The organism is Actinosynnema sp. NPDC049800 (assembly GCF_040656635.1).
GTDB lineage: Bacteria > Actinomycetota > Actinomycetes > Mycobacteriales > Pseudonocardiaceae > Actinosynnema.
The window spans coordinates 170,743-225,621 of record NZ_JBFAMT010000009.1 but is presented as its reverse complement, the minus strand read 5'-3'; the positions used below and the strand labels follow the sequence as shown (position 1 = coordinate 225,621).

Here is a 54,879-nt window from a genome sequence, read left to right as displayed (position 1 = left end):
GTTCGGCGGCGCGGGGTCGGTGGTCGGCACGGTGCTCGGGGTGTTCATCCCGGCCGTGCTGCGCAAGGGGTTCGTGATCGTCGGCGTGAACGTGTACTGGCAGCCGATCGCGGTCGCGCTGGTCCTGGTGGCCGCCGTGTGGTTCGACCAGTCGCGCAGAAAGGCTCGCGACAAGCGCTAAAGGGGAGAGGGAGAACATGTCATCACCATCGGCGGAGCCGAGAATCAGACGACAGACGGTTGCTCTCGTCTCAATGCTATGCGCAGCTTTGTTGCTCACCGCTTGCGGTGGTGGTGGGCAGATCGGCGACACCGGCGGCACGGGTGACGCGAAGAAGATGGTGCTGATCCCCGGCGTGGCCGCGGAGCCGTTCTACATCTCGATGGAGTGCGGTTTCCGGGAGGCCGCCTCGGCGGCGGGCTACGCGGTCGACGTGCAGGCGCCGGCGAAGTTCGACGCCACCCAGCAGACCCCGATCGTGACCGGCGTGCTGGCGAACAAGCCGGGCGCGGTGCTCATCGCGCCGACCGACGACAAGGCCATGGCCGGGCCGATGCGGCAGCTCAAGGACGCCGGCATCAAGGTCGTGGAGGTCGACACCAAGCTGGAGGACACGTCGATCGCCTCCGCCACGATCTCGTCGGACAACGAGCAGGGCGGGCGGCTGGCCGCGCGGACGTTGGCCGGGCTGGTCGGCGGCAAGCCCGGCTCGGTGCTGGTGCTCAACACCAAGGCGGGCACGTCGACCACGGACGCGCGGGCCGCCGGGTTCGAGGAGGAGATCAAGAAGTACCCGAACCTGGAGTACGTGGGTCAGCAGTACACCGACAACGAGCCGGACCAGGCGGCGTCGAAGGTGACCGCCACCCTGTCGGCCAACCCGGACCTGATCGGGGTGTTCGCGACGAACCTGAACACGGGCGAGGGCGCGGCGACCGGGTTGCGCAACGCGGGCAGGACCGGCGCGGTGAACCTGGTCGGGTTCGACGCCTCGCCCAAGCAGGTGGAGGACCTGCGGGGAGGCGCGGTGCAGGCCCTGATCGCCCAGGACCCGGCGACCATCGGCCGGACCGGCGTCGAGCAGGCCGTGGCGGCGCTGGAGGGCCGGCCGGTGCAGCGCGACATCGAGACGGACCTGGTCGCGTTGACCAAGGCGGACATGGAAGCCAACTCGCAGTACTTCTACAAGCAGCGCTGCTGACGCCTCGCCGGTGACCGGGCGCGGCACCCGGTCACCCCGCGTCACAGGTGCTCGGGGTCGCGCGAGGATGGACGGATCTTGTTCGAGGTGGGAGTGGCGCCTCGGGTGTCGTCACGGCGCGGCCAGTCGAACGCGGGGTTCTCGTGTCCTCCGCCCCACTGGCCGGTGCGGTGGTCCATCCACCGCACCGGCCAGTGATCGGGGCAAGTGCGCAGGGCTCTACTTCGTGGCGCACAGGGCCTTGTCGAAGAGGGCGATGACTTCGTACTGCTTGACTTCGTCGTTCGTCCCGGCGACGGCGACCGCCCGGCCGTCGGGCGTGATGGCGGCGCGGGTCTGGAAGCCGTCGGCGTCGCCGCCGTGGCCGTACGCGGTGATCCCGCAGCTGAGCTTCATCTCGATGACGCCCAGACCGTAGCGCCAACCCTCGAAGAGGCCGGGTGCTTCCACCGCCTGACGCATCTCCGCCAGCCGGCCGGGCGTGAGCAGTCGACCGTCCTGCAGGGCCACCAGGAACTTGTTCAGGTCACTCGGGGTGGCGATCATCTGCCCCGCGGCACCGGCGATCGACGGGTCGAACCGGGTGATGTCGATCAGCTCGCCGGCGATCGGCTCGCCCTTGTCGTCCTCGGCGAACAGGTAACCCCGGGGGTGCGGGGCACGGATGTCGCGGTCGCCCGGACCCGGGTAGTACGTCTCCTTCAGCCCGATCCGATCGATGATCTTGTTCGTGACCACCTCGGCGAAGGGGCGTCCCGCCGCTTTCTGAGCCACCAGGCCCAGCAGCATGTAGCCGACATTGCTGTACGCCCACACCCTGTCCTGCCCCGGCGCGAACGTCGGTGCTTGGGTCAGCGCCGCGTCCAGCATCTCCCGGGTCTCGAAGTAGCGGTCCTTGACCGGCAGGATCCCGTCGGCCATGAAGGGGATCCCGGTGGGCATCCCGCTGGTGTGGTTCAGCAGTTGCCTGATCGTGATCGTCCGACCGTCGATCGCCGCACCGTCGCCGGTGCCCCGCACCACGCCCGGCAGGAACTTCTCCACCGTGTCGTCCAGCGCGAGCTTGCCCTCGTCTGCCAACTGCAGGGTCGCCACAGCGGTGAACATCTTCGTGATGCTGGCGATCCGGACGTAACCGTCCGTCGGCACCTTCGACTTCGTTCGGATGTCACCCACCCCGGCGGTGTAGTTCGTCACCCGCCCGTTCCGGTCCCGCACCGACATGAGCATCCCGGGCAGGGACCCGTCGGCGACCAGCGCTTCCATGCCCGCCTGCAACGCCTTGTCGTGCCCCGGCTTCGACCTGCCGTCCAACGCGCCCGCCGACGCCACGTTCGTCACCGCGAGCCCGGCGACCGCCACCGCCGCCACCGCCGCGGCGACCACACGACGCCGGCCGCGGCCCGGGCGGTTCTCGGTCGGACGGCTGAGATCCTTCGACAAGGGACACTCCCCACTGGATGTTCTGCATTGACTCGCCCAGTGTCGTGACGGCCTCGGCGCCTCACGATCCCCTGTGCTGCACACTTCCGGTACAGCTGGCACTACCCCGTCGATGCCCGGCGGAGGTCGGGGGAACGGCTGGGCGTCAGTTCGCGCACAGTGCGGCGTCGACGAGTGCGCCCCGGTCCGCGGCGACGGACTCGTCCTTCACCGACCCGGTGAGCGAGGTGACCACGACGGTCGCCGCGCGACCGTCGTCGGTGGCCGCGTTGACGGTCGAGTAGCCCGGGATGTCACCGCCATGGCCCCATGCGACCCCTCCGCAGCTCAACGGCGTGCTGAACACGCCGAGCCCGTATCCCTGGCCTGACTCCGGATCCGTCGGGATGGTGGTGCGCAGCTGCGCCAGCTGGGCCGGTTCGAGCAGCTTCCCGTCCAGCAGCGCGCGCAGGAAGGTGTTGAGGTCGCCCGGGGTGGAGACCAGGTCGCCGGCCGCCCAGCCCCAGCTCGGGTCCATCCGCGTGAAGTCGACCAGCTCGTCGGTCGCCGGATCACGCTGGTAACCCCTGGGGTGCCGGCCGCGGATGTCCTCCTCGCCGACTTCGGGCGCGTACGTGTCGCGCAGGCCGATCCGCTGGATGACCCGGGTGGTGACCAGCTCGTCGAACGGGCGGCCGGTGACCCGCTGGGCGATCAGGCCGGCCAGGAGGTAGTTCGTGTTGCTGTAGGACCAACCACCGCCGGCGGGACGCCCGTCCTCCCTGGCGTTCGCCAGGTCGAGGAGTTGGCGAGGTTCGAGGTAGACGTGCTGGTAGGGGAGGAAGTCGGCCTTGGTCTTGAACATCGAGTCGGTGTAGTCGGGCAGGCCGCTGTCGTGCTGGAGCAGTCGGCGGACCGTGATCTGGTCGGCGTCGATGCCCTTGCCCCGCACCAGGCCGGGCAGGTACGTCTCGATCGACGCGTCGAGCTCCACCCTGCCCTCCCCGACGAGCTGCAGCACCACGACGGAGGCGAACATCTTGCTCGCGCTGCCGATCCGCACCCTGCCGTTCGTCGGCACCTTTCCACCGGTCCGCAGGTCGCCGACCCCGGCGGTGTAGTGGCGGGTCCGACCGTGCCGGTCCCGGACGGAGGCCAGCGCTGCGGGGTGCCGGTCGACACCGACGAGCTTGTCCATGCCCTGCTGGATGGCGTCGCGGGGTTCGGTGTGGGGTTCGGTGTGGGCCGCCGGGATCGGGCCGGCGAACGCGAAAGCACCCGCGGTGACCGCTACCGCCGCCGTCATGGCGGCCGCACGGCGATATCGCGAGGAGGAGGGGCGATCTTTGTGGAAGGAGAACACGAACAAGGCAGACAACTCCTGGGCTCGGAAGACGTCGGTCCTGCGACGACCGGTTGGATCCAGGCTGCTCACCTGCGCCCACGTGGACAATCCAGCCTGCTGGACAACCGAGGTGGTGGTGGCGCCCCGAGGCCGTCGTTCGGATGGACAAGCCAGGACGGCAGGTCGATTCGCGTGCTCCACAGGGTTGTGTTGATCGGTTAAGGTTCGGCCGGGGGTGGCATGGCACAGGTGTGGAAGCGCCTGCGGGCGTCGTTCGACGCTGTCGCGCGCTTGGTCGGCGGCTTCGGCACGGCGCTGCTCGCGTTGGCCGCCCTGGTCTGGCTCGGCGTGGTCGCGGTGTTGTGCTGCGTCGGTGTGGGCGTTCTCCTGCTGCCCGCTGCCCTGCGTGTGCTGCGAGCGGCCGCGAACCGGGAACGAGCCCGGCTCGACGTCCTCGTCCCCGGCCCGGTGCCGCGTGGGGTGCGCGACGCGCTGCGGGACGTGACCGTGCGCCGTGAGCTGGCCTGGCTGCCGCTGCACGCCACCATCGGCCTGGCGGCCGGGTTCCTCGGTCTCGCGATGCCGGCCACGGCGCTGCAGAACGCGACGTACCCGTTCTGGTACCACCTGCTGCCGCCCGAGGACAACACCCCCAGCCTCATCTTCTGGGCCGTCACCGACCTCGGCGGCGCGCTGGCCGTGGCGCTGACCGGCGTGTTCTGCGCAGCCTTCATCGTCGGGCTCGGGCCGGCGCTCGTCCGGGCGCAGGAGTGGCCGGGCCGGCACCTGTTGGCGCCGCCGGCAGGCGCGGACCTGTCGCTGCGGGTCGCCGAGCTGACCGCCACCCGAGCCGCCGCTCTCGACGCGCACGCCGTCGAGCTGCGCCGCATCGAGCGGTCGCTGCACGACGGCACGCAGAACCGGCTGGTCGCGGTGACCGTGCTGCTCGGCGCCGCGAGGCGGGCCGTGGACCGGGACCCGGCCGCGGCCGGTGCCGTGCTGGGCCGGGCGCAGGACGCCGCCGAACAGGCGCTCGCCGAGCTGCGCGCGGTGGTCCGCGGCATCCTGCCCCCGGTGTTGGCCGACCGCGGGCTCGCCGATGCGCTGGCCGGTCTCGCGGTGAGCTGCGGCGTGCCGTGTGACGTGGTGGTGGACGTGCCGGGCCGGTGCGCGGCCTCGGTCGAGGCCACCGCTTACTTCGTGGTGGCCGAAGCCCTTTCCAACGTGGCCAAGCACAGCGGCGCCGAGAGCGCCGTGCTGGCGGTGCGCCGCGAGGGTGATCGGCTGCTGCTGCGGATCTGCGACGACGGCCGGGGCGGTGCGGACGAGCGCGTCGGGTCGGGCCTGTCCGGCATCCGCCGGCGGGTCGAGGCGTACGACGGGCGGCTCACCCTGGACAGCCCGCCCGGCGGGCCTACGAAGCTGGAGGTGGAGCTGCCGTGCGGATCGTGATCGCGGAGGACGACCCGCTGCTGCGCGAGGGGTTGGCGCTGCTGCTGCGCGCCGAGTCGCTCGACGTGGTGGCCACCACCGACACGCCGGGATCGTTCCTGGCCGCGGTGGTCGAGCACGAGCCGGACGTGGCCATCGTCGACGTGCGGATGCCGCCCACCCACACCGACGAGGGGATCGTGGCCGCCGTCGAGGCGCGGCGCCTCCGGCCCGGCCTCGCGGTGCTCGTGCTCTCGGCGTACGTGGAGCAGGCGTTCGCCACGGAGTTGCTCGCCGCCGGTGCCGACCGGCTCGGTTACCTGCTGAAGGAGCGGGTGGGACGGGTCGAGGAGTTCCTGAGCGCGCTGCACCGGGTGGCGGGCGGTGGCACTGCTGTGGACCCCGAGGTGGTGGGGCAACTGCTGGCACGCAACCCGCACACCAGCGCGCTGGGACGGTTGAGCCCCCGGGAGCGGGACGTGCTCGCGCTCATGGCCGAGGGATTGGGCAACGCCGCAATCGCCGAGCGGCTCGTCATCACCGAAGGTGGGGTGCACAAGCACATCCGCAGCATCTTCGCGAAGCTCGACCTCGCACCTGATGACCGGGCCGACCGGCGCGTCACCGCGGTCCTGCGCTACCTCAAGGGCGTCGGACCGAAGTAATGCCACCGCAGCCGCCCGGACGACCGGTCTCCGGTCGAGTTCCACACGGGCGCGTGGAGACCGCCCGCCGGCGGACTGCGTTGAGCAGGCTCGGGTGGGTGGACCCCCGCCGAAAGTGGCCCGGAAGAAGGGCGAGTGAGCTGCTCACAGGTACTTGTTGGCCAGCTCCGAGTACTCCTTCTCCAGGTCGTCGGCCAGGTAGGCGACGTACGCCCAGGGCACGTCGTGCACGTGGTCGCGCATGCCGAGCAGGTGGCGCTTCGCCCGGGGCGCGTCGTCGGCCAGGGCGAACGCCGCCGCGAACAGGTTGTGGGCCTGCAACGCGCGCGGGTGGGGCTTGGTCGGGGTCGAGTCCCACTTGTCGGCCGCCGTGGCGATCTCGTCGCGGTGCCGGGTGAAGTAGCGCATCTTCAGCGTCGCGATCTTCAACGCCGACCGCGCCTGCACGGCGTCCTCGAACTGCTCCAGGAAGATCTCGAAGTGCGCCAGCGGCAGCATGGCCACCACCGGGTCGCCGGGCGGCGCGGCGTCGACGCTGCCCTGCGCGAACGCCATCATCTCCTCCGCCGACCCGCCCCACTTCGACGCCAGGATCTGCAACCGCGTCCAGTGCGCCGGGTACAGCGACGCGCACCGCGCCACGATCTCCCGCCACACCTCGTCCTTCTGGTCCCGGTCGACCTGCAACCCGAGGCCCGCGGTCTGCAGCTGCGCCCACGGCACGGCGTCGCGCGGCAGGAGCTTCGCGGCCTCGTGCAGCGGGCCGACGGCCTTGCGGAGGGTCCCGAAGAAGACCTTGAACCGGTCCTTGCCGACGCTGTCGGCCCGCCCCGAGCCGCGGATCGCCCACGCCTCCCGGATGAACGCCGTGCCGGCCAGCAGCCACAGGTCCGGGTCGGTGTTGTTCTTCGCCAGCTCCAGCAGCTCGTCGGCGTGGCCGATGGCGTGCTCGCCGAGCACCTCGACCCGCAGCGCCCTCACCTCGGGGTCGTCCCGGCACTCCGCGAGCACCGTGGTCGCCGCCCTCAGGTGGCCCGCGTCCATCTCCTCCGCCGCGATGTCCAGGATCGCGTCGTCGTAGGTGTGGTCCCGCACCACTTCACGGGCGATCGCGGCAGGCCGCTTCCTCCGGAAAATCCCCACTCCAGCGACCTTACTTTCCTCCGAGCCCGAGTGGCCTAAGTCTTTCGTAGAGCCGAACAGGGCCTTTCTGCGGTTGTCCCCCAGCCTACGTGCGCGATGGGGTGGAGCCCTCGACGGAGGGGGACATCCATGCGAGCGAGAACCGCCATCGCCGTGACCGCGGCGCTGATCGGGGCGGCCCTGCCGACGTACGCGCAGGCGGAGCCGGGACCGGACCAGACCATCACCTGGTCGCCGTGCGCCGAGCTCGACGGGCTGGAGTGCGGCACGTTCCGGGCGCCGTTCGACTGGCGCACGCCGGACGACGGCCGCACGATCACCATCGCGGTGAGCCGGCTCAAGGCGCGCTCCGGCCAGGCGAAGGGCGTCGTGCTGACCAACCCGGGTGGTCCGGGCGGCCCCGGACGCGGCCTGCCCCTGCTCTACGTGCAGCGCGCCAAGCTGGTGGCCGACCTCGACGTGATCGGCATCGACCCGCGCGGCACGGGCGCGAGCACGAACGTCACCTGCGGCGGGTACAGCTGGGTCGGGGTCGCCGACCCGCGCGACCGGAGCCGCGCCAACACCGACCTGCTCTACGACGCCGCGCAGCTGCAGGCCACCGCGTGCCAGACCCGGTCCGGCGAGTTCGGCAAGGTGGTCAACACCGAGCAGACCGTCCACGACCTCGACCTGCTGCGCCGCCTGCTGGGCCGGGAGAAGGTCAACTGGGTCGGCTACTCGGGCGGCAGCTGGCTGGGCGCGTACTACGCCACCTACTTCCCCGACCGGGTCGACAAGGTCGTGCTCGACTCCAACCCGGACTTCACCTCGACGTTCCAGGACATCTTCGACAACTTCGGCCACGCCGTCGAACGCCGGTTCCGGACCGACTTCCTGCCCTGGGTGGCCCGCTACGACAGCGCCTACCACCTGGGCACGACCGCCGAGCAGGTGCGCCGTACCTACGAGGCGACCCGCGCGAAGCTCGCCGCCGACCCGCTCACGCTGCCGGACGGGACCGTGGTCGACGGCTTCGCGCTCGACCTGGTGCTGACCCGGGCCCAGTACAGCAAGCTGCTGTTCGCGGACGCGGCGCAGGCCCTGGTGACGTTCGGGCAGGCCACGCGGACCGGCACGACGGCGCTCGTGGCCCGGTACCCGGACGCGCCCAGCGCCACGCTGTACTCCGTCACGTGCAACGACACGAAGTTCCGGCACAACCGGACCACGTTGGCGCGGGAAGCCGAACGGCTGGGCGAGCGGTACCCGCTCAACGGCTTCTACCAGCGGCTCGCGCCGTGCGCGTTCTGGGACCGTCCGCCGCTGGAGCTGAAGAAGCCGACCGGCAAGGGCGTGCCGCCGGTGCTCATGGTGCAGTCGGTGCGCGACCCGGCCACGCCGGTGGAAGGCGCCCAACGCGCGCATCGCGGGTTCGAGGGCTCACGGATGCTCACCGTGACCGACGAGGGCGACCACGGCGTCTACGCCTTCGGCAACCCGTGCGTGGACGAGGTCGTGGAGGCGTTCATCGTGGACGGCAGGGTGCCGGCGGCCGACCTGACCTGCCCGGGAACGCCCCTGCCCGACCCGACCGCGCCCGCCGCCGCGAGCACGCGCCCGCTGGTCGGCTGGCCGCTGTAGGGGCTAGATCCCGCCGGCCTGCCGCCGGCGCGCGGCGTAGACACCGGCCTCGGTCCGGCGGTCGAAGCCGAGCTTGTGCAACAGCGAGGAGACGTAGTTCTTGACCGTCTTCTCGGCCAGGAACAGCCGGTTCGCGATCTGCCGGTTGGTCAGGCCCTCGGCGATCAGGTCGAGGATCCGCCGCTCCTGCGGGCTCAACGCCGCGTAGCGCGGGTCCTCGACCGGTCCGCCGCGCAGCCGTTGCAGCACGGTCGCGGTCACGCCCGAGTGCAGCAGCGAGCCGCCACCGGCCAGCGTGCGGATCGCGGACACCAGGTCGTTGCCGGAGACCTGCTTGAGCATGTACCCGGCCGCGCCCGCCATGATCGCGCCGAACAGCGCCTCGTCGTCGGAGTACGAGGTCAGCATCAGGCACGCGGGCGGCGGCTGGACCGTCGAGCGGATCTCCCGGCACACGGTCACGCCGTCGCCGTCGGGCAGCCGCACGTCGATCACGGCCACGTCGGGGCGGTGGAACGCGGCGGCGGACACGGCCGCGGCGGCGCTCTCCGCCTCACCGACCACCTCGATGTCCGACTCGACCGCGAGCAGCTGCTGCAGTCCGCGCCGGACGATCTCGTGGTCGTCCACCAGAAGCACCGAGATGGACATGGACCCTCCCTACACCGATACCAACGGGACGGACCACGTCAGCGTTACACCCCGGCCCTCGGCCGACTCGACCTCGCACGAACCGTCCCACCTCGCGGCGCGCGCCGCCATGTTCACCAGGCCGCCGGTGTGCCCGCCCCGGCCGCGCGGCAGGCCTTCGCCGTCGTCGCGCACGACCAGCCGCAGGTTCGTCGCCGCCCGGTCGACCACCACCTCGACCTCGACGTTCTTCGCCGACGCGTGCCGCGCCGCGTTGGCCAGCGCCTCGCGCAACGTGGCCAGCAGGTCCGGCCGCACGTGGTCGGGCACCACCGAGTCGATCGGGCCGTCCATCGCCAGCGACGGCTCGAAGCCGAGCAGCCGGGCCGACTCCTGCACCACCTTCATCAGCTGGGCGCGCAGGTCGGCCGCGCCGGCGGGCGGCTCCTGGAGCGAGAAGATGGTGCGCCGGATCTCCCGGATGGTCTGGTCGACCTCGCTGACGAAGTCCGCCAGCCGCTGGGCCACCATCGGCTGCTCCACCAGCCCGTTCATGCTCTGCAAGCCCAGGCCGAGCCCGAACAGCCGCTGCACGACCAGGTCGTGCAGGTCGCGGGCGATCCGGTCCCGGTCCTCCAGCACGGCCAGCCGCCGTCCCGCGCCGGTGGCCCTGGTGAACTCCAGGATCAGCGCGGCCTGCCGGGCGAACGACTCGACCAGCGCCACGTCGGAGGCGTCGAACGCCCGCTGCTCGCGCGCACGCGCCACCATCAGCACGCCGAGCACCCGTTGCCCGGCGGCCAGCGGCACGAACACCACCGGCCCGATCCGGCGCTGGCCGGGCAGCCCGTCGAGCACCTTGGCCTTGCCGGTCTCGAACACCTCGTGGGCCGGGCCGCCCTCGCCGATCGCGCTGAACCCCCGCATCTCGCCGTCCACCACCCGCGCGGCCAGCTCACCCTGCACGTCGGGCAGCGCCAGCAGCGCGTTCACGCCGTCGGCGGCCAGCCGGGCGCGCACCGCGACCAGGCGCAGCGCGTCCCGGTCCGGTGTGCCGGTGAGCAGCGCGTTCGTCACCTCGTTCGACGCGCGCAGCCACACCTCCCGCTGCTGCGACTGCGCGTAGAGCCGGGCGTTCTCGATCGCGATGCCCGCCGCCGCGGCCACCGCCACCACGAGCTCGCGGTCGGCGCGGGTGAAGTCGGCGCCGTCGGCCTTGTCGCTGAGGTAGAGGTTGCCGAACACCGAGCCGCGCACGTGCACCGGCACGCCGAGGAAGCCGGGACCGGACGGGTCGAACGTCGTCGCCTCGGACCCGGTCTTCTCGTAGTCGGTGTTGTGGTGGCCGTCGTCGTAGGTGAACTCCAGCAGCTGCCGGTTCGGCCCGATCACGGCCAGCGCGCCGTACCGGGCGCCGACCAGGTCGCACGAGGACTCCACGACGCGGCGCAGCACGTCCGGCAGCGACAGGTCGCTGGCCAGCGAGACGACCGCGGCCAGCAGCCGGTGCAGCCGCTCCTGCGAGACGACCACCTCGGTGGTGCGGTCGGTCAGCTCGCGCAGCAGGCCGTCCAGCCGCGTCGCGGCGTTCGCGTCCGGGGATCCGGCCACCCGAGACCACCCTCCGGGTCGGAGGTTTCGAGGTTAACGCCTCCGGCTACGGGATGCGACGGCCCGACAGCACCTCCAGGTCGACGACCAGGTAGTGGTCGCCGCCGCCGACCCCGCGCGAGGCCAGCGGCAGCTGCCGCAGCCGGGCCAGCCGCACCTGCTCCTCGACCTCGGTGACGTGCCCGACCGCCATCACCGACCAGCCGTGCGACAGGTCGGGCGCGACGTCGTCGATCTGGAACGCGACGATGGTGTCCCGGGCGACGAGGGTGGCGCTGCCGTCCGGCACGCGCAGCACGACGCACTCCCCGTCGAGCACGAACACGACGGGGTGCACCACCGGCAAGGCCATGTGGGTGTAGACGAGGCGGCCGATGGCGGCCGTGCCGAGCAGCTCCAGGCATTCCTCGCGGGACAGGACCTGAAGTCCAGCGGAGTCGTACATCGCACCTCTTCGTCACGCCCCAGTCGCTGGGATAAACGTTCGGCGCTGTGATCGTCGTTGCCTAGAGTCGGAAGTCCCGGCTTCCACGCATCCCACCCGGATGGGGGATTTCCAGATGCCATCACTCGACGTAACCGCGCTGCTGCGCCGCCTCGGTCTGCGCGAGGCCGAGCCCCCGGGCGTGGCGGCGTTGACCCGGCTGCACCGGGCGTTCGCCGAACGGGTGCCGTACGAGACGGTGGAGATCCAGCTCGGTCGCGTGACCTCGCTGGACCCGCTCGACTCGGCGGCCCGCGTGCTGGCGGGCCGCGGCGGGTACTGCTTCCAGCTCAACGGCGCGTTCGCCGAGCTGCTGAGCGCGCTCGGCTACCACGTGACCCGGCATCCCGGCGGCGTGCAGATGACGGCGGACGACGAGCCGGTGATCTGCCGCAGCCACCTCGCGCTCACCGTCCGCGACCTGCCGGACTCGGACGACGTCTGGCTGGTGGACGCCGGGCTGGGCGACGGGCTGCACTCGCCGCTGCCGCTGCGGGCGGGCGTCCACCGCCAGGGCCCGTTCGCGTTCGAGCTGGGGCCGTCGACGGCGGCGCCGGGCGCGTGGCGGTTCGGGCACGACGTGCGCGGGAGCTTCCACGCCATGCACTTCGCGCCGGACGCGGTCGGCCTCGACCACTTCACCGACCGGCACGTGCACCTGTCCACGTCGCCGGAGTCGGGGTTCGTGCGCACGTTCGGCGTGCTGCGGACCGACGCCGAGGGCTGGGACGTGCTGCGCGCGTTGACCCTGTCCCGGATCGAGGAGACGACCACCAAGACCGTGCTGGAGGACCGGGCCGACTGGTTCACCGCCCTGGCCGACGTCTACGGCCTGGTCCTCGCCGAGGCCGACCGCGAACCGCTGTGGCGCAAGGCGGTGTCCCAGCACGAGGCGCACCTGGCGGCGACCGCCCGTTCGGTCACACCACAGCGCCCCGACCGACGCTGAAGTGGGTCACGTACCCCCGGTACAGCTGGGGCGCGTGCCGCTTGAGCGCCAGGTCGAGCAGGTCGTTGCCGGTGTCGTCGGGCAGCTGGACCCAGTGGCCGAACGGGGTCGTCGGCACGCTGCGGTACGTGGCGGCGAAGGCCCTCGGGTCGTTCGGCGCGAGGTGCAGCCACAGCGCGGGCTTGGGCTTGGCGTCGTAGGACAGCGACACCCCGGCCAGCTCGTACCAGGGCACGGCCCACGTCTTGCCCTTCTCCACCCAGCGCAGGCCCTGCGGCTCGACGACCAGCCGGCGCAGCCGGGCCTTCCCCCGCCAGACGCCGCCGCCGATCAGGCCGCCGAGCACGACCACCGGCCCGACGAACATCGCGGCCAGGTGGCCGTCGGAGTACGACAGGAACATCAGCAGCACGCCGAACAGCGTGAAGCCGAGCTGGACCGCCAGCCCGGCACGTCGTTCGGCCTGGTTGCCGAAGGGAATCTCGATCTCTCTCACGACAACCCCACAGTGAAACCCTCGTCCTGCACCCCTCGGTACAGGTGCGGTGCGAACCCGAGCACGGCGCGCTCGACCACCGGGACCAACGCGGCCGCGTCGCCCAGCGGCAGCCGGTAGGCGCCGTCCTCGCGGGCCAGGTGCGCCATGTCGGCGTGCCGGTCCCGGAAAGCCTGGTGGTCGGCGGGCAGCAGGTCCAGCCTGACCATGGTCTTGCGCAGCACGGCGTCGGCCGGGTTAACGACCCGTTCCCGCGTCCGCGAGATCCGCACCGCGCCCAGCTCGTGCCACGCCACGGCCCACGGCGCGCCTTGCGGGTCGTCCCACCGCACGCCCGGGGCCTCGAAGACGAGCTTGCGCGGCCGGGAGATCTTCTTCCAGTTGAGCACCGCGCCCAGCGCGATGCCCGTGAACGCGAGCCCGATGACCAGCGCGATCGTCCCGCCGACGCCCTCGCCGTCGGCGTAGGCGCTCACCGCGCCGACGAGTGCAAGCACCCCGAGCCCACCGGCGACCACCCCGCCGATGATCACCCGACGGGTGTCCCGCGTGCCGATGTCCACCACCACCGGCGTCGTCATGCCCCCACCCCCTCGACCAGTCGGTCAGCCGCAGCGTAGGGGTCCAGCTCACCCGCCACGACCCGTTTGGCCAGGGTTTCGAGGGCGGACGCGCCGCGCAATCCGCCGATCCGGGAACGCAGCCGCTCCAGCGCGATGGCCTCGATCTCGCCCGCGGCCCTGTTCGCGCGGCGTCGTGCCAGCTCACCGCGTTCGACGAGCCAGGCGTGGTGCGCCTCGACCGCGTCCACGACCTCGTCCAGCCCTTCGGCGCGGGAGGCGACCGTCTTCACCACGGGAGGCCGCCACAGCCCGCCTTCCCGCTCCCGGCGGCCCAGCGAGATCATGTGCTTGAGGTCGCGCGCGGTCTGGTCGGCGCCGTCGCGGTCGGCCTTGTTGACCACGAACACGTCGGCGATCTCCAGGATGCCCGCCTTCGCGGCCTGCACGCCGTCACCCATGCCGGGCGCGAGCAGCACCACCGTGGTGTCGGCCAGCGACACCACCTCGACCTCGGACTGGCCGACGCCGACCGTCTCGACCAGCACCACGTCGCAGCCCGCCGCGTCGAGCACGCGCAACGCCTGCGGCGTGGCCCAGGACAGCCCGCCCAGGTGGCCGCGGGTGGCCATGGACCGGATGAACACGCAGGGGTCGGTGGCGTGCTCGCCCATCCGCACCCGGTCGCCGAGCAGCGCGCCGCCGGAGAACGGCGACGACGGGTCCACGGCCAGCACCCCGACCCGCTTGCCACGCCGGCGGTAGGCCGCGACCAGCGCGGACGTCGACGTGGACTTGCCGACGCCCGGCGCGCCCGTCAACCCGATGACCTGCGCGTTGCCGCAGAACGGCGCCAGTGCGCCCGCCACCTCGCGCAGCTGCGGGCCGCCGTCCTCGACGAGCGAGATCAGCCTGGCGACCGCGCGCGGCTGCCCTTCGCGCGCGCGGTCGACCAGCTCGGCTACGTCAACGGTTCGGGCCACTCCTGCAGATCCTAGGCAGCGGGGCCCTTGGGCACGCGGACGATCAGGGCGTCGCCCTGCCCGCCGCCGCCGCACAGGGCCGCCGCGCCGACCCCGCCGCCGCGCCGCTTCAGCTCCAGCGCGAGGTGCAGCGCGATGCGGGCGCCCGACATGCCGATCGGGTGGCCGAGCGCGATCGCGCCGCCGTTGACGTTGACCTTGTCCTCGGGCACGCCCAGCTCGCGGGTGGAGACCAGGCCGACCGCGGCGAACGCCTCGTTGATCTCGACCAGGTCCAGGTCGGCCGGGTCGATGCCCTCCTTCGCGCACGCGGCCTTGATCGCGTTCGCGGGCTGCTCGTGCAGGCTGGCGTCCGGGCCCGCCACGACGCCGTGCGCGCCGATCTCGGCCAGCCAGGTCAGGCCCAGCTCCTCGGCCTTGGCCTTGCTCATCACGACCACGGCCGCCGCGCCGTCGGAGATCTGCGACGCCGAGCCCGCGGTGATCGTGCCGTCGGAGGCGAACGCCGGGCGCAGCTTGGCCAGCGTCTCCGCGGTGGTGTCGGCGCGCACGCCCTCGTCGGTGGCGACCAGCACCGGGTCGCCCTTGCGCTGCGGGATGGAGACGGGCGCGATCTCCTCGGCGAAGACGCCGTTCGCCGCGGCCTTGGCGGCCAGCTGGTGCGACCGGGCCGAGAACGCGTCCTGCTCCTCGCGGGTCAGGCCGTAGCGGGCGTTGAACTTCTCCGTGGAGGCGCCCATCGCGACCTGGTCGAACGCGCAGAACAGGCCGTCGTGCGCCATGTGGTCGATCATCGTGACGTCGCCGTACTTGAACCCGCCGCGCGACTTGGGCAGCAGGTGCGGCGCCTGGGTCATCGACTCCTGACCGCCCGCCACCACGACGTCGAACTCGCCGGCGCGGATCAGTTGGTCGGCCAGCGCGATCGCGTCGATGCCGGACAGGCACACCTTGTTGATCGTCAGCGCGGGCACGGTCATGGGGATGCCCGCGTTCACCGCGGCCTGGCGGGCCGGGATCTGCCCCGCGCCACCGGTCAGCACCTGCCCCATGATCACGTACTGCACCTGCTCGGGCGCGACTCCGGCCCGTTCCAGGGCCGCCTTGATCGCGACGCCACCGAGCTGGGCGCCGGAGAAGTCCTTCAACGATCCGAGCAGTCGCCCCATCGGGGTACGGGCCCCGGCGACGATGACGGAACCGGACACAGCGGCCTCCACAGCGGGTGTAAGCGGTTGTTAACTGGCCACGATACCCACGGTTACCGCAGGGTAGCCCTGTGAGGCGTCGCACAGGGCGACCTGCACCGATTCGGCCACTAGCCTATCCGGCCATGGAAGAACTGCGCGGTTTCGTCACAGCCATCGACCACGTCGGCATCGCCGTGCCGGACCTCGACGCCGCGATCGCGTTCCACCGCGAGCACTTCGGCCTCGAGGTCGCGCACGAGGAGGTCAACGAGGAGCAGGGCGTGCGCGAGGCGATGCTGCGCGCGCCGGGCGACGACGGCACGGGCACCGCCGTGCAGCTGCTCGCGCCGCTGACGCCGGAGTCGACCATCGCGAAGTTCATCGGCCGGTCCGGGCCGGGGCTGCAGCAGCTGGCCTACCGGGTGTCCGATGTGGACGCGGCGGCGGAGGCGCTGCGCGGCAAGGGCTTGCGGCTGCTGTACGAGGCGGCGCGGCGCGGCACGTCCGACAGCCGGGTCAACTTCGTGCACCCCAAGGACGCGGGCGGCGTGCTGGTGGAGCTCGTCGAGCCCGCGCCGACCCACTAAGCCGCCCGCCTGGCGCGTTCCGGAGTCGCCGGCTACGGGCGTTCCAGGGCGGCGGCCACGAACGTCAGCTCCAGTTCCATCCGGTCGTCGTCCGGCGCGTGGCGGGCCACCGAGTGCCGGTAGCTGACCGCGAGGCCGAGCAGCGCGGAGGCGCTGTCGACGTCCTTCGCCGCCACCGCCGCGCCACCGGCCGCCACGATGACGTTGCGGATCTGCCGCACCACCGACCGGTAGCGCTCGTGCAGCGCGTCGCGGACCGCCTTGTGCGTGTCCGCCTCGCGCCACAGCAGGTGGCTGAGCAGCGGCGAGGAGTCGAGCCGGGCGTCCAGCGCGGCGACCAGCCTGCGCAGGCTCTCCGCGATGTCGCCGACGACCACGACCCGGCGCGCGTCGACGTTGCCGTCCGGCAGGCGCTGCACGAGCGCCGCCAGCAGGTCGGTCTTGCGGCGGAAGTAGTAGTGCACGAGCCCTTTGGGCACGGCGGCCCGTTCGGCGATGCGCGAGGTCGGCGTCGCGTCGAAACCCGACTCGGCGAACAACTCCTCGGCCGCTTGCAGGATCCGTTCCCGGGCCGACGAGTCCTCTGCCAATGCCTGCGCCCTTTCCCGTTGGTCCGGGCCCACGGCGACCAGCCGCGGGCCCGGGGTGTCGTCACTCTCAGGCGGTGCCGGCGATCCGGCCGCCGTGGGCGGCGTTCGCCAGCGGGACCGCCATGGCGCCCGCCGCGACGGTCAGCGCGCCGCCGACCCACGAGATCCAGGACGCCGCCATCAGGTCGCTGTAGCCCATCACCCACGGGGAGATGAACAGCAGCGCGCCGAGGACCATCTGGAACCACTCGCCGTACACCATCCCGGGCATCGCGAGCGACGCGAGGCCGTCGATGGCGATCAGTGCGCCGAGCACGATCATCGTCCACATGGCCCCGGTGGTCGTCTCCACCACCAGGGGCGAGAGCAGCACCAGGACGCCGATGACGACCTCGGCCCAGTCCTGCCACCTGGTCCACGCCTTAGCCATGACTCGTACCTCCGTCCTCATCAATCGGACGGCTTCGATGCTCCGCTTGATTGGCCGCCCGGTCAAGACCGACCGATCGGGGGAAATGCCAGTGCGGTGGCTCACAGCGCCGGTTCTGAATCGGTTACCCGTGGGTAACCTCCGGCCACCTGCGTGGACCTCATAGAGCCCGCCACACCCGACCATCCCGAAGCCCCCATTGGGAGGGAACGCCGTGCAGAAGATCCTCGACGCGATCCTCGCGGACGAACTGGACGCGATCGGATCACTGGACGTACCGGAGAGCTACCGGGGCGTGACGGTGCACGCCGACGAGGTCAAGATGTTCGAGGGCTTGGCCACCAAGGACAAGGACCCGCGCAAGTCGCTGCACGTCGACGAGGTCGCCACCCCGGAGCTCGGCCCCGGCGAGGCGCTGGTGGCCGTGATGGCGAGCGCCATCAACTACAACACCGTGTGGACCTCGATCTTCGAGCCGCTGTCGACGTTCGCGTTCCTGAAGAAGTACGGCGGCAGGCACGACCAGCCGTTCCACGTGGTCGGCTCCGACCTCGCGGGCGTGGTGCTGCGCACCGGACCGGGCGTGAACGCCTGGAAGCCCGGTGACCGGGTCGTCGCGCACTGCCTCGACGTGCAGCTGGAGCACCACGACGGGCACAGCGACACCATGCTCGACCCCGAGCAGCGCATCTGGGGCTTCGAGACCAACTACGGCGGCCTCGCCGAGATCGCGCTGGTCAAGGCCAACCAGCTGATGCCGATGCCCGCCCACCTGACGTGGGAGGAGGCGGCGTCACCCGGCCTGGTGAACTCCACCGCCTACCGGCAGCTCGTGTCCACCAACGGCGCGAACATGAAGCAGGGCGACACCGTGCTGATCTGGGGCGCGTCCGGCGGCCTCGGCTCCTACGCGACCCAGTTCGCGCTCAACGGCGGCGCCACCCCGGTGTGCGTGGTGTCGTCGCCGGAGAAGGCGGAGATCTGCCGCCGGATGGGCGCGGAGCTGATCATCGACCGCAGCGCCGAGGGCTACCGGTTCTGGAAGGACGAGCACGAGCAGGACCCGCGCGAGTGGAAGCGGCTCGGCGCGAAGATCCGCGAGCTGACCGGCGGCGACGACCCGGACATCGTGTTCGAGCACCCCGGCCGGGAGACGTTCGGCGCGTCGGTCTACGTGACGCGCAAGGGCGGCACGATCGTGACGTGCGCGTCCACCAGCGGGTACATGCACCAGTACGACAACCGGTACCTGTGGATGCACCTCAAGCGGATCGTCGGCTCGCACTTCGCGAACTACCGGGAGGCCTGGGAGGCCAACCGGTTGGTCGCCAAGGGGAAGATCCACCCGACACTGTCCAAGGTGTACTCCATGGAGGACACCGGGCAGGCCGCGTACGACGTGCACCGCAACGCCCACCAGGGCAAGGTGGGCGTGCTGACGTTGGCGCCGGAGGAGGGCCTCGGCGTGCGCGACCACGAGCTGCGGGCCACCCACCTGGACGCGATCAACCGTTTCCGGGGCGTCTAAAGCGAAATCACCCCTGATGTGCGGCGCTCGGGTGACCGCCGCGCATCGGGAGCGGGTAGCGTGAGCGGCATGGGCCTCGCCGACGACCGTGACCTCGTCCCCCTGGGATCCGGCTTCGACATCGTCAAGCGCGGGTACGACCGCGCCCAGGTCGAGGACCACCTGGAACGCCTCGACTCCGACCTGCGCCTGCTCGCGGCCGACCGGGACGCGGCGGTCTCGCAGACCAACGACCTGGCCCGTCAGCTCGAGGCGGCGCGGTCGGAGATCGCGGAGCTGCGCGGCCAGGTGGAGCGGCTGTCGCTGCCGCCGACCACGTTGGAGGGCCTGAGCGAGCGGTTGCAGCGGATGCTGCGGCTCGCGCAGGACGAGGCGAACGAGATCAAGGCGCGGGCCGAGGCCGAGGGCGGGCACATCCGCGCCAAGGCCGAGGCCGACGCCGGGGTGCTGCGCACCCGGTACGAGAAGCTGATCGCCGAGCTGGACCAGCGGCGCGCCGACATGGAGGCCGAGCACCGGGGCGTGCTGGAGAAGGCGCGGGCCGAGGCCGAGCGGACGGTCGGCGAGGCCCGCGCCGAGGCCGCGCGGTTGGACGAGGAGTCGCTCCAGCGCCGGACCACGGTCGAGGAGGACTTCGAGATCGCGATGGCGGCCCGGCGGGTCGAGTCGATGAAGACGCTGGCCGAGCAGGAGGCGGCGTCGAAGGGCGAGGCCGAGCGGCGGTTGCGCGAGGCGGCGGAGGAAGCCGCGCGCGTGCGTGCCCAGATCGCGCAGGAGCAGGCCGCGTCGAACGCCGAGGCGCAGCGCTTGGTGCGCGAGGCGACCGAGGAGGCCAACCGGCGTCGGCACGACTCCGTCAGCGAGGCCACGGCCCGCGTGCAGGAGGCGACCGACGAGGCGAACCGCCGGGTGCGCGAGGCGACGGAGGAAGCGAACCGCCGCGTCACCCAGGCGACCCAGAAGGTGGACGCCCTCCGCCAGCTCCGCAACCGGCTGTCCCAGCAGCTGCACGCCGTGAGCTCCGCCCTGCACGACGTGACCCCCCTCCTGGACCCGCTGGAGGAGGAACGCCCAGCGCCGCCCGCTCCCGCCTCTTCTCCCACCCCGGCGGCCACCGCCACCCCCGCTTCCGCCCCCACCCCGGCTGCCGCCCCCACCGGCGGCGCCACCGCCGCCAAGCCCCCCGCCTCCGCCCCTTCCCCCTCTCCCACCTCTTCACCTTCTCCGGCCCCGGACGGCCCGACCCAGAAGATCGCGCGCCCCAAGGCCCAACCCACCAAGCGCTGATCCTCGGCGCCCTACCGCTCTCACACGCCGACGCGCCGTCGCCAGTCCACAACGGCGGCGGCGAACGCGTCCGGCGCCTCCAGCGGCGTCAGGTGGCCGACGCCCGGCAGCTCCACGTACTCGCCCTGCCGCAGCACCCCGGCCAGCTCGCGGGCCAACGCGGGCGGCGTGAGCGCGTCGTGCTCCCCCACCAGCACCAACGCGGGCACGTCGACCTCCGCCAGCACCCCGGTCGAATCCGGCCGCGCGGCCATCGCCCGCTGCGCCCACACGACCTCCGCCGGGTCCTGATCGAGGATCAGCTCACGCACCCGCCCGACCACGGCCTCGTCCGGCTCCGGTCCGAGCAGCCCGCTCACGACCGTGTCCGGCACCCAGCCGAGCCCTTCCGCCTCGACCCGTGCGGCCATCGTCAGCCGGTTCGCCCGCGCCTCCTCCGTGTCGGCGCCGGCCCGCGTGTCGGCCAGCACGAGCCCGGCCACCCGGGACGGGTCGCGCCGCAGCACGGCCATCGCCACGTACCCGCCCATCGAGCACCCGCCGAGCACCGCGCGTTCGATCCCGCGCTGGTCGAGCAACCGCAGCACGTCGTCCGCAACAGCCACCAGATCGGGTGAACGATCGCCGCCCCGCTGGTCGGGCGTGATCGATTTCAGCAGGTCACGCACCCCGTCCCACATCCGTGAGTCGAACGGGAAGGCGTGCAGGAGGACGAGCGGAGCAGTTTCCATACCCGGAATTGTCGGACCCCGGAGCTAGCTTCGTCGCATGACCTCCACGCCCGAACCGGACGAGATGCGCACCGACCGCCTCCTGCTCAGACGCGTCGGCCGCGCTGACGTGCGCGCGGCGATCGCGGTGCTGTCGGATCCGGGGACGAACCGCTTCAACCCGGCGGGGCCACCGTCGGCGGAGCAGGCGGCGAAGATGCTGGCCGAGTGGCAGGTCCACTGGGCGCGCGACGGCATCGGGTACTGGGCCGTGGAGCTGCCGGAGACCGGCGAGGTCATCGGCTTCGGCGGCCTGCGGCACCACGAGCTGGACGGCGAGCGGACGTTGAACCTGTTCTACCGGTTCCGCCCCCGGCACTGGGGGCGCGGCTACGCACCGGAGATGGCGCGCGCGGCCATCGACTGGGCACGCCGGGCGCGACCGGACCGTCCGGTCACGATCATCACCGACCCCGGCAACACGCCCTCCCAGCGCGTCGCGGAGAAGCTGGGCTTCGCGCACGTGGGCGACAGCCGGGCCGCCGGGGATCCGGTGCTGGTCTGGCGGCGTCAGGAGGTCGCGATGGCCGTCTGATGCTGCTCGTGAGGGCCGGACCAGGTGCGCGGCAGTGGCGTGGGCACCTCGGGTACGGCCGCGGACACGATCGCGTCCAGCACCTCTTCGGTGTACCCGACCATGAGGTGCTTGGCGCCGGGGAAGTCGATGACGTCCGCGGTCGGGAGCTCCGCGCCGAACCGCCGCCTGGCCTCGGCTGGTGGCAGGTAGGTGTCGAACTCGGGCACCAGGCACACCACCGGCTTGCCCGCACGCGCCCAGGTGCGCAAGTGCTCGGCCTTGCTCCACCGCAGGGGAGGTGAGATCAACACGGCGCCCTCGACCACCGGCTCGCACCCGTGCATGAGTGCGAGGTCGGTGCCGAACGACCAGCCGACGAGCCACACCGAGGGCAACCCGCGCTCGGCCACGAACGCCAGGGCGGCAGCCACATCGAGCCGTTCGCCCACGGCGTGGTCGAACGCGCCCTCACTGCACCCGGCCGCACTGGCCGTGCCCCGCGTGTTGAACCGCAACACCGCAAGGCCGGCCAGCGCGGGCAACCGCCAAGCCGCCTTGCGGTAGAGGTGGGAGTCCATCATCCCGCCGTGCGTCGGCAACGGGTGCAACAAAACCACGGTGGCCAACGGCTCCCGGTCGACCGGCAACGCCAACTCACCAACCAACCGAAGCCCATCCGCCGTCGACAACCTCACCGCTTCCCGGCGTGCCGGCAGCACGGTGTTGGCCCTGATCGGCACATCACCACCCACAGCCACATCGTGCCACCACCCAACCCGACCACTGCCGAGTCACGGCTCGAACCGGACCGAGCCGAACCGGGCTGAGCCGGGTCGGGCTTGGTCGGGCTGACTTGGCCGGGCTGGGCTGGACTCAGCCGAGCCGAACTGGGCTCCGCCGGGCCGGGCCGAGCCGGGCCAGGCTGAACCGTCCACCGGCCGCCCCGGCATCCATCCAGCCGCCCGGCCCGGCCAGCCGCCCGGCCCGGCCAGCCGCCCGGCCCGGCCAGCCGGCCGCCCACTGCCGTCCGGCGGCCGCACTCCCCGGCCGGCAGCCCCCACTCCCCAGCTGGCAGCCCCGCTGTCCGGCTGGCGGTCTTGGGGTCCGGCTGGCGGTCGCGCTGCCCGCCCGTCCATCCGGCGGCTCCGGCGGCGGGCGGCCGGTGATCCGTCCCGCCCTCCCGCCCTCACACCCGCCCACCCGCGCCCGCCCCTGCCCGTCCGCCAGTACAGAGCGTTACCAGCGGCGGGTGGTGGGGCCTCGGCGGCGGCGGGAGGTCCAGCAGCCCTGGTGCCAGTGGCGGCGGTCTTCTACCGAGCCGTAGTCGCCGGCGGGCCAGGCGACGATGTGCGGGGTGCCCGGGCGGATCTCGTGGTCGCAGCCTGGGCAGCGGTAGGTCTTGGTGGTGGAACTGCCGGAGACGGTGCGCACCAGCCACTCGCCGTCCGAGGCGCTTTCGGCGCGCGCCCAACCGTGCCCACCGATGGGTGAGGGCTCGTCGGGGCGTTGCGGGCGGTTACGACGTGGCACGAGAAGCGAGGGTATCCGGGCTCGCCCTGGGTGATCGCCTACGGTCCACTGGGTGAGCAAGTGGCAACGGGTCGTATTAACCCTGCTCCTGATGATCGAAGTGGCCGTGACCTTGGTGCCGGTGGTGCGCGGGCTGCTCTTCGAGCCGTCCCCGCCGGACATCGTCGCCGGTGACGAGGCGCGGCAGGTCCTGCACGAGGGGGACGTGCCGGTCGGCCAGCCGCGCTGGCTCCGACAGGGCGTGCTGCTGAGCACGACGATGTTGATGCTGGTCACGGCACTGTCGGCGTTGGCTCCGGTGTGGTTGCGGCCCAGCTCGCGGATGTGGGTGGCGACGTTCGCCGGCACCCACCTGGCCGCCGCCGGCCTGGGCTGGGTGCACGGCCTGCCGCTGTTGACCCTGCTCGCCGCGGTGTCAGCAGTTGGGGTGCCCTTGCTGGTGCTCGCACCGCCGCGCCAGGGACAATGAGCGACGTGCCAACCTACGAATTCCGTTGCAAGGCGTGCGGCTCGACCTTCGACGTGAAGCGCTCGATGGATGAGGCCTCCGCGCCCGCGCCGTGCCCGAACGGCCACGACGACACCGTGAAGCTGCTCTCCATGGCCGGTCTGGGCGGCAAGGCCAACGCGCCCGCCGGTGGCGCCGGTGGTGGGGGCGGGTGCTGCGGCGGCGGCTGCTGCAGCTAACCCGGTCAGACCAGTGGCCAGTGGCTAAGGGCCGGTGATTGCCGGCCGGTGGCTGGTGGGCGGTGGCTGAGGGCTGGTGGCCAGGGGGTAGTGGCCGGAGACCTGGGCGGGTTCGAGCCCAGGTTCGAGCCCAGGTCCGGGTCCAGGCTTGAGCCGAGGCCCGAGTGCGCGCTCGGGCGCGCGAGCACCGCGATCACCACCGCCGTCGCCGCACGCCAAGGTGCGGCCGGTCGAACGCGCGTCGAACCCGCTCGACCTTCGCCTCGCCTCGGCCGGTCCTGCGCCTGCTAACCGACCGAGCGAGCGAACCGCGCCCAGCGAGCCAGGCCGGCGAACCGGTGGTCACCCGAGCAAGCCGGACACCGGGGACAGGCACGCGGGGACAGGCAGGGACCACCGCAGCAAGCCGAACGCGGCTCAGACGGTCGGTTCCTTCTCCAGCAGCACCTCGGCCACCTTCTTGCCCTGATCGCAGATCGCGCCGAAACGAGCCGACCCGTCGATCACGATGATCCCGAGCCCGCCACCGGCGTAGTCCATCACCAGCACGCACGACGGCTGCACGGACGTGTCCGTCGTCCGGTCGAAGTAGGTCACCTTCCGGTCACCCAGGTCGAACTCGCCGTTGTTCTGCTCCAACGTGATCGACCGCCCCTCGCGGAACCGCAAGGTCACGCCCACGTCCAGCGAGCCGACCGACGTCTGCCACTTGCACGACTGGTCGAACTCGGAGTCGTAACCGGTCTCCGTCGGCTCGGCGCCCTTGTCCGGCACGTCGTAGGGCAGGTCCTTCCACCCGATCAACGCGCAGATGTCGCCGACGTCCCCGCTCGGCTCACCGGACGGGTCCGGGGACCCCGTCGGCGTGCGCGGAGCCGACGTGAACGGCGGGTCGACGTCGAGCAACTGCTCCGCCACCGGGGTGCCGTTGACCGTGTACGCGCAGGCGCTCGTCAGACCGAACGCCGCCACCAGGAGCGAGATCACCACACGCCGCATGGTGACCACGATGCCAAACGCCGAAACCCGACACGCCATCAGCCCGCACAAACGTGCCCCTCAGGACACGTAATCGCGGAAACCCTTGCCCGTCTTGCGCCCCAGCCGCCCGGCCTTCACCAGGTGCTCCAACAGCGGCGCGGGCGCGAACCCGGCCTCGCGGAACTCCAGGTACAGGCTCCGCTCGATGGCCAGCGACACGTCCAGCCCGACCACGTCCAGCAGCTCGAACGGCCCCATCGGCAACGAGCAGCCGACCTTCATCGCGTTGTCGATGTCGTCGGCCGTCGCGTAGTGCGCCTCCAGCATCTTCACCGCGTCGTTCAGGTACGGGAACAGCAGCGCGTTCACGATGAACCCGGCGCGGTCGCCGCAGTGCACCGGAACCTTGCCCAGGTCGAGGCACACCCGGCGCGCCGTGGCCACGACATCGGCCGACGTCGAGATCGTCTCCACGACCTCCACCAGCTTCATCACCTGCGCCGGGTTGAAGAAGTGCAGCCCGACCACGTCACCGGGACGCGCGGTCGCGGCGGCGCACTCGATCACCGGCAGCGAGGACGTCGTGGTCGCCAGCACCGCACCCGGCTTGCACACCTCGTCCAGCGCCTCGAACACCGCCTTCTTGATCGACAACTCCTCGGCCACCGCCTCGACCACCAGGTCGCAGTCGGCCAGGCCCGCGAAGTCGACGACCGGCGTCACGCGGGCCAGCGCGGCGTCCCGGTCCTCCGCCGACAACCTGCCCCGCGAGACCGCCTTCTCCAACGACTTGCGCACCTTGCCCACCGCCGCGTCGGCCTTCTCCTCCGAACGCGCCCGCAGCACCACGTCGTACCCGCGCTTGGCGAACACCTCGACGATCCCCGTGGCCATCGTCCCGGTGCCGATCACACCGACCCGCTGCACCTCGCGCGCGGGCTCGCCCTCCGCCGACGCGACCGGCGTGAGCACGTCCGGCACGACGACCGGCGAGTCCGGCCCGTCGTAGGTGTAGAAGCCGCGCCCGCTCTTGCGCCCCAGCAACCCCGCCGTGATCATCTGCTTCAGCAACGGCGCCGGCGCGTGCAGCCGGTTGCGCGACTGGTGGTACATCGTGTCCAGGATCTCGTACGCCGTGTCCAGCCCGATGAGGTCGAGCACGGCCAGCGGACCCATGGGGTAGCCGCACCCGTACCGCATGGCGGCGTCGAGGTCTTCCCTTGTCGCGTAACGGGACTCGTACATCCGCACCGCGTGGTTGAGGTAGCCGAACAGCAGCGCGTTGGCGATGAACCCGGCCCGGTCCCCGATGACGACCGGCGACTTGCCCAGCCCTTCGGCGAACGCGACCACGTCGGTCACCACGTCCGGCTCGGTGACGACCGTGCGGATCACCTCGACCAGCTTCAACACCGGCGCGGGGTTGAAGAAGTGCAGGCCGACGACCTTGCCCGGCCGTCCGGTGTGGACACCGATCTCGGTGATCGACAGCGACGAGGTGTTCGACGCGAACACCGTGTCCGGGCCGCAGATCCGGTCCAGCTCCTCGAACACGGCGGCCTTGAGCTCCATCCGCTCCGGCACCGCTTCGACCACCAGGTCGACACCGGCCAACGCGTCCAGCGACGTGGCGTAGGAGATGCGGGCCAACGTCGCGTCACGCTCGTCCGACGACAGCTTGCCGCCCGCCACCGCGCGGTCCGTCGAGTGGTCCAGGTGGCCGCGACCGCGAGCCAGGCCCGCCTCGTCCACGTCGACCGCCACCACGGTGATGCCGGTCCGCGCGAGGACTTCGGCGATGCCGGCGCCCATCGTGCCGAGACCGACGACACCGACCGTGTTGAACTGGCGCGTCACTGTTGACCTCCCACTCACCGGAGTGGCTACCGGACGGTAACTTGACCGCGACTATCCCACGGCCGTCACGCTTCGTGCGCGTGAGCTTCACCATCGGTATCGAGCAAGTAATCGGTCCAGGCGCGTCTCAACCGCTCATTCGTCGAACCCCCGCGCGGCCAGTTCCTCCACCCTCCGCACGGCCTCCGCCGCGTCGACGCCCGACGCCACCACCTCCACCCGCGCACCGCCCGGCGCGCCCAACCCCATCAACGCCAGCACGCTCTTGGCGTCCGCCGACTCCTCGCCGAACCGCACCACCACCGACGCGTCCAACGAGTCCAACGCCCGCACCACCAGCGCCGCCGGCCGCGCGTGCAACCCCACCGAGTTCGTCAGCTCCACGTCCGCCCGCACGACATCGCCCTCCGCCACCGACGCCGGCGTGACGGTCCCGGCGGTCGACGCCGCCGCGGCCACCTCCGCCAACCCGGCCCCGCCCTGCGCCCGCACGGCCGCCGCCACCGCACCCTCGACCAACGGCGCGTCCACCACGACGACGGACCCCTCCGCCTCCTCGGCGGCCATGTCCGCCACCATCTTCGCGCTGCCGAGGTCGAACAGGACCACGACCCCTGACCCGGAATCGGCCTGCGCGATGGCCTCCCCGACGGCCACGTAATCCGTGCCCAGGCCACCCGACCCGTCACCACCGGACGGCACGATCGCCACCGTCGGCGCCATCTGCCCGGCCAACTCGGCGACACCCGCGGCCAACTGCCGGCTGTGCGACACCACGACGAGCCCGATCACCGCGCCCTCCCCGCCAACGTCCGCAACACCAGCGCCGTCGACCGCGCGCCCGGGTCCAGGTGCCCCGCGCTGCGCTCACCCAGGTACGAGGCACGGCCCTTCCGCGCCACCATCGGCACCGTCGAGTCGGCGCCCAGCTCGGCCGCGTCGGCAGCCGCCGCCAGCACCTCCGCCACCCCGCCGCCGGTCGCCGCCACGGACTCCGCGGCCGCCACCGCGGGCGTCAGCGCGTCCACCATCGTCTTGTCGCCCACAGACGCCTTCCCCCGCGCCACCAGCCCCTCCAACGCCGCGTGCAACGCCGCCGCCACCGCCGCGCCGTCGATCGCGGCGACATCGCCCACCGACGTCGCCGCCCGCAGGAACGCCGTCCCGTACAACGGCCCCGCGGCCCCGCCCACCGTCGAGATCAACGTCGTGGCCGCCAACCGCAGCACCCCGCCGGGCGACGACGGCACCTCGTCCAGTTTGGACTCCAACGCCCGGAAACCCCGGGCCATGTTCTCGCCGTGGTCGCCGTCGCCGATCTCGCGGTCCAACCGGATCAGCTCCTCGCGGTGCTCGACCACCACCGCCGCCACCGCCCGCATCGCCTCCGCGACCGACTCCGCCGTGCAGTCCATCAGACGCCCCACCGCAGCGCCGGGGTGTGCACGGGCGCGTCCCACAACTCGATCATCTCGTCGTCCAGCTTCAACACCGTCAAGCTCATCCCCTGCATCTCCAGACTGGTGATGTACGGCCCGACCAACCGCCGTTCCACGACGATGCCCCGCTCCGCCAGCAGCCGCTCCGCGATCCCGTGCGCCAAGTACAACTCGATCAACGGCGTCCCGCCCATCGAGTTCGTGAACAGCAGGACCCGGTCGCCCTCGCCGAACGGGAGGTCCTCCAGCACCGGGTCGAGCAGGGCCTTCACCATCTCGTCCGCCGAGCCCACCGCGACCCGGCTGCGCCCCGGCTCGCCGTGGATCCCGATCCCCAGCTCCATCTCGTCGTCGGCCAACGTGAACGACGGCTCCCCCGCGTGCGGCACCGTGCAGGCCGTCAACGCCAACCCCATCGACCGCACCTGCCCGACGACCCGCCGCGCCAACGCCTCGCAGCCGTCCAGGTCGACCCCTCGTTCGGCCGCGGCCCCGACGATCTTCTCCAGCAGGACCGTCCCACCCACACCACGCCGCCCGGCCGTGTACAGCGAGTCCTTCACCGCGACGTCGTCGTCGATGACGACCGTCCGCACGTCCACGCCGTCAGCCGCCGCCAGCTCAGCGGCCGTCTCGAAGTTGAGCACGTCACCCGTGTAGTTCTTCACGATCAGCAACGCGCCCGCGCCGCCATCGGTCCGCGCCACGGCCGCCGCCACCTGATCGGGTGTGGGCGACGTGAACACCGGGCCGGGACAGGCCGCGTCGAGCATCCCCCGCCCGACGAACCCGCCGTGCAACGGCTCGTGCCCGGAACCCCCGCCCGAGATGACGGCCACCTTCCGCGACACCGGCGCGTCCGCCCTCAGCACCACCGCCGGGTCGTACTGGATCTCCAGCAGGTCGGCGTGCGCGAGCGCCATGCCGCGCAACGCGTCGACCACCACGGTCGCCGGATCGTTGATGACCTTCTTCACGGGTGGACCTCCCGATCGACGCTGATCACCCCATTACTACTCCACCGCGAGCGGCCCCGAAAGCGGAAGCTACGGTGAGGCAACCCTAAGAACAGCAGGTCAGTGACCTGGAGTAGTGGAGGAACCCCGGAGTGTCGAACACCAGGATCGCGGCGCTGCTAGCAGCCGCCCTCACCCTCGCCGCGTGCGGCCAGACCGAGACGCCCGCCGACAAACCCGCGGTGGCCCAGGGCGGTTCGGAGTTCGGCAAGGCGGGCGAGAAGAGCGCCGGCTTCGGCACCGACGCCCAGCCCGGCCAGTTCCCCCGCACGATCAAGCACGCCATGGGCGAGACCGTGATCGAGAAGCGCCCGGAACGCGTCGTCGTCCTCGACGGCGGCGAGCTGGACAACGTCGTCGCCCTGGGCATCAAGCCGGTCGGCGTCGCCTACCCGGACGGCGCGCCCACCATGCCCGGCTACATCGGCGACAAGGCGGGCAACCCGGAGAACGTCGGCGGCATCACCAGCCTCAACCTGGAGACGATCGCCAAGCTCCAGCCCGACCTCATCATCGGCTCCCAGCTGCGCGCCGAGCAGCAGTACCCGAAGCTCTCGGAAATCGCACCGACCGTCTTCGCCGCCCGGCCCGGCTACACGTGGAAGGAGAACTTCCGCCTGAACGCCGCCGCCCTCGACCGCTCCACCGAGGCCGAGAAGCTCATCGGCGACTACGAGGCCCACGCCAAGCGCGTCGGCGAGACCATCGAGTCCAAGGCGGGCAAGCGCCCGACGATCACCATGCTCCGCTTCATGCCGGGCAAGATCAGGCTCTACGCCAAGAAGAGCTTCATCGGCACGATCCTGATCGACGCGGGCCTGCCCCAACCCCCGGCCAGCCAGGTGGACGACCTGGCCGTCGAGGTCAGCACCGAGCAGATCGCCCAAGCGGACGCCGACTGGATCCTCATCGGCACCTACGGCGACCAAACCAAAACGGCCCAAAGCCAGGTCCTCGGCGGCCCGCTCTGGCAAACCCTGAACGCCGTCAAGTCCAACCACGCCAAGCCGGTCCACGACGAAACCTGGTTCCTGGGCCTGGGCGTCCTCGCCGCCGAAGAAGTCCTCACCGACCTCGAACAAACCCTCACACCCTGACCCCCACCGCACACAACGGCCCCGCAGCTCACCCACCGAGTCCACTTGCCCCAACAGACCCCACAACGGACCCGGAACCGCCGCACCCAGGCCCGATTTGACATGGGTTCGGGTGCCATAGGGGTGCCCGTAAGGGCCCCATGTCAAATCGAGCCGAACGAGACCACCACCGCCCCGCCCAACCCCACCGTCAGCGGCCGTACAGGACTCGGACCAACCGCACGACGTGCCGCAGAGTCCGCGACCCGCGGTCATACGTCATCGGGTTCAGCAGGGCGCCGAACCGCTTCCGAGTCACCGAGTGGGCGTAGGCGAACTCCCGCAGCCCGTCCTCCCCGTGAATCCGCCCGAACCCCGAATCCCCCACCCCGCCGAACGGCAACCCGGGCACGGACGCGTACGCCAACACCGAGTTGATCGACACCATCCCGCACCGCAGCCTGTCCGCCAACTCCTCCCCCCGGTTGCGCGAGAACACCGACGCGCCGAGCCCGTAGGCCAGCGAGTTGGCCCGCCGGACCGCCTCGTCCGCGTCGGCCACCCGCGTGACCACCAACGTCGGCCCGAACGTCTCCTCGGTCACCGCGGTCGAATCGTCGGGCACGTCCACCAGCACCACCGGCTCGACGTACGGCGGCCGGATCGACTCCAACCCGCCGACCACCGCCCTGCCGCCCCGCTCCAGCGCGTCGGCCACGTGCGACTGGATCACGTCGACCTGCTTGGGCATGGTGATCGGCCCGAAGTGCGCATCGGCCTCGCCACCCGGCCGCAGCTTCTTCGCCTTCTCCACCACCAACCCGATGAACTCGTCGTACACCGCGTCGGCCACGTAGACCCGCTCGACCCCGGCGCACGTCTGCCCGGAGTTGAAGATCCCGCCCCACACCGCGCCGTCCGCCGCCGCCCGGACGTCGGCGTCCTCGGCCACGATCAGCGGATCCTTGCCGCCGCACTCCACCAGCACCGGCGTCAACGACGCGGCACACGCCGCCATCACCTTCTTGCCCGTCGCCGTCGACCCGGTGAACGCCAGCTTGTCCACCCCGGAGGTGCACAACGCCGCGCCGGTCTCACCGAACCCGGTCACCACCTGCAGCACCGGGAACTCCGGCACCACCTCGCCGAACGTCGACGCCAGGAACACCCCGACCCCCGGCGTGAACTCCGACGGCTTGAACACCACCGCGTTCCCCGCCGCCAGCGCGTACGCGATCGACCCCATCGGCGTGAACGCCGGGTAGTTCCACGGCCCGATCACGCCGACCACGCCCAGCGGCCGGTACTCCAGCGTCGCCGCGTGGTTGTACATCAACATCCCGGGCGAGACCTTGCGCTTGCCCAACACCCTGGGCGCGTGCTTCGCCGCCCAGTGCAGGTGGTCGATCACCAGCGCCAGCTCGGCCCGCGCGTCGTCGGCCGACTTGCCGGTCTCGGCGCTGATCAGCACCTGGAACTCGTCCAACCGCTTGAGCAGCACCTTGCGCCAGGCGTCGAGCCGCGCCCGCCTGCCCTCGAAGCCCAACCCCGCCCAGAACACCGAGGCGTCCCGAGCCACCCGCACGGCCTCCCGGACCTCCTCCGCCGACTTCACCACGTGGTGGTCGACGACCTCACCCGTGCGGGGGTCGAGCGAGGCGAACCTCCGCTGCCCGTCGTCGGCCCGCGCCGGAGTGGTGGGAACGGTCTGCGTCATCGGACCCTCCTAGCACAAGCACGAACACGGGGGTTACTCGACAGTAACGGGTAACGGGGGGTGATGTCAGCCCCCGTTCAGCCCTTCGGGATCTTGCCGAGGACGGACTTGGCGAACGCCACGGCGGCCGCGCACCGGTCGAACTCGGTCGCCTTCGGCGCGCCCGACTTGACCTGGACGATCTCGCCCTCGTTGTCCGAGCCGGCCAGCTGCACCCACTTGACCTCGCACGACGGGAACGCCGTGCTGTTGGACACCTGGTAGCCGACCACGCCGCCACCCAGGTCGACCTCGGTCTGCTTGTCGTCGAACGAGCGGTCCTTCGGGATGTAGGTCTCGCGGAACGCCAGCGACAGCTCGCGGTCGTCGCCGACCCAGGCGCAGTTGTGCAGCCCGTACGGGTACACACGGTAATCAGGGCCCGCCGCCGCGTCGACCGCCGCCTTGTCCGCCAGGGCGCACGGGTCGAGCGTGATCAGCGAGCCCTTGGCGGGCGTCCGGGTCGCCGAGCGCTCCTTGATCTGCTCGACCACCGCCTCGGCCATCTCACGCCCCGGCGCGCACGCGTCGCCGTCCTCGTACCCGATCTGCACCGTGAGGCCCAGCCCGGGCTCCTCCTGCGTGATCACCGAGACGAAGCACGCGCTGTTCTCCAGCACCTGCTCGTAGCTGCGCAGGCCGGCGAGCTGCTTGTCGGCCTTCTTCAGCTCGCTGGTCATGGTCTGGCCGACCTCGACCGTGACGGCCAGGTCCTTGCCGCCCTTGTCCTTCATGAAGTTCGAGCACCGGCTGAACCCGCTGCGCGACCGGTCGCCGGGCGTGCCGAACCGCTTCAGCACGTCCTCGTCGAGCAGCTCGCACGGGTCGATCAGCCGCAGCTTGTCCGGCGCGAACGCCGGGTCGACCGGCTGGCCGTTCGCGGGCGGCGGCGACTTCTGACTCGACCCGCCCGGGTCGGAGACGTTCTCGGCGTCGGCCGGGATCGTGGTGCGCGGGAACTTCTGCTTGGCCAGATCCGCCCCGGCACAGCCGGCCAGCAGCAGGATCAAGCTCAACACGGCGACGAGACGGGGCACGAGGTGCACGGTAGCGACCGAGTGCTCCATTCGTGGCACGAACCCTGTGTCCGTCCTCACGACAGTCATCGGGAACGATTCAGAAGATCGACGCGCTGAACCTGGTGGACCCGATGAACCGAACCGAGAGGACCACCGCATGCGCACCCGAATCCGACCCGGCATCCGCCGCGCCGTCCGCTGGCTCGACACCTGGACGGTCGAGGCGTTCAACCCGGTCTACCCGAAGCGCTGACCGGGGCTTCACCCCTCCGTCCCCGGCGGCTGCCCGGACGGCAGGTCGGACGCGTCGGGCCGGTCGGGCACCACGACCGGCCGCCACGTCGCCCAGGCGGCGAACACCGCCGCCAGCACGACCATGCCGACGCCCGTCCACAGGTTGATGTTGAGCCCGTCCGCCTTGGCCAGGTCGGCCTCCTCGGTGAAGCCGAGTCCGACCACCAGCAGCACGACGCCGTAGACGGCGAACAGCACCGCGATCACCAGTCGCAGGTCGAACAGACCGGCCTTGTGCGCCACGACGACCTCCCTCAGCCGAAGATGATGTTGAGCACGGCGGTCAGCACCAGCACGCCGATGCCCAGCAGCAGCGGCGACCGGTACCACCCGGCGTCCTCACCCGTGGTGGAGTGCTTGCGGTCCGCCTTGGGCGTCAGGCTGTAGACCAGCCCGACCAGCCGCTCCTCCGGCACCGGCCGGGTGAACGTGGTCACGACCACGCTGACCACGATGTCGACCACGAACGCCACGCCCGCGCCGAGGAAGCTCGCGCCCTGCCCCGGCAGGTCCAGCACGCCGGTCTCGGCGAGCACGAACACCGCCACCGCGCCGAGCGTGCCCGCGACCAGGCCCGCCCACCCCGCCGCCGCCGACATCCGCTTCCAGAACATCGCCAGGATGAACGTGGCGAACAGCGGCGCGTTGAAGAACGAGAACAGCGCCTGGATGTAGTCCATGATGTTGCCGTAGCCGGCCGCGAGGAACGCGGTGCCGATGGCGACCACCGTGCCGCCGATCGTGGCCAGCCGCCCGATCCGCAGGTAGTACTCGTCCGGGCGGTCCTTGCGCACGTAGTCCTGCCACAGGTCGTACGTGAACACCGTGTTGAACGACGACACGTTCGCCGCGACACCCGCCATGAACGACGCCAGCAGACCCGTGATCGCGATGCCCAGCATGCCGTTGGGCAGCAGCTCGCCGATCAACGCGGGCAGCGCGTTGTTGTAGACGACGCCGCCGCCCTCCTCGCCGGCCTTGAGCGCGGCCATCTCCGGCACCACCAGCGCGGCGATGATGCCCGGGATGATAATCACGAACGGGATCAGCATCTTCGGGTACGCGCCGATGATCGGCGTGCGCCGCGCGGCCGACATGCTCTTCGCCGACAACGCCCGCTGCACCTCGGCGAAGTTCGTCGTCCAGTACCCGAACGACAGCACGAAGCCGAGGCCGAACACGATGCCGATCACGCTGAGCACCGGGTTCTGGATGCCGGTCAGCTCGGTCGCGGGCCACGCCGAGAGCTGCTCGGCGCCGCCCGGACCGCCGGTGACCTTCTCGACCAGCCCGTCCCACCCGCCGACCTTGTGCAGGCCGACGATCGTCAGCGGCAGCAGCGCGGCCACGATCACGAAGAACTGCAGCACCTCGTTGTAGATGGCCGCCGACAGGCCGCCCAGCGCCGTGTACGTCAGCACGATCGCCGCGGCGATGACCACCGACAGCGGGATCGGCCAGCCGAGCATCAGGTTCAGCAGGAACGCCAGGGCGTACAGGTTCACGCCCGCGATCAGCACCTGCGCGACGGCGAAGCTGATCGCGTTGACCAGGTGCGCGCCCTTGCCGAAGCGTCGGCGCAGGAACTCCGGGACGCTGCGCACCTTCGAGCCGTAGTAGAACGGCATCATCACCAGGCCGAGGAACACCATGGCCGGGATCGCGCCGATCCAGTAGTAGTGCACCGTCGCCATGCCGTACTGCGCGCCGTTGGCCGCCATGCCGAGCAGCTCGATCGCGCCGAGGTTGGCTGAGATGAACGCCAGACCCGTCACCCACGCGGGCAGCGAGCGGCCGGAGAGCAGGAAGTCGAGGCTGGAGGAGACGGATCTGCGGGCCAGGAAGCCGATGCCGAGGACGAACACGAAGTAGACCGCCAGCAAGGTGTAGTCCAACGGACCGGCATCCAGCCTGAGGTCCACCTGGGCCAGTACGGGCACCTCCGCCCACCTCCCCTGATCCGAACAACCCCGAACACAATCCCGCGCCACCACGCGTGACCAGGCACTACCGCACAGCCGATCAAGCCGACGGTAGTGCACCTCGACGCGCTCCGCCGGTTTGAACTACCCAGGGCTAAACCTCAGGTGGGCAACGCGGCCGCGTCAGCGGGTGAGGACGAACGGCGTCTCGGCGTAGACGGGGCCGGAGGTGGCGCCGATGGTGAACGGCGTGCCGGGGGCGGAACTGCCGAACGCGTCGGGCACGCGCACCGGCACCTCGACGAACCGGCCGATCGCGTCCGCGGTGGTGTCGCCGACCCGGTGACCGTGGAAGGTGAACACCACTCGACCGTGTGCCGGGTAACCCTGGCCGCTGAGCAGGACTTCACCACCCGCGTGGCCGGAGAGGGGGTGCGCCGCGAGGTGCGCGGCGGAAGAAGGTGCGGCGGTCGAGCTCATCACCGCGAAATCGGGCGGCGACAACGCGGGCGTCTGCGACGCGCAGCCCGCCGCCGGCAGGGCCAGGAGAACCGACAGGACCAGGGGTGAGCCGGATCTTCGTCTTCGCGATCTTCGCACCACGCGCCTCCAAGCCCGTTGAGGGGGGAAGTCAGCCTATATCGCGAAAACCGGCCTGCCACGCGCCCGAACGGCTTACCGCCGACCCCGGGAACCGCCGCTGGAACACCGCGCCTCTGGGCCGCTCGACGTGAACCGACGATGCGATTCACCGCCGGGTGATCGACGCGCGACCAGAACCCGGCGACCGGAACCGGGCGACCAGAACCCGGCGATCAGGACCCGGCGACCGGAACCGGGCGATCAGAACAGGCGGAACTCGTCGGACTCGATGCCGCGCAGCGCGTCGTAGTCCAGCACGACGCAGCGGATGCCGCGGTCCTCGGCGAGGGTCCGCGCCTGCGGCTTGATCTGCTGCGCGGCGAACACGCCCCGCACCGGCGCCAGCAGCGGGTCGCGGTTGAGCAGTTCCAGGTAGCGGGTCAGCTGTTCGACGCCGTCGATCTCGCCGCGGCGCTTGATCTCCACCGCCACGGAGGCGCCGGACGCGTCGCGGCACATCAGGTCCACCGGCCCGATCGGGGTCGGGAACTCGCGCCGCACCAGGGTCCAGCCGTCGCCGAGGGTGGTGACGTGCTCGGCCAGCAGCTTCTGCAGGTCCGCTTCGACGCCGTCCTTGACCAGGCCGGGCTCCGGGCCGAGCTCGTGCTTGGAGTCGTGCAGCACCTCGGCCAGGGTGATGATCAGCTTCTCGCCCGCCTTGTTCTGCACGACCCACATGTCCGGGTCCTCGATCAGCCAGCACGGCGGGCTCATCCAGTTCAGCGGCTTGTACGCGCGGTCGTCGGAGTGGATCGACACCGAGCCGTCCGCCTTGATCAGCAGCAGCCTCTGCGCCATCGGCAGATGGGCGGTGAGACGTCCGACGTAGTCGACCTGGCAGCGAGCGATGACGAGGCGCACGGCCGACAGGCTACGGGGTGCGGACCCCGGCGCACCGGCAGGGACCGTCGGCCGACGTGTCACCGCGGCGGCCGCTCCCGCGCGCCGGGACCGTCGCCCCTGATCACCGGCGAGAGCGCGCACACGCCGCCGCGCCGCGTTCCGGCCGCACGGGGTGCCGCCCGGCGAGGTGGTCGGCGTCCGGTCGGCCACGCGGCTGGTGGTGTACTTCGGGTAGGGGCGGCGTCGGTCGGTAGTGGCCCGGTCGCGCCGCGGCCCGGAGCATTCGGCACAGGGAGAGTGATCGTGGAGACCCTCGGATCGCGTGAGGTGTACGCGAACCAGTGGATGGTGGTCCGGGAGGACGCCATCGGGCGGGCGGACGGGACCACCGGCATCTTCGGCGTGGTGGACAAGCCCGACTTCGCGCTGGTGATCCCCCTGGACGGCGAGCGGCTGCGGCTGGTCGAGCAGTTCCGCTACCCCATCGGCATGCGGCGCTGGGAGTTCCCGCAGGGCACCGCGCCCGAACGCGCCGTCGAGGACCCATTGGTGCTGGCCGAGCGCGAGTTGCGGGAGGAGACGGGCCTGCGGGCGGGCAAGCTGGTGCAGCTCGGCATGCTGGACGTCGCGCCGGGCATGTCCAGCCAGCGCGGCCGGGTGTTCCTGGCCACCGACCTGCGCGAGGGCTTCCACGAGCGCGAGCACGAGGAGCAGGACATGCGCTCGGCGTGGTTCCCGCGCGCGGAGTTCGAGGCGATGATCGCGCGGGGCGACATCACCGACGCCCAGTCGATCGCCGCCTACACCCTGCTCCTGCTCCACGAGCACGCGCAGCCGTGACCGCCGTGATCGCGGAGCTGACCTCCGCCGAGGTGCTGGCGTGCGCGGAGGCGTTGGCCGACGTGCTGGCCGACGCGGTCGAGGGCGGCGCGTCCGTCGGCTTCGTCAAGCCGCTGTCGCGCGTGCAGGCGCTCAAGTGGTGGCGGGCCAAGGCCGCGCCGGTCGCGAACGGCGTGCTGGCGCTGTGGGTCGCGCGGGACGGCGAACGCGTGCTCGGCACCGTCCAGCTGCGGTTCGCCGACACGACCAACGGCGCGCACCGCGCCGAGGTGGCCAAGCTGATCGTGCGCCGCGACGCCCGCGGCGCCGGGCTGGGCCGGGCGCTGCTGGACGTGGCCGAGCAGGAGGCCGCGAAGCGCGGCGCGACCCTGCTCGTGCTGGACACGCAGACGGGGTCGGCCGCCGAGCGGCTCTACCGGCGGGCCGGCTGGACGGAGGCGGGCGTCATCCCCGACTACGCCGCCGACCCCGACGGCGTGCCGCGGCCGACGACGTTGTTCTACAAGCGGGTGGGCTGACCGGTCACCTCCCGCGGCGGCGGCGCGTCGAGCAGGTAGAGACCACGCACCGCCTGGAGGTTCCCGTGCCCACCGCGCACGTCGTCGTCACCGTCCTCGCGATCCTGGCCAACGCCGGCATCGCCGTCGCCGACCTGCTGAAGGCCGAGTTCGTCCTGGCGAACTCGGCCGAGGTCGACGTGCCGCCGTCCTGGCTGCCCGTGCTGGGCGTGCTGAAGGGCGCGGGCGCGGTGGGTCTGCTGCTCGGCTTGGTCGGCGTGCCCGTCGTCGGAGTGGCGGCGGCGGTCGGGCTGACGGCGTTCTTCGTGGGCGCGGTCGTCGCCCACGTGCGGGCCGGGGTGTGGCACAACATCGCCTTCCCCGGCGCGTTCCTCGCCCTCGCCGCCGCTTCCCTGGTGCTCGGCCTCGCGCGTTAGTCGGTCCACACCGGCGGGCGCTTCTCCAGGAACGACGCCATGCCCTCCTTGGCCGCCGGGGTCTGCGACGCCGCCGCCATCACCTCCACCGCGATGCCGTAGGCGTCGGCCTCCGGCCGGTCGAGCTGGGCGTAGATCGTCTGCTTGCCCAACGCCTTGGCGGCCCGGCTGCCGCGGGTGGCCCGGCGCATCAGCTCGTCCACGGCGTCGTCCAGCTCGGCGAGCGGCACGACGCGGTTCACCAGGCCCCACTGCTCGGCGGTGCGCGCGTCCACCGTGTCACCGGTCAGCGCCATCTCCATCAGCCGCTTGCGCCCGATCGCGCGGGCCACCGGCACCGCCGGGGTGTGGCAGAACCAGCCGCCCTTGCCGCCGGGCAGGGCGAACCCGGCCTCCTCGGCGGCCACCGCCAGGTCGCACGACGCCATCAGCTGGCAGCCCGCCGCGGTGGCCAGGCCGTGCACCCGCGCGATCACGACCTGCGGCACGGACTCGATCGTGCGCATCAGGTCCGTGCACAGCGTCAGCAGCTCGCGCACGCCCTCCAGGTCGCGGGACGACACGTCGGCGAAGTCGTGCCCGGCGGAGAACACCGGCCCCTCGCCCGCGAGCACCACGCCCACCGCGTCCGACGCGGCGACTTCGCGGAACGCGGTCAGCAGCTCCGCCAGGTGCTCGGCGGACAGCGAGTTGCGCCGGGCGGCGCGGTCCATGGTGATCCGCACGACGTCATCCGTGTGGTCGACGCGGATGTGCTGGTATTCGGCCATGTTCCGACGGTAACCGGCCGGGCGACCGCGCGCCGGTGGACGTCCGCGGCAACCGCGCGTGCAACCGCTTGCCGGTGGGCTTCCGTCCCGGTGGCATGAGACTTCGCCCGTTAGTCGTGGTCCTCGGCCTGGTGGTCGCCGGTTGCGCCGGCGGTGGGGAACCGGCCGCGCCACCCGTGTCGATCGGGTCCGACCTGCCCGCCGCCGCTCCCGCCGGGCCAGGGGTGGACTTCCCCGTGACCGCCGTCCCCCGGCCGATCGTGCTGACCGGCCCGCAACGGGAGACGGTGGAGAGAGCCGAGGGGGAGAAGGTGAAGGCGGAGGAACTCGGCTTCGCCGGCGAGTTCCGGTTCACCGGCGTCGCGCCGCCGTCGCCCGGTTCGGCGCCCGTGGTGCTGCCCGACGGCCCGGCGACGCTCCCGCTGATCGGCGTGGCCGACGCGGTGGCCGCGATGTCCGCGGAAGGGCGCGGTGGCGTGCCGCTGGACCTCGTGAGCGTCGAGCTCGGCACGGCGTCGTTCCACACCGACCGGGGTCCGGTGCAGTTGCCCGCGTGGCGGTTCCGCAGCGTGTTCGGGAGCGTGTTCGCGTGGCCCGCGATCACCCCCGAGGCGTTCTGGAAGCCGGGCGGGGTCCCGCACTCGAACCGGTCCGCCACCACGTCGGACGGGGTGGAGCTGTCGGTGGAGCTGGGCGCGCCGTTCGAACCCTGCCCCGGTGGCAAGCCCGTCTTCAAGGAGCCGGTGGCGGTCGAGAGCGAGACGTCCGTGCGGATCACCGTGCGGATCACCGGCGGGCCGCTCGGCGACTGCCTGCACCGCCTGCTCCCCCGGTCGCAGTCCTACCCCGTGAAGCTGGCGGCGCCGCTGGGCTCGCGGCTGTTGCTCGACGAGGACAACGGCGTGATCCCCGTGGTGACGCGCTGACCGGGTCGGCGCCGTTCGGCCACGGGGCGCGCGTCGATCCGACCCCGGTCAGGCGACCGGGTCGCCGTCCCCGGAGGCGCGGCCGGGCAGCACCGCGGCCCGGACCACCGTCACGATCTCGTCCATGATCTGGGTCAGCTCGTAGTCCTTGGGCGTGAACACCCGGGCCACACCGCGTGCGCGCAACTCGTCGGCGTCGTCGGGCGGGACGATCCCCCCGACGACGACCGGCACGTCACCCGCGCCCGCCGCGCGCAGGCCGTCGACCACCGCGGGGACGACCTCGAGGTGCGAGCCGGACAGGATCGACAGGCCGACCACGTGCACGTCCTCCTGGACGGCGGCGGCCACGATCTGCGCGGGCGTGAGCCGGATGCCCTGGTAGACCACCTCGAAGCCGACGTCGCGGGCGCGCACGGCGACCTGCTCGGCGCCGTTGGAGTGCCCGTCGAGACCGGGCTTGCCGACCAGGATCCGCAGCCGCTCACCCAGCTCCTCGCCGGTCGCCCGCACGCGTTCGCGCACCCGCGCGATCTCCGCGCCCGCCTCACCGGACGCCGACGCCGCCGAGACCCCGGTCGGCGCGCGGTACTCGCCGAACGTCTCGCGCAACGCCTGCGACCACTCACCCGTCGTCACGCCGGCCTTCGCGCACGCGATCGTGACCTCGACCAGGTTCCGGTCGGTCTTCGCCGCCGCCCGCAGGTCATCCAAAGTGGACTTCACCAGCGCGTCGTCCCGAGAGGACCGCCACGCCCGGATCGCCTCGACCGCGTGCTGCTCGACGATCGGGTCGATCTGCTCGATCGCGTTCGCGCCCTCGGCCTGCAACGGCGACGGCTCGGTGGTGGCGAACTTGTTCACGCCCACCACGACGTCCTCGCCGGACTCCACCCGCCGCCGCCGGTCGGCCAACGACGACACCAGCGCCGACTTCATGTAGCCGGACTCGACCGCCGCGACCGCGCCGCCCATCGCCTGCACGCGGTCGATCTCGGCCCGCGCGCCCTCGACGAGCTCGTCCACCTTGGCCCCGACGACGTGCGAGCCCTCGAAGATGTCCTGGTACTCCAGCAGGTCCGTCTCGTAGGCCAGCACCTGCTGCATCCGCAGCGCCCACTGCTGGTCCCACGGCCGGGGCAGGCCGAGCGCCTCGTTCCACGCGGGCAGCTGGATCGCGCGGGCCCGCGCGTCCCGCGACAGCGTCACGGCCAGCATCTCCAGCACGATCCGCTGCACGTTGTTCTCCGGCTGCGCCTCGGTCAGCCCGAGCGAGTTCACCTGCACCCCGTACCGGAACCGGCGGTGCTTGGGGTCCGCGATGCCGTACCGGTCGCGGGTGATCTCGTCCCAGAGCCGGACGAACGCCCGCATCTTGCACATCTCCTCGACGAACCGCACGCCGGCGTTGACGAAGAAGGACATGCGGGCGACGACCTCGCCGCGCCGTTCCTCGGGCACCTGGCCGGAGTCGAACACCGAGTCCAGCACCGCGATCGCGGTGGACAGCGAGTACGCGATCTCCTGCACGGGCGTCGCGCCCGCTTCTTGGAGGTGGTAGGAGCAGATGTTGATCGGGTTCCACTTCGGCACGTTCGACACGGTCCACGCGACCATGTCGGTGATCAGCCGCAGGCTCGGCCCGGGCGGGAACACGTACGTGCCGCGGGACAGGTACTCCTTGATGATGTCGTTCTGCGTGGTGCCCGCGAGGGTGGCGCGGTCCGCGCCGTGCTCCTCGGCCACGCTCACGTACAGCGCGAGCAGCCACATGGCCGTCGCGTTGATGGTCATGGACGTGTTCGCCTCGCCCATCGGGATGCCGTCGAACAGCTGCCGCATGTCGCCGATGTGGCTGACGGGCACGCCGACCTTGCCGACCTCGCCCTTGGCCAGCTCGTCGTCCGGGTCGTAGCCGGTCTGCGTGGGCAGGTCGAACGCCACGGACAGGCCCGTCTGGCCCTTGGCGAGGTTGCGGCGGTACAGCGCGTTGGAGGCGGTGGCGCTGGAGTGGCCCGCGTACGTCCGCATCACCCAGGGGCGGTCGCGCTCTCGGTCGGCCGGGTACGGCACGGCAACCTCCTGTGTTCGATGGCCGCGGCTTGCGCCGGTGGAACGTTCGCGACCTCGCGTTCCCCGTAGCGTACTGACGAGTAACACGACCCGCGCGTGCCGTTGCTCACTGAATCGTGACTGCGGGAGGATGGGCGGCGTGACCGCGCTCACCACCTTCCTGCTGCTGGTGATCGTGTTCGGGCTGCTCGCCCTCGTGCTGTTCTGGGCGTTCGGCATCGACCGACGGGCCGTGCCCGACTACACCGGCGACGACTTCGGCCTGCTGACCGAGGTGTCCGCCGTGCCCACCCCCGAAGCCGCGGCCGTCCTCGCCGGACGCCTGCGCGCCGCCCGCATCAAGGTGACCGTCGTGCGCCGGGGCGACCTGCACCGGCTGCTGGTCTTCCCGGCCGACGTGCCCGACGCCAAGCTCCTGCTGCGGGGCAACGGCTAACCGCCTCGGCCGTGGCCGTCCCCGCGCCGGTGATCGGCCAAGCGCTTGCGCGCCGCGCGCGTCGAGGTGACAGTGGTGCGGCGGACGGCGCCGGACGAGGTGCCCTCCGCCGACACGCCCCACGCCGACTTCCTCCCGCGGAGCAGCACATGACCATCGGACTGTCCCGGATCGCCGCCGACGACGAGGACATCTCGATCGACGAGCTGCGGCTCGCCGCGCGCAACCACGGGATGCCGCTGGAGGCGCTGCGCTACGACGAGACGCCGGCCGGCCTGCACTACCTGCTGATCCACTACGACATCCCGGACGTCACCGGGTGGTCGCTGGACGTGCTCGGCCGCACGTGGACGCTGGAGGAGCTGCGCGCGCTGCCCGCCGTGACCGAGCAGGTGACGCTGGAGTGCGCGGGCAACGGCCGGGCCAAGCTGCACCCGAGGCCGGTGAGCCAGCCGTGGCTGGACGAGGCGGTCGGCTGCGCGACGTGGACCGGCACGCCGCTGGCGCCGCTGCTGGCCGACCTGCCGCCGGACGCCGTGGACGTGGTGTTCACCGGCCTGGACCACGGGCTGGACCGGGGCGTCGAGCAGGACTACGAGCGCGCGCTGCCGGTGGCCGAGGCGTTGCGGCCGGACGTGCTGCTGGCCTACGAGATGAACGGCCAACCGCTGCTGCCGCAGCACGGCGCGCCGCTGCGACTGGTCGTGCCCGGCTGGTACGGCATGGCGCACGTGAAGTGGCTGCGCTCGATCACCGCGCTGAACCGGCCGTTCGACGGGTTCCAGCAGGCCGTCGCCTACCGGATCACGCACGAGGCCGACGACGAGGGCACGCCGGTGACCCGGATCCTGCCCAAGGCCCTGATGGTCCCGCCCGGCTTCCCCGACTTCATGACCCGCCGGCGGTTCGTCGACGCGGGCCGCGTGCTGCTCACCGGTCGCGCGTGGAGCGGACACGCGCCCGTGGCGAAGGTCGAGGTCGAGCTGGACGGCGCGTGGGTGCAGGCCGACCTCGGCCCCGCCGGCGACCGGTACGCGTGGCGGCGCTGGGAGTGCGCGTGGGACGCGACGCCCGGCGAGCACGTGCTGCGGGTGCGGGCGACCGACGCGGACGGCCGCACCCAGCCCGTGGACCAGCCGTGGAACCGGCAGGGCATGGCCAACAACACCGCCCAGCGGGTGCCGGTCACCGTGCGGCCCTGAGCCGGCAGGCGCCGCCGCGCTCCGGGGTCGGGCGGGTCGGAGTCGGGCGTGTCGGGCCCGCGGGTCAGTAGTCGTAGCAGCGGCTGCGGTCCGGCGTCAGGAACTTCATCCGGTCCCGGGTGTTCGGGCCGTAGATGCCGTCCGCGGCGGTGCCGATGTAGCGCTGCACCGCCTTCAGCGCGGCCTCGGAACGCGGCCCGAAGCTGCCGTCCGCATCGAGGTCGCCGACCTTCTCGTCCGAGTACGGCCAGGCCAGGTTCAGGCTCGCGTAGCACCGGTTCATGGTCAGCTGGAACCGGCCCACGACCGTCGCGTTCGCCGCGTAGTCGCGGCCGATGTGGCACGAGGTGCTGCTGATGCTCACCGGCACCACGATCGTGTGGCCCGACCGCACGACCTCCGAGGTCGAGGTGCAGCGGGGCAGGGTCGCGGCCGACGCCGGCGCGGCGAGCCCGATCACCGCCGTGCCCACCGCCAGGGCGACCAGTCCGATCGCCCTGCTCCGCAGACCCCTGCCACCCGTCGACCGCCTCATGCGCTTCCCCCCGAGATCACCGGCATCACGATGCCCCGACTCTAGGGAAGTCGCTGCTCACGCGGTGTCCGGCGAACTCCCGACACCGGGGTGCGGGGTCAGGCGACGACACGCGGACAGCCCTCCTGACCCGGTTGGTCAGGAGGGCTGTCCGGTGCGCGTCGCCCAGCTCAGTAGGCGTAGCAGTAGCGGTTGCGGTCGTCGATGAACCTCATCCGATCACGGGTGTTGGGCCCGTAGGACCCGTCGACCGTGGCGCCGATGGACCTCTGCACCGCCTTCAACGCGGCCTGGGTGCGCGGGCCGAAGCTGCCGTCGGCGTCGAGGTCGCGGATGAACTCGTCCTCGTACGGCGACGCCAGCCGGAGACCGCCGTAGCACTTGATCATCGTGGCCTGGAACAGCGTCACGATCTTGTAGTTCGCCACCAGGCCGCTGCCGATCAGGCACGTCTGGCTGTTCGCGCTGCTCGCCGGAACCATGATGCTGATGTTGCTGCCGACGTAGCGCGGCACCATCTTCACGCACAGGTCGGTCGCCGCGGACGCCGATCCCCCCGACACGGCCATCCCGGTGACGGCCATGAGCACGGCTGCCACACCCACGCCGAACCGGCGCAAGCCTGAACCTTCCCTCATGCTGATCCCCCTCGAACTCAGTAGCCGTAGCAGTAGACGCGATCCGGCGTCGTGAACTTCATCCGATCGCGGGTGTTCGGGCCGTAGATGCCGTCCGCGGCGGTGCCGATGTAGCGCTGCACGGCCTTCAACGCGGCCTCGGTGCGAGGCCCGAAGCTGCCGTCGGCGAAGAGGTCGCCCACCTTCTCGTCCGAGTAGGGCGACGCCAGGTTCAACGTCGGGTAGCACCGGCGCATCGTGAACTGGAACCGGGACACGAGCGTCGCGTTCGCCGCGTAGTCGCGGCCGATCTGGCACGAGGTGCTGCCCTTGGCCGTCGGCACGGCGATCGTGTGACCCGACCGCACCATCTCCGTCATCGTGGTGCACCGAGGCGGCTCCGCGGCCGACGCCGGTGCGGAGAACGCGATGGCCGCCGCTCCCACCGTCAAGGCGACCAGGCCGAGCGCCCTCCCGCGCCGGCCCGACCCGCCGAAGAATCCTCTCACGTGCCTTCCCCCTGAAGTCGGCCAACGCGCACTGACTCTAGGGAGGTCGCTGCTCACGCAGTATCCGGCGAACACCCGACACCGGGTGCGGGTCAGGCGTTGACGCGCTCCACGGTCGCGCCGAGCTTGCGCAGGTTCTCCACGAAGCCCGGGTAGCCGCGCTCGATGTGGAAGATCTCGTACACCTCGGTCGCGCCGTCCGCGCACAGCCCGGCCAGCACCAGCCCCGCGCCCGCGCGGATGTCCGAGGCCCACACCGGCGCGCTCGACAGCCGCTCGACACCCCGCACCACCGCGTGGTGGCCGTCGGTGCGCGCGTCCGCACCCAGCCGCACCATCTCCTCGATGAACCGGAACCGCGCCTCGAACAGGTTCTCGGTGATCATCGACGTGCCGTCGGACACGCTCGACAGCGCGATCGCGAACGGCTGCAGGTCGGTGGCGAAACCGGGGTACGGCAACGTCACGAAGTCCACCGACCGCGGCCGGTCGGTCTGCACCACGCGGAAGCCGTCGTCGAGCGTGGTCACGTCCGCACCCGCCATCCGCAGCTTCTCCAGCACCAGGTCGAGGTGGTGCGGGTCCACGCCGCGCACGGTGATGTCACCGCGGGTCATGACGGCCGCGAACGCCCAGGTGGCGCCGACGATCCGGTCGCCGATCACCCGGTGCTCGGTCGGCTGGAGCGACTCCACCCCGTGCACGGTGAGCGTGGACGTGCCCGCGCCCTCGATCTTCGCGCCCATCTGCTGGAGCATCACGCAGATGTCCACGATCTCCGGCTCGCGGGCGGCGTTGTCGATGACCGTGGTGCCGTTGGCCAGCACCGCCGCCATCAGGATGTTCTCCGTCGCGCCGACGCTGGGGAAGTCGAGCCAGATCTGCGCGCCGTGCAGGCCCTCGGCCTCGGCGATCACGCAGCCGTGCTCGATCTCGCTGTGCGCGCCGAGCTTGCGCAGGCCGCTCTGGTGCATGTCCAGCGGCCGGTTGCCGATCGCGTCGCCACCCGGCAGCGCGACGACGGCCCGCTTGCACCGGCCCACCAGGGGACCGAGCACGCACACGGACGCGCGCAGCTTGCCCATCGCCTCGGAGTCGGCGCGGTGGTTGAGCTCCTTCGGGGTGGTGATCGTGACGACCCGGCCGTCGATCGCCACCTCGCAGCCGAGGCTGCGCAGGACGTCCGCCATCAGCGGCACGTCCAGGATCTCCGGGCAGTTGGTGATGGTGGTGGTGCCCTCGGCCAGCAGTGCCGCCGCCATCAGCTTGAGCACGCTGTTCTTCGCGCCTACGACGGCGACCTCGCCGACGAGCCGCCCACCGCCCTGAACCCGGAAGTGCTCACTCACGTAACGGACTCCTTGCTCGTTGTGCCGCAATCCTACGTACGGTCTGAATCGTGCCCGTCCGTGGTGGGCCACCGCGGTGTCTACAGTGCTTCGCATGGCCGTGCACCTGACGAAGATCTACACCCGCGTCGGCGACGACGGGACCACCGGCCTCGGCGACTTCTCCCGGGTGCCCAAGACCTCACCCCGCATCACGGCGTACGCCGACGTGGACGAGACCAACGCCGCGCTCGGCGTCGCCCTGGCGCTCGGCGCGCTGGAACCCGACGTCGCCGACGTGGTGCGGCAGGTCCAGAACGACCTGTTCGACGTCGGCGCCGACCTCTGCACGCCGATCGCCCCCGACCCCAAGTACCCGCCGCTGCGGATCACCCAGGCCTACGTCGACCGGCTCGAGTCGTGGTGCGATGCGTTCAACTCCCGGTTGGGCAAGCTGGAGTCGTTCATCCTCAACGGTGGCACACCCGGCGCGGCGCTGCTGCACCAGGCCCGCACCATCGCCCGGCGGGCCGAGCGGGGCGCGTGGGCGTTGATCGAGGTCGAGGCCGAGCAGACGAACGCGCTGACCGCGAAGTACCTGAACCGGCTCTCCGACCTGCTGTTCATCCTGGCCAGGGTCGCCAACCCGGACGGCGACGTGCTCTGGCAGCCGGGCGCCAACGCCTGACCCCGGGAGGTAGCGCTTCCTGTTTTTGAAGTCTAAGCTTCGAAAACAGGAAGTTCGCCTACCCGGAGGTCGACCATGACCACTTACGTCCTCGTCCACGGCGCGTGGCACGGCGGCTGGGCCTGGGAACGGGTCGCACCCCTGCTCACGGCGACCGGCGCGCACGTCGTCACGCCCGACCTCACGCACGACCGCGACGTCGGACTGTCCGACCACGCCGACGAGGTGGTGGCCGCGGTCGACGCCGTCGCGGACCCGGACCTGGTGCTGGTCGGCCACAGCTACGCGGGCCTGGTGGTCCGCCAGGCCGCCGACCTCCGCCCGCACCGGGTGGCCCACCTCGTGCTGGTCGACGGCTGGGCCGGGCCCGACGGCGCGAGCCTGACCGACCTGGCGCCGGACTGGTTCACCGCCAGGGTCACGGCCGCCGCGAACGCCGACGGCCTGATCGCACCGCCCGCAGCCGAGTCATTCGGCGTGACCGACCCCGACGACGCGCACTGGCTCGACCAGCGGCTGCGCACCCACGCGCTGCGGACGTTCACCGAGCCGACCCGCCTCACCGGCGCCGTCGACCGCGTCCCCGGCACCGGCGTCCACTGCGTGCCGGAGACGTTCCCGTTCGCCCGGTTCGCCGCCGACCTCGGCTACCGGACCGTGCCGGTGGACGGGCCGCACGACGCGCCGCTGACCCACCCGCGCCGCATCGCGGACGTGCTGCTCGCCGTCGTGGGCCGGGGGGCGGCGACCCTAGGATGAGCCGGTGGACCAGCGGACGTACAACCAGTACTGCGCGACCGCGCGGACGCTCGACCTCGTCGGCGAGCGCTGGACGCTCCTGCTGGTCCGCGAGCTGCTGACCGGGCCGAAGCGGTTCGGCGACCTCCAGCAGAGCCTGCGCGGCCTCGGCACCGGGCTGCTCGCGGCCCGGCTCAAGCACCTCGAACACGAAGGCCTCGCGCACAAGGTGACGCTGCCCGCGCCGGCCCGGACCCCCGCCTACGACCTCACCGAGGCAGGCCGGGAGCTCGGGCCGGCCGTGCTCGCCCTGGCCCGCTGGGGCACGAGGTGGGCCATGGGCGAACGACGCCCGGGCGAGGCGTTCCACCCCGGCTGGGCCGTGCTGGCGATGGAGGCGTTCTTCGACGCCGAGGCCGCCGCGGGCGTGCGGGCCGTCTACGAGTTCCGGGTCGGCGACGAGGTGTTCCACGTCCGCGTGGACGACGGCGAGGTGGACGCGGGCCACGGCCCCGCCGGGCGGCCCGACGCGGTGGTCGAGACCGACGAGGACGTCTTCGCCTCGCTGGCCGACGGCCGGTCGAGCCTGGCGGACAAGATCGCCTCCGGCGCCGCCTCGGCCTCCGGCGACCAGGAGGCCCTGCGCAGGCTGGGCACCCTGTTCCGCCGGCCGAGCCCCGCCGAGCGGGTGCCCGCTCAGGACGCGTAGACCACCTTCTCGGCGCCGATGCGCTCGATCCGCGCGGTGCCCCACACGCCCAGCGCGGCGAGCGCCTCGTTGAGCGACACCCCGTGCTCGGTCAGCTCGTACTCCACCCTCGGCGGCACCTCGGGGAACACCTCGCGGTGCACGAGGCCGTCCTCCTCCAGCTCGCGCAACTGCTGGACCAGCATCTTCTCGCTCACGCCCGGCAGGCCGCGGCGCAGCTGGGCGAACCGCCGCACGCCGTGCTCGGCCAGCTCCCACAGGATCAGCGACTTCCACTTGCCGGACACCACGTCCATCGCGGCGTCGATGCCGCAGAAGTAGGGACCACGTCGAGCCGCCATCGGCCCCTCCCGGGGGTGCTTACCAAAAGGTGGGTACTGCACAAAATAGTCCGTACTGGTCAACCGTACCGGTACGAGTGACGATCTCGGCATGACCAACACGAAAGCGACCGTCCTCGGGCTCGGCGCGATGGGCGCCGCCCTCGCCACCGCCCTGGTCCGCGCCGGGCACGTCACGACCGTCTGGAACCGCTCGCCCGGCAAGGCCGAAGCCCTCGTCGACCTCGGCGGCACGGCCGCCGGCTCCGTCCGCGACGCCGTGACCGCGTCCGACGTGGTGATCGCCTGCCTCTTCGACGCCGACTCGGTCCACGAGGTGCTCGACCCGGTGGCCGACCTGCTCACCGGCCGCACGCTGGTCAACGTCACCACGACCACGCTCGACCAGTCGAGGGAGTTCGCCGGCTGGGCGGCGGCGCACGGCGTGGTGTACCTCGACGGCGGCATCATGGCCGTGCCGGACATGATCGGGCGGCCCGGCTCGTCCGTCCTCTACAGCGGCTCGGCCACCGCGTTCGAGCGGCACCGCCCGCTGCTGGACCTGTGGGGCGAGAGCGCGTACTTCGGCGAGGACGCGGGCCTGGCGTCGCTGTACGACCTGGCCCTGCTCGCCGGCATGTACGTGATGTTCGCCGGTTTCCTGCACGGCGCCGCGATGGTCGCGGGCGCGGGCGTGACGGCGACCGAGTTCGCCGGGCGGGCCGCGCCGTGGCTGGCCGCGATGACGGGTGGGTTCGCCGGGTTCGCGGCCGTGGTCGACGGCGGCGACTACACCGTGCCGGGACAGCAGAGCCTGGAGTTCTCCGACCTCGGCGACATGCTCGACGCCAGCGCCGCGCAGGGCATCTCCACCGAGGTGGTCGGCATGGTGCAGAACCTGATCCGGCAGCAGGTCGACGCCGGTCACGGGAAGGAGGGCTTCGCCAGGATCTTCGAGAGCATCAGGCAGCCCGCCTGACTCTGTCCGGGTGACGTCCCCGGACCGATCGAGTGTCCGGACCACCGATGGGCCACCACGACCGATCGTCCTTGTGTTCACTCTGCCGGGTCCGGACGCCGAGGAGCGTCCACTCGACGTGGGGGTACCCCGCCGTGCGCGGAACACGAAGATCCGGATCGGTCGTGGTGGCCGTCCTCCTCGGTCTGCTCGTCCCGGGGATCGCGCACGCCGCGCCGCCCGCGAACGACGACTTCGACCGGGCGACGCCGATCACTCGGCGCACACCGGGTTCCGCGGCTCGCTCACCCCGATCGCCTGCAACGACGACCGGAACGGCAGCCACCAGTCGCGCGTCGAGGTCGCGGTCACGGCCGGCACCAGCTACCACTTCCTCGCCGGTTCGTACCACGCCGGCTCGGGCGGGTCGCTGACGTTCGCGGTGAGCGGGCTCGCCGCGCTCCCGAACGACGCGTTCGCCGAACACGACGCGACCGCACCACCGCTACGCGGCCGACGGCGACTACACCGTGACGCTGACCCACACCACCGGGGACGGCCGCTCGGCCACCACGTCGCGAGTGGTCCAGGTCCGCACGCACGACGTCGCGCTCGGGAAGGTGACCTTCCGGGCCGTGGCGTCCCTGCCCGAGGGCGACGACCACCTGCTGGACAACGAGGCGATCAGCTCGACGACCGCGGTGCGGCCGGCCGTCACCGGAGGCCTCGACCTCACCTGACGGTGGTCGCTAGGAGGCCCAGGGAATGGATCGGCCCGGAGGCGCTGACTCCAACCAGGACAGGAATCCTGTCAGCGCGTCCGGGCCCATCGCGATCTCGACCTCGCCCTTGTTGCCGCGACAGCGGAGCACCACCGCGCCCGCGGGCATCGCGTACGCCTCCGGTGCGGTGGGCTCGCGGCGGTCGTCGATCTCGAAGCCCTCGCGGGAGATGACCATGTCCGGGCCGGGGCTCAGGCTCAGCACGCGGAACCAGGTGAACTCGTCACCCCGGTAGTGCCCGACGCCCAGGTGCCAGCCCCGGCCGGAGCCCTTGAGCCTGGACCTCAGCGCGACGTGCACGCCGCCCGCGCGCAGCAGCCGGACTCGCCGCCACGCCAGGTACGCGAGGACGACCACCGCGCCGAACAGGACCAGCCCCACCAGTTCGGCGATCCCCACGGCGTTCGTCCGCCCGTCCGCGTCAGGCCGAGTGCCCGGCGGCGCGGAGCCGCGCGATCGCCCGGGCCCGCTGTACGTCGTCCGCGTTCTGCACGTCCGAGCGAGCCTGCTCGACGTCGATCTCGTGGGCGAGCTCCGCGGCCTCCGCGAGGATGCTCACGCCGTCGCCGGTCACGGAGAGGAACCCGCCGTGCACGGCCGCCGTCACCAGCTCGTTGTCCGTGGTGCGGATCCGGACCACGCCGCCCTCGACCAACTGGCCGAGCACCGGCTCGTGGCCGGGCAGGATGCCGATCTCGCCTTCGAGGGTCTGCGCGACCACCGAGGTGGCCGTGCCGGACCACAGGCGGCGTTCCACCGCGACCAGCTGGACGGTCATCTCGGCCACGCGCATCTCCCTGAGTCGACTGGAGTCCACCGCAGTCTAAACGGTGACCGGTGCACCCCGCCGCACCAGCCACCCTCAGTCGTTCCCACGGCCCGCGGCTACCCGCCCGGAGACCGCTCCGACGGCGGTCACCGCGACCGCGCCCAGGGCCGCCACCAAGGCGAACGCGTAGAAACCCCACGGGTGCGCGAGGCCCGCGGTGAGCAGCGCCCCGCCCAGCACGGGCCCGCTGACGGCCCCGATCCGCCCGACGCCCGCCGTCCACCCCAGACCCGTGGCGCGGTTGCCGTCGTCGTACACGCGGCCCACGTACGCGTACACCAGGACCTGCGCGCTGAACACGAAGCACCCGGCCACGAACACCGCCGCGTAGACGCCCGCGGTCGGCAGCCGTGCGCTGAGCAGGCCCAGGGCCGCCGCCGACGCGGCGAACCAGCCGATGGTCGACGGCCGCACGCCGACCCGGTCCGCCACCGCGCCCGCGACCAGCAGCCCGACCACCGCGCCGACGTTCAGCGTGAGCAGCAGGCCCAGCGCCGCGCCCAGCGGGTACCCGGCCGCGCGCATGATCTGCGGCAGCCACGTGTTCAGGCCGTAGACCAGCAGCAGCCCCATGAACGACGCCGCCCAGAACGCCACCGTGGCCCGCCGCAGGCCGGGCCGGAACAGCGAGCCGACCAGCCTCCCGGCCGACACCGGCGCCGAGCGGAACGCCCGCGACTCCGGCAGCAGCAGCACCATCAGCGGCACCAGCACGAGCGCGGGCGCCGCGCCGATCACGAACAACGCCCGCCACCCCAGCGACGGGATCACCGCCATGCCCAGCAGCGCGGTGAGCACCGCCCCGACGTGGTAGCCGGTCATGACCAGCGTGGTGGCCCGGCCGCGCCGCCGCGCCGGCGCGAACTCGTCGACCAGCGCGATGGCCGTCGGCAGGCAGCCGCCGAGGCCGAGGCCGGCGAGGAACCTCAGCCCGCCGAACACCTCGATCGACGGCGCCGCCGCGCACAGCACGGTGAACAAGGAGAAGCCGCACACGGACGCGATCAGCGCCTTGCGCCGCCCGACCAGGTCGGTGACCGTGCCGATCGCCATCGCGCCCAGCATCATGCCGACCAGGCCCGCCGTGGAGACGACCGACGCGGACGCCGGCGTGAGGCCCCACTGCCCCGTGTCGAGCAGGACCGGGAGGACGGTGCCGAGCACCACGAGGTCGAAGCCGTCGAGCAGTACCGCCGTCCAGCCCAGCGGGAGCACCCATTTGTTCATACCGGGAGGGTGGTGTGGGTCACCCTGGCCGGGGCAGGGCGGTTTCCGATGAGCGGAAGGCCGTTGGGAGACTGGGCCGGTGCCCACCCCGAAGTCGCTGCTGGAGCGCGCGTTCTCGCTGCTGTCGGTGTTCACCGTGGACCGGTCGGCGGTCACGCTGTCCGAGCTGAGCCGCCACTCGGGCCTGCCGCTGAGCACCACGCACCGGCTGGTGGCGTCCCTGGTGGAGCTGCGCGCCCTGGACCGCGCGCCCGACGGCCGCTACCGCGTGGGCCTGAGGCTGCTGGAGCTGGGCGCGCTGTCGCCGGGCAGCCTCGACCTGCGAGACCGGGCCCTGCCGTTCCTGGAGGACCTCTACGAGGTCACGCGGCACAACGTCCAGCTGGCCGTGCGCGACGGCACGGAGGTCGTGTACGTGGAGCGGATCTCGGCGCGGGACGCGGTCAACGTGGTGACGCGGGTCGGCAGCCGGATGCCGACGCACTGCACGGGCGTCGGCCTGGTGCTGCTGGCCGCCGCGCCCGTCGCCGTGCAGGAGGCCGTGCTGGCCGCGCCGCTCAAGCGGTTCACGCCCAGGACGATCGCGTCGGCGCCGGAACTGCGCGAGGCCCTGGCCCGCGTGCGCCGCGACGGCTACGCCATCAGCGACCGCCAGATCGAGATGATCACCTACTCGGTCGCCGCCCCCGTGCGCGGACCGGACGGCGACGTGGTGGCCGCGGTGTCCGTCGTCGTGCCCACGGGCACCCGCACGGACACCGTCGTGCCCGCCGTGCGCACGTGCGGCCTGGCCATCTCCCGCGCCCTGGGCTGGGCCTCCCACTGAGCCCCGCGACGGCCGAAGGGCCGTCCCCCGAGCGGGGAACGACCCTTCGGCAAAGCCCGGCCCTACTTGCCGGCGAGCTTCTTGGCGTTGGCCTCGACGTCGTCCAACCCGCCGCAGGAGAAGAACGCCTGCTCCGGGTAGTGGTCGAACTCGCCCTTGCAGACGCGGTCGAACGCCTCGATCGTGTCCTTGATCGGCACGAACGAACCCGGCTGGTCGGTGAACTTCTCGGCCACGATGAAGTTCTGGCCGAGGAAGCGCTCCAGGCGACGGGCGCGACCGACGAGGACCTTGTCCTCCTCGGACAGCTCGTCCATGCCGAGGATGGCGATGATGTCCTGCAGCTCCTTGTACTTCTGCAGGATCCGCTTGACCTCCTGCGCCACCCGGTAGTGCTCCTCGCCGACGATCGACGGCTCGAGGATCCGGGAGGACGAGGACAGCGGGTCCACCGCCGGGTAGATGCCCTTCTGGGAGATCGGACGGGAGAGCTCCGTCGTCGCGTCCAGGTGGGCGAACGTGGTGGCCGGCGCGGGGTCGGTGTAGTCGTCCGCGGGCACGTAGATGGCCTGCAGCGAGGTGATCGACTTACCGCGCGTCGAGGTGATGCGCTCCTGGAGCTCACCCATCTCGTCTGCCAGCGTCGGCTGGTAACCCACGGCGGACGGCATGCGGCCCAGCAGGGTCGACACCTCCGAACCCGCCTGGGTGAACCGGAAGATGTTGTCGATGAACAGCAGCACGTCCTGGCCCTGCACGTCGCGGAAGTACTCCGCCATCGTCAGCGCGGACAGCGCGACGCGCATGCGGGTGCCGGGCGGCTCGTCCATCTGACCGAACACCAGGGCGGTGTCGCCGAGCACGCCCATCTCCTCCATCTCGAGGAGGAGGTCGGTGCCCTCACGGGTGCGCTCGCCGACGCCGGCGAACACCGACGTGCCGGAGAACTCGCGGGCGATACGGGTGATCATCTCCTGGATGAGCACCGTCTTGCCCACGCCCGCGCCGCCGAACAGGCCGATCTTGCCGCCCTTGACGTACGGGGTCAGCAGGTCGATGACCTTGATGCCCGTTTCCAGGATCTCGGTCTTGCCCTCGAGCTGGTCGAAGGCGGGCGCCTTGCGGTG

General features: G+C 71.8%; 62 protein-coding genes (2 of these 62 cut by a window edge). 25 read left to right on the top strand and 37 right to left on the bottom strand.

The window, feature by feature from the left end; genetic code table 11:
• Nucleotides 1–181, top strand: partial view of an ABC transporter permease gene (locus AB0I91_RS14370; RefSeq protein ID WP_499607129.1) — the end only. It extends 812 nt beyond the left edge of the window; 181 of the gene's 993 nt are visible here — the last part of the coding sequence; its start codon lies off the left edge, out of view; its stop codon occupies nt 179–181.
• 73 nt (nt 182–254) lie between these two features.
• Nucleotides 255–1,202 carry an ABC transporter substrate-binding protein gene (locus AB0I91_RS14365; RefSeq protein WP_499607132.1) on the top strand — a complete coding sequence of 316 codons (948 nt, stop codon included), beginning with the start codon at nt 255–257 and terminating at the stop codon, nt 1,200–1,202.
• 219 nt (nt 1,203–1,421) lie between these two features.
• Here AB0I91_RS14365 and AB0I91_RS14360 read toward each other — a convergent pair whose 3' ends face one another.
• Nucleotides 1,422–2,645 carry a serine hydrolase domain-containing protein gene (locus AB0I91_RS14360; RefSeq protein ID WP_499637090.1) on the bottom strand — a complete coding sequence of 408 codons (1,224 nt, stop codon included), beginning with the start codon at nt 2,643–2,645 and terminating at the stop codon, nt 1,422–1,424.
• A 145-nt stretch (nt 2,646–2,790) separates the two neighbouring features.
• Nucleotides 2,791–3,930: a serine hydrolase domain-containing protein gene (locus tag AB0I91_RS14355; RefSeq protein WP_499637088.1), complete on the bottom strand. Its 1,140-nt coding sequence runs from the start codon at nt 3,928–3,930 to the stop codon at nt 2,791–2,793.
• 279 nt (nt 3,931–4,209) lie between these two features.
• Here AB0I91_RS14355 and AB0I91_RS14350 point away from each other — a divergent pair, with 279 nt between their 5' ends.
• Both AB0I91_RS14350 and AB0I91_RS14345 read left to right on the top strand, forming a co-directional pair.
• Nucleotides 4,210–5,421: a sensor histidine kinase gene (locus AB0I91_RS14350; protein WP_498775005.1), complete on the top strand. Its 1,212-nt coding sequence runs from the start codon at nt 4,210–4,212 to the stop codon at nt 5,419–5,421.
• The gene (locus tag AB0I91_RS14345; RefSeq protein ID WP_498775007.1) at nt 5,409–6,065 is read left to right on the top strand and encodes a response regulator; all 657 of its coding nucleotides are present in this window, start codon (nt 5,409–5,411) and stop codon (nt 6,063–6,065) included. The genes AB0I91_RS14350 and AB0I91_RS14345 overlap by 13 nt, the downstream gene beginning before the upstream one ends.
• A 144-nt stretch (nt 6,066–6,209) precedes the next feature.
• Here AB0I91_RS14345 and AB0I91_RS14340 read toward each other — a convergent pair whose 3' ends face one another.
• Nucleotides 6,210–7,208, bottom strand: coding sequence for a hypothetical protein (locus AB0I91_RS14340; protein WP_498775009.1), 999 nt, complete (start codon nt 7,206–7,208; stop codon nt 6,210–6,212).
• Between the two features lie 129 nt (nt 7,209–7,337).
• Between AB0I91_RS14340 and AB0I91_RS14335 the strand changes: the two genes are divergently transcribed.
• The gene (locus AB0I91_RS14335; RefSeq protein ID WP_499637086.1) at nt 7,338–8,831 is read left to right on the top strand and encodes an alpha/beta fold hydrolase; all 1,494 of its coding nucleotides are present in this window, start codon (nt 7,338–7,340) and stop codon (nt 8,829–8,831) included.
• A gap of 3 nt (nt 8,832–8,834) precedes the next feature.
• Here AB0I91_RS14335 and AB0I91_RS14330 read toward each other — a convergent pair whose 3' ends face one another.
• From AB0I91_RS14330 to AB0I91_RS14320, 3 genes are read right to left on the bottom strand one after another with little or no spacing between them, the layout of a single operon-like run.
• Entirely contained in the window at nt 8,835–9,482 is a 648-nt protein-coding gene (locus AB0I91_RS14330) for a response regulator (RefSeq protein WP_498775013.1), read from the bottom strand.
• 9 nt (nt 9,483–9,491) lie between these two features.
• On the bottom strand, nt 9,492–11,072 hold the full coding sequence (locus AB0I91_RS14325) for a sensor histidine kinase (RefSeq protein WP_498775015.1): 1,581 nt from the start codon (nt 11,070–11,072) through the stop codon (nt 9,492–9,494).
• A gap of 46 nt (nt 11,073–11,118) precedes the next feature.
• On the bottom strand, nt 11,119–11,517 hold the full coding sequence (locus AB0I91_RS14320; RefSeq protein ID WP_498775017.1) for a pyridoxamine 5'-phosphate oxidase family protein: 399 nt from the start codon (nt 11,515–11,517) through the stop codon (nt 11,119–11,121).
• Nucleotides 11,518–11,632: 115 nt separating this feature from the next.
• Between AB0I91_RS14320 and AB0I91_RS14315 the strand changes: the two genes are divergently transcribed.
• A complete protein-coding gene (locus tag AB0I91_RS14315; RefSeq protein ID WP_499607144.1) occupies nt 11,633–12,505 on the top strand; it encodes an arylamine N-acetyltransferase family protein in 873 nt (290 codons plus the stop codon).
• Here AB0I91_RS14315 and AB0I91_RS14310 read toward each other — a convergent pair.
• Genes AB0I91_RS14310 through AB0I91_RS14295 form a run of 4 tightly spaced genes read right to left on the bottom strand, consistent with a single transcriptional unit; the run spans nt 12,477 to nt 15,752 of the window.
• Nucleotides 12,477–13,001, bottom strand: a complete 525-nt coding sequence (locus AB0I91_RS14310; RefSeq protein WP_498775021.1) for a hypothetical protein — start codon at nt 12,999–13,001, stop codon at nt 12,477–12,479. The genes AB0I91_RS14315 and AB0I91_RS14310 overlap by 29 nt on opposite strands.
• A complete protein-coding gene (locus AB0I91_RS14305) occupies nt 12,998–13,582 on the bottom strand; it encodes a hypothetical protein (protein WP_498775023.1) in 585 nt (194 codons plus the stop codon). The genes AB0I91_RS14310 and AB0I91_RS14305 overlap by 4 nt, the downstream gene beginning before the upstream one ends.
• A complete protein-coding gene (meaB, locus tag AB0I91_RS14300; RefSeq protein ID WP_498775025.1) occupies nt 13,579–14,544 on the bottom strand; it encodes a methylmalonyl Co-A mutase-associated GTPase MeaB in 966 nt (321 codons plus the stop codon). Before meaB ends, AB0I91_RS14305 begins: the two co-directional genes overlap by 4 nt.
• 11 nt (nt 14,545–14,555) lie before the next feature.
• The gene (locus AB0I91_RS14295) at nt 14,556–15,752 is read right to left on the bottom strand and encodes an acetyl-CoA C-acetyltransferase (RefSeq protein ID WP_498775027.1); all 1,197 of its coding nucleotides are present in this window, start codon (nt 15,750–15,752) and stop codon (nt 14,556–14,558) included.
• Between the two features lie 125 nt (nt 15,753–15,877).
• On the opposite strand from AB0I91_RS14295, the gene mce reads away from it, so the two are divergent.
• Entirely contained in the window at nt 15,878–16,321 is a 444-nt protein-coding gene (gene mce / locus AB0I91_RS14290) for a methylmalonyl-CoA epimerase (RefSeq protein WP_498775029.1), read from the top strand.
• Between the two features lie 32 nt (nt 16,322–16,353).
• On the opposite strand, the gene AB0I91_RS14285 is transcribed toward mce, so the two are convergent.
• Together AB0I91_RS14285 and AB0I91_RS14280 are read right to left on the bottom strand one after the other, a co-directional pair.
• Nucleotides 16,354–16,911, bottom strand: a complete 558-nt coding sequence (locus AB0I91_RS14285; protein WP_498775031.1) for a TetR/AcrR family transcriptional regulator — start codon at nt 16,909–16,911, stop codon at nt 16,354–16,356.
• Between the two features lie 67 nt (nt 16,912–16,978).
• On the bottom strand, nt 16,979–17,341 hold the full coding sequence (locus tag AB0I91_RS14280) for an SPW repeat protein (protein ID WP_498775033.1): 363 nt from the start codon (nt 17,339–17,341) through the stop codon (nt 16,979–16,981).
• 214 nt (nt 17,342–17,555) lie between these two features.
• Here AB0I91_RS14280 and ccrA point away from each other — a divergent pair, with 214 nt between their 5' ends.
• Nucleotides 17,556–18,869: a crotonyl-CoA carboxylase/reductase gene (ccrA, locus tag AB0I91_RS14275; RefSeq protein WP_498775035.1), complete on the top strand. Its 1,314-nt coding sequence runs from the start codon at nt 17,556–17,558 to the stop codon at nt 18,867–18,869.
• Nucleotides 18,870–18,938: 69 nt separating this feature from the next.
• The gene (locus tag AB0I91_RS14270; protein WP_499637084.1) at nt 18,939–20,156 is read left to right on the top strand and encodes a chromosome segregation protein; all 1,218 of its coding nucleotides are present in this window, start codon (nt 18,939–18,941) and stop codon (nt 20,154–20,156) included.
• Between the two features lie 20 nt (nt 20,157–20,176).
• On the opposite strand, the gene AB0I91_RS14265 is transcribed toward AB0I91_RS14270, so the two are convergent.
• Nucleotides 20,177–20,887 (bottom strand): alpha/beta fold hydrolase, encoded by a 711-nt coding sequence (locus AB0I91_RS14265; protein ID WP_499637082.1) that lies wholly within the window; start codon nt 20,885–20,887, stop codon nt 20,177–20,179.
• 37 nt (nt 20,888–20,924) lie between these two features.
• Here AB0I91_RS14265 and AB0I91_RS14260 point away from each other — a divergent pair, with 37 nt between their 5' ends.
• Complete coding sequence (locus tag AB0I91_RS14260) at nt 20,925–21,461, top strand: GNAT family N-acetyltransferase (RefSeq protein WP_499607158.1); 537 nt, start codon at nt 20,925–20,927, stop codon at nt 21,459–21,461.
• Here AB0I91_RS14260 and AB0I91_RS14255 read toward each other — a convergent pair.
• Nucleotides 21,437–22,195 carry an alpha/beta hydrolase gene (locus tag AB0I91_RS14255; protein WP_498775043.1) on the bottom strand — a complete coding sequence of 253 codons (759 nt, stop codon included), beginning with the start codon at nt 22,193–22,195 and terminating at the stop codon, nt 21,437–21,439. The two genes, AB0I91_RS14260 and AB0I91_RS14255, sit on opposite strands and share 25 nt — an antisense overlap.
• Nucleotides 22,196–22,679: 484 nt before the next feature.
• Nucleotides 22,680–22,973, bottom strand: coding sequence for an Rv1322 family protein (locus tag AB0I91_RS14250; RefSeq protein WP_498775045.1), 294 nt, complete (start codon nt 22,971–22,973; stop codon nt 22,680–22,682).
• A 91-nt stretch (nt 22,974–23,064) separates the two neighbouring features.
• Here AB0I91_RS14250 and AB0I91_RS14245 point away from each other — a divergent pair, with 91 nt between their 5' ends.
• The gene (locus tag AB0I91_RS14245; protein WP_499637080.1) at nt 23,065–23,442 is read left to right on the top strand and encodes a hypothetical protein; all 378 of its coding nucleotides are present in this window, start codon (nt 23,065–23,067) and stop codon (nt 23,440–23,442) included.
• A gap of 5 nt (nt 23,443–23,447) precedes the next feature.
• Nucleotides 23,448–23,660 carry an FmdB family zinc ribbon protein gene (locus AB0I91_RS14240; RefSeq protein WP_498775049.1) on the top strand — a complete coding sequence of 71 codons (213 nt, stop codon included), beginning with the start codon at nt 23,448–23,450 and terminating at the stop codon, nt 23,658–23,660.
• 417 nt (nt 23,661–24,077) lie between these two features.
• On the opposite strand, the gene AB0I91_RS14235 is transcribed toward AB0I91_RS14240, so the two are convergent.
• The 5 genes from AB0I91_RS14235 to dhaK form a co-directional block, all read right to left on the bottom strand.
• Nucleotides 24,078–24,659 carry a DUF3558 family protein gene (locus AB0I91_RS14235; protein ID WP_498775051.1) on the bottom strand — a complete coding sequence of 194 codons (582 nt, stop codon included), beginning with the start codon at nt 24,657–24,659 and terminating at the stop codon, nt 24,078–24,080.
• A gap of 60 nt (nt 24,660–24,719) precedes the next feature.
• Entirely contained in the window at nt 24,720–26,498 is a 1,779-nt protein-coding gene (locus tag AB0I91_RS14230) for a 3-hydroxyacyl-CoA dehydrogenase family protein (RefSeq protein WP_499607169.1), read from the bottom strand.
• A 135-nt stretch (nt 26,499–26,633) separates the two neighbouring features.
• Nucleotides 26,634–27,290 (bottom strand): dihydroxyacetone kinase phosphoryl donor subunit DhaM, encoded by a 657-nt coding sequence (gene dhaM, locus AB0I91_RS14225; protein WP_498775055.1) that lies wholly within the window; start codon nt 27,288–27,290, stop codon nt 26,634–26,636.
• Nucleotides 27,287–27,913, bottom strand: coding sequence for a dihydroxyacetone kinase subunit DhaL (dhaL, locus tag AB0I91_RS14220; protein ID WP_499637078.1), 627 nt, complete (start codon nt 27,911–27,913; stop codon nt 27,287–27,289). The genes dhaM and dhaL overlap by 4 nt, the downstream gene beginning before the upstream one ends.
• The gene (gene dhaK / locus AB0I91_RS14215; protein ID WP_498775059.1) at nt 27,913–28,914 is read right to left on the bottom strand and encodes a dihydroxyacetone kinase subunit DhaK; all 1,002 of its coding nucleotides are present in this window, start codon (nt 28,912–28,914) and stop codon (nt 27,913–27,915) included. Before dhaK ends, dhaL begins: the two co-directional genes overlap by 1 nt.
• A 131-nt stretch (nt 28,915–29,045) precedes the next feature.
• Here dhaK and AB0I91_RS14210 point away from each other — a divergent pair, with 131 nt between their 5' ends.
• Nucleotides 29,046–30,050, top strand: a complete 1,005-nt coding sequence (locus AB0I91_RS14210; protein WP_499637076.1) for an ABC transporter substrate-binding protein — start codon at nt 29,046–29,048, stop codon at nt 30,048–30,050.
• Nucleotides 30,051–30,240: 190 nt separating this feature from the next.
• Here AB0I91_RS14210 and AB0I91_RS14205 read toward each other — a convergent pair whose 3' ends face one another.
• From AB0I91_RS14205 to nucS, 6 genes are all read right to left on the bottom strand, one after another.
• Nucleotides 30,241–31,746 (bottom strand): aldehyde dehydrogenase family protein, encoded by a 1,506-nt coding sequence (locus AB0I91_RS14205; protein ID WP_499637074.1) that lies wholly within the window; start codon nt 31,744–31,746, stop codon nt 30,241–30,243.
• A 77-nt stretch (nt 31,747–31,823) separates the two neighbouring features.
• Nucleotides 31,824–32,822 carry a DUF3558 domain-containing protein gene (locus AB0I91_RS14200; RefSeq protein ID WP_498775065.1) on the bottom strand — a complete coding sequence of 333 codons (999 nt, stop codon included), beginning with the start codon at nt 32,820–32,822 and terminating at the stop codon, nt 31,824–31,826.
• A gap of 243 nt (nt 32,823–33,065) precedes the next feature.
• A complete protein-coding gene (locus tag AB0I91_RS14195) occupies nt 33,066–33,341 on the bottom strand; it encodes a hypothetical protein (protein ID WP_498775067.1) in 276 nt (91 codons plus the stop codon).
• A gap of 11 nt (nt 33,342–33,352) precedes the next feature.
• Nucleotides 33,353–35,038: a sodium:solute symporter family protein gene (locus tag AB0I91_RS14190; RefSeq protein WP_498775069.1), complete on the bottom strand. Its 1,686-nt coding sequence runs from the start codon at nt 35,036–35,038 to the stop codon at nt 33,353–33,355.
• Nucleotides 35,039–35,203: 165 nt separating this feature from the next.
• Nucleotides 35,204–35,620 (bottom strand): hypothetical protein, encoded by a 417-nt coding sequence (locus AB0I91_RS14185; protein ID WP_498775071.1) that lies wholly within the window; start codon nt 35,618–35,620, stop codon nt 35,204–35,206.
• 243 nt (nt 35,621–35,863) lie between these two features.
• Nucleotides 35,864–36,523 (bottom strand): endonuclease NucS, encoded by a 660-nt coding sequence (gene nucS, locus AB0I91_RS14180; protein WP_230572499.1) that lies wholly within the window; start codon nt 36,521–36,523, stop codon nt 35,864–35,866.
• A 285-nt stretch (nt 36,524–36,808) separates the two neighbouring features.
• Here nucS and AB0I91_RS14175 point away from each other — a divergent pair, with 285 nt between their 5' ends.
• The 3 genes from AB0I91_RS14175 to AB0I91_RS14165 all read left to right on the top strand — a co-directional run bounded on the left by AB0I91_RS14175 (nt 36,809) and on the right by AB0I91_RS14165 (nt 38,279).
• A complete protein-coding gene (locus tag AB0I91_RS14175) occupies nt 36,809–37,345 on the top strand; it encodes an NUDIX domain-containing protein (RefSeq protein ID WP_498775092.1) in 537 nt (178 codons plus the stop codon).
• Nucleotides 37,342–37,863: a GNAT family N-acetyltransferase gene (locus tag AB0I91_RS14170; protein ID WP_499637072.1), complete on the top strand. Its 522-nt coding sequence runs from the start codon at nt 37,342–37,344 to the stop codon at nt 37,861–37,863. The genes AB0I91_RS14175 and AB0I91_RS14170 overlap by 4 nt, the downstream gene beginning before the upstream one ends.
• Before the next feature lie 65 nt (nt 37,864–37,928).
• Complete coding sequence (locus AB0I91_RS14165) at nt 37,929–38,279, top strand: DoxX family protein (protein WP_498775096.1); 351 nt, start codon at nt 37,929–37,931, stop codon at nt 38,277–38,279.
• Here AB0I91_RS14165 and AB0I91_RS14160 read toward each other — a convergent pair.
• On the bottom strand, nt 38,276–39,049 hold the full coding sequence (locus AB0I91_RS14160; RefSeq protein ID WP_499637070.1) for an enoyl-CoA hydratase-related protein: 774 nt from the start codon (nt 39,047–39,049) through the stop codon (nt 38,276–38,278). The two genes, AB0I91_RS14165 and AB0I91_RS14160, sit on opposite strands and share 4 nt — an antisense overlap.
• Before the next feature lie 116 nt (nt 39,050–39,165).
• On the opposite strand from AB0I91_RS14160, the gene AB0I91_RS14155 reads away from it, so the two are divergent.
• Nucleotides 39,166–39,975, top strand: a complete 810-nt coding sequence (locus AB0I91_RS14155; RefSeq protein ID WP_498775100.1) for a hypothetical protein — start codon at nt 39,166–39,168, stop codon at nt 39,973–39,975.
• Nucleotides 39,976–40,023: 48 nt separating this feature from the next.
• On the opposite strand, the gene AB0I91_RS14150 is transcribed toward AB0I91_RS14155, so the two are convergent.
• Entirely contained in the window at nt 40,024–42,048 is a 2,025-nt protein-coding gene (locus AB0I91_RS14150; protein WP_498775102.1) for a protein meaA, read from the bottom strand.
• A 130-nt stretch (nt 42,049–42,178) separates the two neighbouring features.
• Here AB0I91_RS14150 and AB0I91_RS14145 point away from each other — a divergent pair, with 130 nt between their 5' ends.
• A complete protein-coding gene (locus tag AB0I91_RS14145) occupies nt 42,179–42,484 on the top strand; it encodes a hypothetical protein (RefSeq protein ID WP_498775104.1) in 306 nt (101 codons plus the stop codon).
• Between the two features lie 149 nt (nt 42,485–42,633).
• Nucleotides 42,634–43,686, top strand: a complete 1,053-nt coding sequence (locus AB0I91_RS14140) for a sulfite oxidase (RefSeq protein WP_499637069.1) — start codon at nt 42,634–42,636, stop codon at nt 43,684–43,686.
• 64 nt (nt 43,687–43,750) lie between these two features.
• On the opposite strand, the gene AB0I91_RS14135 is transcribed toward AB0I91_RS14140, so the two are convergent.
• The 4 genes from AB0I91_RS14135 to murA all read right to left on the bottom strand — a co-directional run bounded on the left by AB0I91_RS14135 (nt 43,751) and on the right by murA (nt 46,696).
• The gene (locus AB0I91_RS14135; RefSeq protein ID WP_499637067.1) at nt 43,751–44,221 is read right to left on the bottom strand and encodes a peptidoglycan-binding domain-containing protein; all 471 of its coding nucleotides are present in this window, start codon (nt 44,219–44,221) and stop codon (nt 43,751–43,753) included.
• Nucleotides 44,222–44,391: 170 nt separating this feature from the next.
• Complete coding sequence (locus tag AB0I91_RS14130; protein WP_498775110.1) at nt 44,392–44,859, bottom strand: peptidoglycan-binding domain-containing protein; 468 nt, start codon at nt 44,857–44,859, stop codon at nt 44,392–44,394.
• 17 nt (nt 44,860–44,876) lie between these two features.
• Nucleotides 44,877–45,347: a peptidoglycan-binding domain-containing protein gene (locus tag AB0I91_RS14125; RefSeq protein ID WP_499637065.1), complete on the bottom strand. Its 471-nt coding sequence runs from the start codon at nt 45,345–45,347 to the stop codon at nt 44,877–44,879.
• Nucleotides 45,348–45,439: 92 nt separating this feature from the next.
• Nucleotides 45,440–46,696 carry a UDP-N-acetylglucosamine 1-carboxyvinyltransferase gene (gene murA / locus AB0I91_RS14120; protein ID WP_498775114.1) on the bottom strand — a complete coding sequence of 419 codons (1,257 nt, stop codon included), beginning with the start codon at nt 46,694–46,696 and terminating at the stop codon, nt 45,440–45,442.
• Between the two features lie 94 nt (nt 46,697–46,790).
• On the opposite strand from murA, the gene AB0I91_RS14115 reads away from it, so the two are divergent.
• The 3 genes from AB0I91_RS14115 (at nt 46,791) to AB0I91_RS14105 (ending at nt 48,810) form a co-directional block, all read left to right on the top strand.
• Nucleotides 46,791–47,363: a cob(I)yrinic acid a,c-diamide adenosyltransferase gene (locus AB0I91_RS14115; RefSeq protein ID WP_498775116.1), complete on the top strand. Its 573-nt coding sequence runs from the start codon at nt 46,791–46,793 to the stop codon at nt 47,361–47,363.
• Between the two features lie 75 nt (nt 47,364–47,438).
• Nucleotides 47,439–48,122, top strand: a complete 684-nt coding sequence (locus AB0I91_RS14110; protein ID WP_499637063.1) for an alpha/beta fold hydrolase — start codon at nt 47,439–47,441, stop codon at nt 48,120–48,122.
• A 4-nt stretch (nt 48,123–48,126) separates the two neighbouring features.
• Complete coding sequence (locus AB0I91_RS14105; protein ID WP_499637061.1) at nt 48,127–48,810, top strand: winged helix-turn-helix transcriptional regulator; 684 nt, start codon at nt 48,127–48,129, stop codon at nt 48,808–48,810.
• On the opposite strand, the gene AB0I91_RS14100 is transcribed toward AB0I91_RS14105, so the two are convergent.
• A complete protein-coding gene (locus AB0I91_RS14100; RefSeq protein ID WP_498775122.1) occupies nt 48,798–49,151 on the bottom strand; it encodes a winged helix-turn-helix transcriptional regulator in 354 nt (117 codons plus the stop codon). The two genes, AB0I91_RS14105 and AB0I91_RS14100, sit on opposite strands and share 13 nt — an antisense overlap.
• Nucleotides 49,152–49,242: 91 nt before the next feature.
• Between AB0I91_RS14100 and AB0I91_RS14095 the strand changes: the two genes are divergently transcribed.
• Both AB0I91_RS14095 and AB0I91_RS14090 read left to right on the top strand, forming a co-directional pair.
• A complete protein-coding gene (locus AB0I91_RS14095) occupies nt 49,243–50,109 on the top strand; it encodes an NAD(P)-dependent oxidoreductase (RefSeq protein ID WP_499637059.1) in 867 nt (288 codons plus the stop codon).
• 509 nt (nt 50,110–50,618) lie between these two features.
• Nucleotides 50,619–50,828, top strand: coding sequence for a hypothetical protein (locus AB0I91_RS14090; protein WP_498775126.1), 210 nt, complete (start codon nt 50,619–50,621; stop codon nt 50,826–50,828).
• A 9-nt stretch (nt 50,829–50,837) separates the two neighbouring features.
• Here AB0I91_RS14090 and AB0I91_RS14085 read toward each other — a convergent pair whose 3' ends face one another.
• From AB0I91_RS14085 to AB0I91_RS14075, 3 genes are all read right to left on the bottom strand, one after another.
• Nucleotides 50,838–51,269, bottom strand: coding sequence for a DUF2550 domain-containing protein (locus AB0I91_RS14085; protein ID WP_498775128.1), 432 nt, complete (start codon nt 51,267–51,269; stop codon nt 50,838–50,840).
• Between the two features lie 22 nt (nt 51,270–51,291).
• Complete coding sequence (locus AB0I91_RS14080) at nt 51,292–51,657, bottom strand: F0F1 ATP synthase subunit epsilon (RefSeq protein WP_498775130.1); 366 nt, start codon at nt 51,655–51,657, stop codon at nt 51,292–51,294.
• Between the two features lie 75 nt (nt 51,658–51,732).
• The gene (locus AB0I91_RS14075) at nt 51,733–52,926 is read right to left on the bottom strand and encodes an MFS transporter (RefSeq protein WP_499637057.1); all 1,194 of its coding nucleotides are present in this window, start codon (nt 52,924–52,926) and stop codon (nt 51,733–51,735) included.
• Between the two features lie 79 nt (nt 52,927–53,005).
• Between AB0I91_RS14075 and AB0I91_RS14070 the strand changes: the two genes are divergently transcribed.
• Entirely contained in the window at nt 53,006–53,752 is a 747-nt protein-coding gene (locus AB0I91_RS14070) for an IclR family transcriptional regulator (protein WP_498775134.1), read from the top strand.
• Between the two features lie 62 nt (nt 53,753–53,814).
• Here AB0I91_RS14070 and atpD read toward each other — a convergent pair whose 3' ends face one another.
• Nucleotides 53,815–54,879, bottom strand: partial view of a F0F1 ATP synthase subunit beta gene (gene atpD, locus AB0I91_RS14065; RefSeq protein ID WP_498775136.1) — the 3' portion only. The gene runs 363 nt beyond the window's last position; only the last 1,065 of its 1,428 coding nucleotides appear in the window; its start codon lies off the right edge, out of view; its stop codon occupies nt 53,815–53,817.

Bases quoted from the DNA above. Each gene is read 5' to 3' on its own strand.
- AB0I91_RS14365 (WP_499607132.1), top strand. From the start codon at position 255: ATGCTATGCGCAGCTTTGTTGCTCACCGCTTGCGGTGGTGGTGGGCAG.
- AB0I91_RS14355 (WP_499637088.1), bottom strand. From the start codon at position 3,930: ATGACGGCGGCGGTAGCGGTCACCGCGGGTGCTTTCGCGTTCGCCGGC.
- AB0I91_RS14350 (WP_498775005.1), top strand. From the start codon at position 4,210: ATGGCACAGGTGTGGAAGCGCCTGCGGGCGTCGTTCGACGCTGTCGCG.
- AB0I91_RS14335 (WP_499637086.1), top strand. From the start codon at position 7,338: ATGCGAGCGAGAACCGCCATCGCCGTGACCGCGGCGCTGATCGGGGCG.
- AB0I91_RS14330 (WP_498775013.1), bottom strand. From the start codon at position 9,482: ATGTCCATCTCGGTGCTTCTGGTGGACGACCACGAGATCGTCCGGCGC.
- AB0I91_RS14320 (WP_498775017.1), bottom strand. From the start codon at position 11,517: ATGTACGACTCCGCTGGACTTCAGGTCCTGTCCCGCGAGGAATGCCTG.
- AB0I91_RS14315 (WP_499607144.1), top strand. From the start codon at position 11,633: ATGCCATCACTCGACGTAACCGCGCTGCTGCGCCGCCTCGGTCTGCGC.
- AB0I91_RS14305 (WP_498775023.1), bottom strand. From the start codon at position 13,582: ATGACGACGCCGGTGGTGGTGGACATCGGCACGCGGGACACCCGTCGG.
- mce (WP_498775029.1), top strand. From the start codon at position 15,878: ATGGAAGAACTGCGCGGTTTCGTCACAGCCATCGACCACGTCGGCATC.
- AB0I91_RS14280 (WP_498775033.1), bottom strand. From the start codon at position 17,341: ATGGCTAAGGCGTGGACCAGGTGGCAGGACTGGGCCGAGGTCGTCATC.
- AB0I91_RS14270 (WP_499637084.1), top strand. From the start codon at position 18,939: ATGGGCCTCGCCGACGACCGTGACCTCGTCCCCCTGGGATCCGGCTTC.
- AB0I91_RS14265 (WP_499637082.1), bottom strand. From the start codon at position 20,887: ATGGAAACTGCTCCGCTCGTCCTCCTGCACGCCTTCCCGTTCGACTCA.
- AB0I91_RS14260 (WP_499607158.1), top strand. From the start codon at position 20,925: ATGACCTCCACGCCCGAACCGGACGAGATGCGCACCGACCGCCTCCTG.
- AB0I91_RS14245 (WP_499637080.1), top strand. From the start codon at position 23,065: ATGATCGAAGTGGCCGTGACCTTGGTGCCGGTGGTGCGCGGGCTGCTC.
- AB0I91_RS14235 (WP_498775051.1), bottom strand. From the start codon at position 24,659: ATGCGGCGTGTGGTGATCTCGCTCCTGGTGGCGGCGTTCGGTCTGACG.
- dhaL (WP_499637078.1), bottom strand. From the start codon at position 27,913: ATGGACTGCACGGCGGAGTCGGTCGCGGAGGCGATGCGGGCGGTGGCG.
- AB0I91_RS14205 (WP_499637074.1), bottom strand. From the start codon at position 31,746: ATGACGCAGACCGTTCCCACCACTCCGGCGCGGGCCGACGACGGGCAG.
- AB0I91_RS14160 (WP_499637070.1), bottom strand. From the start codon at position 39,049: ATGGCCGAATACCAGCACATCCGCGTCGACCACACGGATGACGTCGTG.
- AB0I91_RS14145 (WP_498775104.1), top strand. From the start codon at position 42,179: ATGGGCGGCGTGACCGCGCTCACCACCTTCCTGCTGCTGGTGATCGTG.
- AB0I91_RS14140 (WP_499637069.1), top strand. From the start codon at position 42,634: ATGACCATCGGACTGTCCCGGATCGCCGCCGACGACGAGGACATCTCG.
- AB0I91_RS14135 (WP_499637067.1), bottom strand. From the start codon at position 44,221: ATGAGGCGGTCGACGGGTGGCAGGGGTCTGCGGAGCAGGGCGATCGGA.
- AB0I91_RS14130 (WP_498775110.1), bottom strand. From the start codon at position 44,859: ATGAGGGAAGGTTCAGGCTTGCGCCGGTTCGGCGTGGGTGTGGCAGCC.
- AB0I91_RS14115 (WP_498775116.1), top strand. From the start codon at position 46,791: ATGGCCGTGCACCTGACGAAGATCTACACCCGCGTCGGCGACGACGGG.
- AB0I91_RS14110 (WP_499637063.1), top strand. From the start codon at position 47,439: ATGACCACTTACGTCCTCGTCCACGGCGCGTGGCACGGCGGCTGGGCC.
- AB0I91_RS14100 (WP_498775122.1), bottom strand. From the start codon at position 49,151: ATGGCGGCTCGACGTGGTCCCTACTTCTGCGGCATCGACGCCGCGATG.
- AB0I91_RS14095 (WP_499637059.1), top strand. From the start codon at position 49,243: ATGACCAACACGAAAGCGACCGTCCTCGGGCTCGGCGCGATGGGCGCC.
- AB0I91_RS14075 (WP_499637057.1), bottom strand. From the start codon at position 52,926: ATGAACAAATGGGTGCTCCCGCTGGGCTGGACGGCGGTACTGCTCGAC.